A 57671-nucleotide genomic window follows, 5' to 3' on the forward strand; every position below is an offset into this window, starting at 1 on the left:
AGATCGCCAAGCTGGCGGTGTCGGCGGAAACCCTCGACGAGGCCCTGGTCCGGCTGGCCGAGATGGGCATCGATCCCTCCGCCGCCACCGTGGTGCAGAGCCGGGCCACCGCCGACAACGCCGGCGTCATCGGCGCCATCGGCAACATGAAGGTCGACGGAGTGCAGCACGACCTGCTGATCCTCGACCGTGGTCTGATCCTCATCGGCGGCCCGGGCAAGGCCGGCGACGGCGAGAAGCGACTGAGGAACCTGCTCGAATCCACGCCGGTGGCGACGTTGGCCACCCGACACCAGTTCCTGCCGTACGAGGAGCTGGTGTCGGTGAACGTGACCAGGGAGATTCCGCTCAAGGCCGAGCTGACGTTGCACGGTGGCCGGACGGTGGCCCTGCAGGAGTTGTACGGCAGCGAGCTGCTGGAGCGGCACAGCCGGGACAACCTGCTGCGGGTGTTCGAGCGGATCAACGAGGACTGAGCCGACGAGGTCAGGCGAGGTCGTGCCCGGGAGGTGTCCGGGCACGACCTCGGCAGCTTGTCGACGACCAGGGGCCAGCCTCCGACAGCCCTCGGCCGTGGTCAGGCCAGGCGGGCGGCGACCGCCGCGATCCGCTCGTCGGACTCGGTCAGCGCCGCCCGGACGTACTGCCGCGCGCCCGGACCGTAGAAGACACCGGCGGCGACCAGAATCCCCCGTCGGGCCAGCCAGTCGACGGTGTCCCAGCAGTCCTCGCCACGGGTGAGCCACAGGTAGAGCCCCGCCTCGGAGTGTTCCACGGTGAAGCCCGCGCCCACGAACGCCGCCCGCAGCATCTCGCGCCGCGCACGGTACCGCTCCCGCTGCTCGTCGGCGTGCCGCTCGTCGCGCAGGGCCGCCACCATGGCCGCCTGCACCGGCGCCGGCACGATCATCCCCGCATGCTTACGGATCTTGAGCAGTTCGGCCACCAGCGCCGGGTCGCCGGCCACGAAACCGGCCCGGTAGCCGGCCAGGTTGGAACGCTTGGACAGCGAATGCACCGCCAGCACGGAGTCGTACGAGCCGCCGCACACCTCGGGTGCCAACACCGACACCGGCTCGGCGTCCCAGCCCAACGGCAGGTAGCACTCGTCGCTGGCCACCACCGTACCGCGCTCACGCGCCCAGTCCACCACCTTGCGCAGGTGCGTGGCGGGCAGCACCCGTCCGGTCGGATTGCCCGGTGAGTTGACCCAGACCAGGCGCACCCGGGACGTCGGACCGACGGCGGTCAGCGAGTCGGCGCGTACAGTGGTGGCGCCGGCCAACCGGGCACCGTCCTCATAGGTCGGATAGGCGATCGACGGCACCACCACGACGTCGCCCGGCCCCACCCCGAGCAGGGTGGGCAACCAGGCCACCAGCTCCTTCGAGCCGATCGTCGGCAGGACTCCGAGCCCGTCGGCGCCCGCGCCACAGACCCGCGACACCCAACCCGTGATCGCGTCCCGCAGCGCCCGGGTTCCGGCGGTCAGCGGATAGCCGGGCGCGTCCGAGGCGTCCGCGAGGGCCTGCCGGATCACCTGCGGCACCGGATCGACCGGCGTACCCATGGAGAGGTTGATCAGGCCGTCCGGGTGCGCCGCAGCCAAGGTGGCCGCGGCGTCCAGGGTGTCCCAGGTGAACTCGGGCAGCCGCGACGAGACGGGGCCGGGCCGGTTCAGTGGCCCTCACCGCGGGGCGGCTGGGCGGCGACGAAGGTGGCGTCCTTCTCCACCTTGCCGACCTTGGAGGCCCCGCCGGGCGAACCGAGATCCTCGAAGAACTCGTAGTTGGCGCCGGTGTAGTCCTTCCACTGCTCCGGGACGTCGTCCTCGTAGAAGATCGCCTCCACCGGGCAGACAGGCTCACAGGCACCACAGTCGACGCACTCGTCGGGGTGGATGTAGAGCATCCGGTTGCCCTCGTAAATGCAGTCGACCGGGCACTCCTCGATGCATGCCTTGTCGAGCACATCCACGCACGGCTCGGCGATGATGTAGGTCACCGGTCTTCTCCTCCGCAAGACACGCCGCGATCACCCGCGACGGTAAGAGCCTAGTATCTCGCCGGGGAGGAGGTCGATCGTGCTCCGAGAGCAAGACGTGGGACACCGGATCGTGGTGCGGCGTCGCGTGGGCGTACGCGGTGGTCGTCCGGTCTACGCCGATGCCCTCGGTGAGCTGGTCGAGCTGAACGAGACACATCTCACGCTCACCACCCGACAGGGGCGGCTGCGGGTGCCGATCGCCGAGGTGCACCGGGCCAAGCGGGTTCCGGCCGCCCGACGGCCGACCGCCGCCGCCATGATCGAGCTGGAACTCGCCGCCGACGAGGCGTGGCCGGCGCCCGTGCGGGCCCGGTTGGGCGACTGGCTGCTGCGGGCCGCCGACGGCTGGACCGGCCGGGCGAACTCGGCCCTGCCGGTGGGAGATCCGGACCGCCCGCTGCCGGCCGCGCTGGACGAGGTGCAACGCTGGTACGCCGGCCACGGCCGCCCCGCCATGGTCAACACCCCGCTGCCGCTGGCCGCACCGGTCGGTGGCGAACTCGACCGGCGCGGCTGGGGCAGCCGCCCACCGGTGCTGGTGCAGACCGCGCCACTCGCCGCCCTCCTCGCGGCCGCGTCCGACGAGGCGATTCCCGCAGCGGCCGGCGTCCCCGACTCCGGCGGCGACCCGGGTGGCACCACCGGCACGGGCCGCCGGGGAGGCGCGGGAGGCGCGGCCGGCCCGGTGGTCGAGCTGGCCGGCGCGCCGTCCGCGGACTGGCTCGCCGTCGCGGCCGGCCGCAGGGCGGGCTACCGGACGCCGCCCGGCACGTGCTCACCGCCGTGGACCACGTCCGCTTCGCCCACGTGTATCTCGACGGCGTGCTCGTCGCCGTCGGCCGTGGCACCGTGACCGGCCAGGGGCGCTGGCTCGGGTTGTGCCTGGTCGAGGTGCTGCCGGCCGCACGCCGGCAGGGACTCGCCGTCCGGCTGATCCGGGCACTCGCCGACTGGGCCGCCGAGACCGGTGCGACGGACGCGTTCCTCCAGGTCGAGCAGAGCAACGCCGGCGCGGTCGCGCTCTACCGCAAGCTGGGCTTCACCACCCACCACACCTATCTGACCCGGATCGCGCCGCAGTGACCCCCGACGGTCAGCGGCGGACCACCCGGCGGGGCTTGGCCGCGGTGTTCTCGGCGTACCGTTGCAGGCTGCGCGAACGGTGGTCGCGGCCGAGGGTGACCAGCAGCAGGTAGCCCAGCATCGCCCCGACGGTGGTCGCCACCAGATAGAGCCCGATCTGCGCGAAGAACGTACCGCCGCCACCGGCGAACGGGTTGTCGCCCACCAGCAGCGGCCCGACCAGCACGGTCAGCCCGACCGCGATGCCGATCGCGGCGGCCACCTCGCCGGCCCAGCGGGCCAACGGACGCCGCGCACCCCAGACGAAGGCCACACCGGCCAGCAGCAGACCGATCACCACGAACATCCCGAGCGACACCCGGTCGGCGACGGTGTCGTCGCCGTCGAAGCCGAACCGGATGACCAACCGGGCGAACACGTTGACCGCGAACAGTGCGATCGCGAGCACCCCGACCGCACGCCACCGCTGTCCCATCACACGCCTCCCGCCGTACCGCCCGCCCGGATGGCGGGTCTCCTGGCAGGAATATCTACCACCCGTCGCTGAGCGACGTCAGTACCGTCCGGGCGCCGAAGCCGGCGCGAGGATCGACCGGAACGCCATCACCGTGAAGGTCATCGCACCGCCCACCACCAGGGTGAGCCCGACCCAGTTGCCGACGAGCAGCACGTCACCCTCGCTGGTCCGGTCGGCGGCGATCACCATGATCGCCACCCAGGGCAGCGCCGGCAGCGCCACCGCCCAGCGGCGGCCGACGGTCTCGACGGCCAACCAGCTCAACGCGATGTTCACGGCCACGGCCACGACCACCGTGACGCCGATCAGGTGCCCGCCGATCCGCAGCGGGGCGAGCAGCAACTCCAGCACCGCGCTCAGCGCCGCCGCCACGACGGCGAACCCGCCGCCAGCCACCCGCAGACCGATGTCCAGCGGACGTCGCCACCTCCGAATCGGCCGGGGCGGCTGCTGCTCCTGCGGTGCGACCGACATCGCGGCGGGCAGCGTCACCGGTGACCGGCCGGGGTGACCGGTCTACGGCCGGGACCGCCGACGACACCCAGTTCGCCGACCCCGTCCGACGCCGCGACGTCCACCCCGGCGAACAGGTCCGACTCCCAGCCGTACGGGCCGCTGCCCGCCCCCTTCTCCCCCAGCGCCAGGGTGAAGTACTCCACCCCCATGAACTCGGCGCCGAAATTGCCGGCGATCGAGTACAGCCAGGAGGTGGCCGGAATCTGGGTGGCGTGGGCGCGCATCGCCGCCTCCTTCGCGGCGTGCTGTTCGGTGGCGTCGATGCGGGCGGCGATTTCCGCGTCCGGCGTGCAGAACGGCAGCTCGGTGGCGTCGGCGATGCCGGCGAACGGGTTGTCCGACGCCTCCGCGAAGTGCGTCATGCCGGCCTCCAGCACGCTGTGCGGCATCGCCGTCCAGTAGACCTTCGCCGGCGCGAGCCCCTCGGCGGCGGCCAACTCCACGGCCCGCATGGTGACCCGGTGCGCCTGGATGTGGTCGGGATGGCCGTAGAAGCCGTTGTCGTCGTACGTGACCACCACCTGCGGGCGGATCTCCCGGATGATCTCCAACAACTGGCGGGCGGCCTCGTCCAGGTCGGCCCCCCAGAAGGCCCGGGGATGCTCGTTGGTCGGCAGGCCCATCATGCCGGAGTCGCGGTAGCGGCCGGCCCCGCCGAGGAAGCGGTGGTCGGTGACGCCCAGCTCGGCGCAGGCGGCCGCCAGTTCGGCGATCCGGTACCCGCCGAGCTGGTCGGCCTCGGCGGCGGCGAGCCCGGCCAGCTCCGGTACGTGGATCTCACCCTCCTCGCCCAGCGTGCAGGTCACCAGAGTGACGTGGGCACCCGTGGCCGCGTAGTGGGCCATCGTCGAGCCGGTGCCGATGGACTCGTCGTCGGGATGCGCGTGGACCAGCAGCAGGCGGCGGTCAGGCAGCGTCGTCACGACGGTCACTCTAACCGGCGGTTCTCGCCCACCGGCCCAGACGCGTCCGCGCAGGTCGCTCACATCGCGCTCGGTACCAGCCTACGATCTGGCCTGTGGACTTTCCCGAGCTGGCCGCCCGCACCCGCAGGTTCAGCCACGGGGCGCCGCGTGCCGTGTCCGTAGCCGAAGACGGTGCCCGGGTGGTCTTCCTACGCTCGGCCGGGCCGGAGGATCCGGCCGACGCGCTCTGGCTGCTGGACGTGGCAACCGGCACGGAACGGCTGGTCGCCGATCCGGGCGCCCTGCTCGGCACCGACGTCGACCCGGACGCGTTGAGCCCGGGGGAACGGGCCCGGCGGGAGCGGCTGCGGTTGAGTGCCTCCGGCATCGGCTCGTACGCCCTCGACGCCGCCGGTCGGGTGGCGGTGTTCGCGCTGGCCGGTCGGCTCTTCCGGGCCGACCTGGTGCACGGCGACGTGATCGAGGTGCCCACCGTCGGGCCGGTGCTCGACCCCCGGCCGGACCCGAGCGGACAGCGGCTGGCCTACGTGACCGACGCCGCCGAGGGAGTCCGCCGCGGCGAGCTACGGGTGATCGACAGCGACGGCGCCGACACCATCCTGGCCGGCGAGGACTCCGGCGTGCTCTGGGGGCTGGCCGAGCACATCGCGGCGGAGGAGTTCGGGCGGCACCGCGGCTACTGGTGGGCTCCCGACGGTCGGTCGGTGCTCGCCGCCCGGGTCGACGAAACCCGGCTGCCCCGTTGGCACCTGCACGATCCGGCGCAGCCCGGCAGCCCGCCGACAAGCGTCGCGTACCCGGTGGCGGGTGGCCCGAACGCCGAGGTCAGCCTGCACCTGCTCGACCTCGACGGCGGCTGGGTCGACGTGCACTGGGACCGGGAGACCTATCCGTACCTGACCGCGGTGCACTGGGGCGAGGGCGCCCCGCTGATCACTGTGCTGCGCCGCGCCCAGCAGCACGGGCTGGTGCTCGCGGTCGACCCGCGTACCGGGGAGACCCAGGTGCACGCCGAGCTGGCCGACCCACGCTGGGTCGAGCCGGTCCCGGGCACCCCCGCGCACCTGCCCGACGGGCGGGTGCTGGTCGGTGGCGAACTGGCCCACGACGGGTACGACGCGCGCTGCCTGTTCGCCGACGGCACGCTGCTCACCCCGCCCTCGCTGTACGTGCGCCGGGTGGTCGGCCGGCTGGCCGGCGGCGGCGGCCCGGCGGACCTGCTGGTCGAGGCGAGCGACGGCGAACCGAGCGAACAGCACCTGTTCCGGGTCCGCACCAGCATCGGCGGCGGAGTGGACGCCCGCCGGCTGACCAGCGACGCCGGCTGGCACGTCGGCGCGGTCGGTGGTGGCGTGCTGGTCATCGGCAGCGCCTCACTGGACCACGCGGGCGTGCGGTGGACGGTGTTCCAGGGCGATCGGGAGGTGGGCACGCTGCGGTCGCTGGCCGCCACGCCCAGCTACTCCCCGCTGCCGCTGCTGGAACGGGTGACCGACCGGCGGCTCCCCGCGGCGGTGCTCTATCCGGACAACCACGTCACCGGCCGTCGGCTGCCGGTCCTGCTCGACGTCTACGGCGGTCCGGGGCATCAGGAGGTGGTGGCCGCACGCTCGGCCTGGCTGGAGCGGCAGTGGTGGGCCGACGCCGGTTTCGCGGTGGTGGTCACCGACAACCGGGGTACGCCGGGCATCGCACCGTCGTACGAGAAGGCCATCCACCGACGGGTCGCCGACGTGATCCTGCTCGACCAGGTGGAGGCGCTCACCGCGCTCGCCGGCAAGCACCCGGATCTCGACCTGGACCGGGTCGCGGTGCGTGGCTGGTCGTTCGGAGGCTGGCTGGCCGGCCTGGCGGTGCTGCGGCATCCGGAGCTGTTCCGGTGCGGCATCGCCGGCGCGCCGGTCACCGACTGGGCGCTGTACGACACCGCGTACACCGAGCGGTACCTGGGTCTGCCCGCCGACGGGGAGGACGTCTACGCGCACCACTCACTCGTGGAGCTGGCCGCAGAGCCGGTCACCGACCCGGCGCAGGCCCGCCCGCTGCTGCTGGTGCACGGCATGGTCGACGACAACGTGGTGGCGGCGCACACGCTACGGCTGTCGGCGGCGTTGCTGGCCACCGGCCGGCCGCACTCGGTGCTGCCGCTGACCGGCGCCACCCACATGGCCGCCGGCGGCCTCGCCGAACGTCTCCTCCACCTTGAACTCGACTTCCTCCGCACCCACCTCGGGACGTGAGCCGCAGCTACGGTTCGGCGCCGTGCCACTCGCACGAAGGGTGCGACGATGGAGACGACCCGGCAGGCAGGATCCCGGCGAGACGAGCGGAGGTGACCATGACCGTGGCGGTGTTCGACCACGAGGGCCCGTGGACCGAGGAGGAGTACCTCGCCCTCGGCGAGACCTCCCAGCGCGTCGAACTCTTCGACGGGAGCCTGCACGTGACCCCAGCCCCCACCCCACGCCACCAGAACATCTCCGGTGAACTGCGCGCGACACTACGTGGTCCGGCCAAAGAGGCCGGCCTGCACGTACTGGAGGGGGTGAACGTGCGGCTTCGGCCCGGTCGCATCCCCATCCCCGACCTGGTCATCACCGGCCCGATCGATTTCGACGCCCCCAACGTCGAGGCAGCCGACGTCCACCTCGTCTGCGAGATCATCTCGCCGAGCAACGCGGCCACCGACAAGGTGCTGAAGATGCACTACTACGCCGCGGCAGGCATCGAGTGGTACCTGCTCATCGAGCAGGCCAGCGGCGCCCTCCACCTCTACCGCAAACGCGGCAGGCACTACGTGGTGGAGAGTGCCACCGAGCCGGGCCAGGTTCTGGTGCTCAACGAACCGGTCAAGGTGACCATCCGTCCTGAGGACCTGCTTCCCTGACGGTTGTCGGTCGGCTGGCCTAGGGTCGGGCCATGAGCGAGTTCGGGGCGGCCGAGGTGGCCGTGCAGGCGGCGCTCGACGCGGGCGCCCGCTACGCCGACGTCCGGGTGATGCACCGGCGCTACGAGTCGATGACCGCCCGCAACGGCGACGTCGAGTCGCTGACCCAGGACGAGAGCGTCGGTCTGGGCGTACGCGCGCTTGTCGGTTCGAGCTGGGGCTTCCACGCCGTACCGGAACTGTCGGACCGGGCCGCGCGCGACGCCGGCCACCGGGCCGCGCGGACCGCGGCGGCCAGTGCGCTGGTCCCGGGCCCGCCCGTCGACCTCGTCGCGGTCACCCCGACCACGGCGAGTTGGTCCGCACCCTGTGCGGTCGATCCGCTCGGCGTCTCCCTCGCCGTCAAGGGTGACCTGCTGGTGGCGGCGACCTGCACCATGGCCGAGCACGGCGCCGACCTCGCCGAGGGGCTCTACCAGATCTGGGACACCGCCAAGTGGTTCGTCTCCAGCGAGGGGCACCGCATCGACCAGCGCATCCGTGAGTGCGGCGGCGGCATCTCGGCCACCTCCGTCGGTGCCGACGAGACCCAACGCCGATCCTGGCCGAGCTACCGCGGTCAGTACGGCACCACCGGCTGGGAACTCGTCGACACGCTGGAGTTGGGCGCGCACGCGGCGCGGATCGCCGAGGAGTCCCGGGCGCTGCTGACCGCGCCGCTCTGCCCCACCGGCGAGACCGACCTGATCCTCGGTGGCGAGCAGTTGGCCCTGCAGATCCACGAGTCGGTCGGGCACGCCATCGAGCTGGACCGGATCCTCGGCTGGGAGGCGGCCTTCGCCGGCACCTCGTGGCTGGACCTCGCGCAGCTCGGCTCGCTGCGCTACGGCTCCGAGCTGATGACCATCACCATCGACCCGACCATTCCCGGCGCGCTGGGCAGTTTCGGCTACGACGACGAGGGCTCACCGGCGGTCAAGCGCGACGCGGTACGGGACGGTCGTTGGGTGGGTGTGCTGGCGGGCCGGGACTCGGCGGCCGTCGCGGGCCTGGACCACGGCGGCAGCGTGCGCGCCGACGGATGGGCGCGGCTGCCGATGGTGCGGATGACGAACGTGGGCCTGGAGCCCGGTCCGCACACCCTGGAGGAGATCGTCGCCGCCACCGACAACGGGGTGCTGATGGACGTCAACCGGTCCTGGTCCATCGACGACAAACGGCTGAACTTCCAGTTCGGCTGCGAGATCGGCTGGGAGATCCGCAACGGCCGGCGTGGGCGGATGGTGCGTAACCCGACCTACACCGGCATCGGACCGCTGTTCTGGCGCTCGATGGACATGCTCTCGTCGGAGACGGTCCCCTGGGGCACCCCGAACTGCGGCAAGGGCCAGCCCGGCCAGGTCGGGCACACCGGACACCCGTCGGCACCTGCCCGCTTCCGCAACGTCCGGGTGGGGGTACGCGCATGACCGATCGCCGACGGACGACCCGTCGATGCGCGGTGGTGACGCCGGACGGTGTCGCCGACCCCGAGGAGACGGCGTGAGTGGCGTGCCCGTGCGAGCCGGTGACGACGAGTTGGACATCGCCGGCCGCGTGGTGGATCTGGTCACCCGGCTGGCCGGGCCGGCCGCGCAGGCGGAGGTGACGGTGACCCGGGCCGAGTCGGCGTTGACCCGGTTCGCCAACTCGGCGATCCACCAGAACGTGGTCGCGTCCGCCGTGGACGTTCGGCTGCGGGTCCACCTGGCCGGGCGTACCGCCGCCGGCAGCGGGAACGTGGTCACCGCCGACGGGCTGCGCGCGTTGGTGGAGCGGGTGCTGACGGCGGCCCGGTTCACCCCACCGGATCCGGCCTGGCCGGGACTCACCCCGCGACACCGGTGGCGCCCGCGCCGGAATGGGATCCGGCGACCGCCCACGCCGGGCCGGACCAGCGGGCCGCCCTGGTCCGGGCGTTCGTGGACGCGGCGGCCGGGTTGGTGACCGCCGGCTACTGCCGCACGGGTCACCGGTTCACGGCCTTCGCCAACTCTGCCGGTCACTCGACCCAGGGGCAGGCGGCCGAGGCGGCGATGGACGGAATCGCCCGGGCCGGCGGTGCGGACGGCACCGCCCGACAGCACGTCGACCGGGTCGCCGATCTCGACGGTGCCGGCCTGGGGCGGCGGGCCGCGGCGAAGGCCCGGGCGGCGGCCGACCCGGTCGAGCTGCCTCCCGGGCGCTACCCGGTGGTGTTGGAGCCGGCAGCCGTCGCGGACCTGCTACAGAATCTGGCCTGGTACGGCTTCAACGGCCGAAGGTACGCCGAACATCAGTCCTTCGCCGTCCCCGGCACGGCCCAGTTCGATCGCGCGGTGACCCTGGTCGACGATCCGTTGGCGGCCTCGGGGCTGCCGTTCGACCTGGAGGGCACGCCGACCGGGGCACTGACCCTGGTGGACGCGGGCACCACCAGGGCCGTCACCCACGACCGGCGCAGCGCCGCCGAGCTGGGGGTCGCCTCGACCGGGCACGCCTGGGCCGGCGGTGCCACCTTCGGCCCGATCCCCCGCAACCTGCGCCTCGCTCCCGCCGGCACGACCGGCACCGCCGACCCGACGGGTGTTTCCCGGGCGGCGACCCGTGGCCCGGCAGCGGACGACGTGACGACGGGCGCGATCGGGGATCCGGACACCGCCGCCCTGGTCTCCCGGATGGAACGCGGCCTGCTGGTCAGCGACCTCTGGTACACCCGGGTCCTGGATCCGTTGAGCCTGGTCGTCACCGGCCTGACCCGCAACGGGCTGTGGCTGGTCGAGGACGGTCGGGTGACCCGGGCGGTCCGCGATCTGCGCTTCACCGAGTCGTACCCCAGGGCGCTCGCGCCCGGTGCGGTGCTGGAGTTGGGCCGGCGCGCGGTACGCCTGCCGGACCGGACGGACGGTGTCTGGTGGGAGGCGCCGTCGTTGCGGCTGGCCTCGTGGAACTTCACCGGCGGGGCGTCCGGCTGACCGTTTGTCGATCTTTTCCGCACGCTCGCATATCGATCTTGACGAGAGGCTTTCCAAAGTGCGGGACACACGGGACACTGCCTTGCGCGGACGGCCCGCCTAGATCGGCGTAACGTGTGTCACTTAGCTGCTCCGGTACGCCGGCGCGGTCGTTGGTGCGCGCATGACGCGACAGGCGGGTGCGGGTTCGCCCGGGTCCGCGTGCCGCCCGTAAGTGTTCCGCCGCCCGTGACAGGGCCCCGTCAGGGAGACGACGCGAATGACATCATCGGCAACGAAACCGCGGGGTGTGCGCGCACGCGCCGCCATCGCGGCGAAGACGTTGCGGACGGACCGTTGGTGGTTTGCCCCGCTGATCACGGTCATCGGGCTCAGTGCGTGGGTAGCGTACGCAACGGTCCGGGTCTTCATGCACAAGTGGTACTGGGTCGAGGACTACCACTACCTGACCCCGTTCTACTCGCCGTGCGTGACGGACCGGTGCCTGCCGGAGGCTTCCCACTTCGGGCAGTACCTGCCCGGCTGGTGGATCATCCCGGACGCCGCGTTCACCCTGCCGTTCCTGCTGCTGTTCCGGCTGACCTGCTACTACTACCGCAAGGCGTACTACCGGTCGTTCTGGCTGTCGCCGCCGGCCTGCGCGGTGCCCGACGGTCACGCCTCCTACGGCGGTGAGACCCGGTTCCCGCTGATCGTGCAGAACTCGCACCGGTACTTCTTCTACTTCGCCGCGATCATCTCGCTGATCAACACCTGGGACGCGATCCTGGCCTTCCACAGCCCCGAGGGCTTCGGTTTCGGGCTGGGCAACCTGATCCTGCTCGGCAACGTGGTCATGCTCTGGGCGTACACGATTTCCTGCCACTCCTGCCGGCACATCATCGGCGGGCGACTGAAGACCTTCTCCAAGCATCCCGTCCGCTACCGGGCCTGGGGCTACGTCTCCTGGCTGAACGTCCGGCACATGCAGCTCGCCTGGATCACACTCGGCACGCTGGCCCTGACCGACTTCTACGTCATGGCCGTCTCCGCTGAGTGGATCTCCGACCTGCGGTTCATCAACTGAGGGCCCCTGACATGACGACCACTACCACTCGCATCGAACGACACCACTACGACGTCGTCGTGATCGGGGCCGGCGGCGCCGGCCTGCGCGCGGCGATCGAGGCGCGGCTGGCCGGCAAGAAGACCGCCATCATCTCGAAGTCGCTGTTCGGCAAGGCGCACACGGTGATGGCCGAGGGCGGCGCCGCCGCGGCCATGGGCAACGTGAACAGCCGGGACAGCTGGCAGGTGCACTTCCGGGACACCATGCGCGGCGGCAAGTTCCTCAACAACTTCCGGATGGCGGAGCTGCACGCCAAGGAGTCGCCGCAGCGGATCTGGGAACTGGAGACCTACGGTGCGCTGTTCGACCGCACCAAGGACGGCAGGATCTCGCAGCGCAACTTCGGCGGCCACGAGTACCCCCGGCTGGCCCACGTCGGCGACCGGACGGGCCTGGAGCTGATCCGCACCCTCCAGCAGAAGATCGTCTCGTTGCAGCAGGAGGACAAGCGCGACCACGGTTCGTACGACGCGCGGATCAAGGTCTTCTCCGAGACCACCATCACCGAACTGCTGCTCGACGGCGACCGGGTCGCCGGCGCCTTCGGCTACTACCGCGAGTCCGGCGAGTTCGTCCTCTTCGAGGCACCCGCCGTGGTGCTCGCCACCGGTGGCGTCGGCCGGTCCTACAAGGTCACCTCCAACTCCTGGGAGTACACCGGGGACGGTCACGCGTTGGCGCTGCGGGCCGGGGCGACTCTGATCAACATGGAGTTCCTCCAGTTCCACCCGACCGGCATGGTCTGGCCGCCGTCGGTGAAGGGCATCCTGGTCACCGAGTCGGTTCGCGGCGACGGTGGCATCCTGAAGAACTCCGAGGGCAAGCGGTTCATGTTCGACTACGTCCCCGACGTCTTCCGCAAGCAGTACGCGGAGACGCCCGAGGAGGCGGACCGCTGGTACGACGACCCGGACAACAACCGGCGTCCGCCGGAGCTGCTGCCCCGCGACGAGGTCGCCCGGGCGATCAACAGCGAGGTCAAGGCCGGTCGGGGTACGCCGGCCGGCGGCGTCTACCTGGACATCGCCTCCCGGCTGCCGGCCGAGGAGATCCGTCGTCGCCTGCCGTCGATGCACCACCAGTTCAAGGGGCTGGCCGACGTCGACATCACCAAGGAGCCGATGGAGGTCGGCCCGACCTGTCACTACGTGATGGGCGGCGTGGAGGTCGACCCGGACAGCGGCGCCGCGTACGGCGCGGTGCGCGGGTTGTTCGCCGCCGGGGAGGTCTCCGGCGGCATGCACGGCTCCAACCGGCTGGGCGGCAACTCCCTGTCCGACCTGCTGGTCTTCGGTAAGCGGGCGGGCGGCCACGCGGCCACCTACGTCGACCAGCTCACCGGCCGGCCCCGGGTGGCGGTGGCCGCGGTGGAGACCGCGGTGGAGACGGCCCTGGCACCGTTGCAGCGGGACACCGGCGAGAACCCGTACACCCTCCAGCAGGACCTCCAGGCGGTGATGGGGGATCTGGTCGGCATCATCCGGCGGGAGGCCGAGTTGGCGGACGCGCTGGTCCGCCTGGCGGAGCTGCGCGAGCGGGTGGCGAAGGTCAGCGCCTCCGGCGGTCGGCGGTACAACCCGGGCTGGCATCTGGCGCTGGACCTGCGCAACATGCTTGTCGTCTCGGAGTGCACCGCGAAGGCGGCGCTGGAGCGTCGCGAGTCGCGCGGCGGACACACCCGCGAGGACTTCCCCACAATGGATCCGCAGTGGCGGCGGGTCAACCTGGTCTGCTCGCTGGTGGGCGACACCGTCCGGCTGGAGCGCAAGCCGCTGCCGAAGATGCGCTCCGAACTGATCGGCCTGTTCGACCGCGCCGAGCTGGCCAAGTACCTCACCGACGAGGAGCTCACCGAGTTCGACGCCCTCGTCGCCGCCGATGCCGCTGCCGCTGACGCGGCCACCGACGCAGACGCCGAGAAGGAGCGCTGAGGAATGGGCACCCAAACGTCTGGAACGCCCGGCAAGCCGGGCGCCAAGCGCCAGTTCCGGATCTGGCGGGGTGACGCCGACGGCGGCGACCTGCGGGACTACACGGTCGAGGTCAACGAGGGCGAGGTGGTCCTCGACGTGATCCACCGGTTGCAGGCCACCGACGCGCCCGACCTGGCCTGCCGGTGGAACTGCAAGGCCGGCAAGTGCGGCTCCTGCTCCATGGAGATCAACGGGATGCCCAAGCTCGGCTGCATGACCCGGATGTCGACGTTCGAGGAGAACGAGACGATCACGGTGACCCCGCTGCGGACGTTCCCGGTCATCCGCGACCTGGTCACCGACGTGTCGTTCAACTACGAGAAGGCGCGGGAGACGCCCGCCTTCGCTCCCCCGGCCGATCTGGCTCCCGGCGACTACCGGATGCAGCAGGTCGACGTGGAGCGCTCGCAGGAGTTCCGCAAGTGCATCGAGTGCTTCCTGTGCCAGAACGTCTGCCACGTGATCCGGGACCACGACGAGAACAAGCAGGCGTTCTCCGGACCGCGGTACTTCATCCGCGCCGCGGAGCTGGACATGCACCCGCTGGACACTAGGACCGACCGCAAGGACTACGCGCAGACCGAGCAGGGTCTGGGTTTCTGCAACATCACCAAGTGCTGCACCGAGGTCTGCCCCGAGCACATCAAGATCACCGACAACGGGATCATCCCCATGAAGGAACGGGTCGTCGACCGCAGGTACGATCCACTCGTGTGGCTCGGTAGCAAGATCTTCCGGAGGGGTCAGGTGCCTCAGACCAGCGTGACCAGCGGACACTCCCCGGGCGCGGTGCGCTCCAGCGCCGCGGGCGGCGGTGTGCACTCACACGCCGGCGGCTCCCATGACGCCCAGGCCGAGGTGCAGGCCCAGCAGGGCGTCAACTGGCACCGCGAGGTGCCCCACCCGACCGCCCCGGCGGTCGACGCCAGCGGCAAGCTCCCCCTCACGGAGCTAACCTTCGACCGCGCGGCGGCTCCGTCGCCCTTCGGCGACGACGTCACCTTCCCGCTCCCCCCCGAGCACCTGAACTTCGCCCACCCCGACCAGGACAAACCCAACCACTAACCCACCCGCACGTACAACGGGGGGCCGCGGCATCCGCCACGGCCCCCCGCCCCTTTCCACCCCCCTCGCCCCGCCACCCTCGCTTTGGTTGACCAAGAAGTTCTTGTAACCGAGAGCGTTCTGTATGACCAGAACTTCTTGATCAACTGAGCGGGGATCAGCGGGGTGGAGGGTCTGTGGAGAGGAGGGGGCGGAGGGCGGCGACTATGGGGGCGTCGGCGGGGAGCCAGGTGACGGTGTCCAGGTCGGTGGCGGAGAGCCAGCGTAGGGCTGAGTGTTCGAGGGGCTGGGGCTCGTCGTCGTGCAGGAGGCGGGCGGCGTACACCTTGAGGACCGAGCGGCCGTGCGCCATCCGGACGTCACGGCCGATCCGCGCACCGATCTCCACGCGTACGGCCAGTTCCTCGACGCACTCGCGGGCCAGCGCCGCCGGCTCGGTCTCACCCGGCTCCACCTTGCCGCCGGGGAACTCCCACATGCCCGCCACCTCGGGCGGGGCGGATCTGGCGCAGGCCAGCACCCGTCCGTCCCTGATGATGGCCGCTCCGACGATCACCTTCGGATCGCGCCGTACAGCGTTTCCGCCGCCGTTCGCCCGTTCGGTCCGCACGGCCGTCCAGAGTGCCAGATCAATCGGCGGTTTGGGTAGCTTGGTCGTCCGTCAGGCCAGGAATACCCGGAAGTGTGGGCGTGGACACACCCTCCGTGCGACGTAAGACTAGGAGCACCGACAAAGACACGGGGCGGCGACGATTTGGCCACAAGCCGGCAACGAAGCCTGGGAGGAGCGGTGATGCGTGCGCTGTTCGGCGGTCGGACGAAGCACGACTACCTCAGCGACGCCCTCACCCTACTGTCCGGTTGGACGCGCGAGGGTGAGCAGATCCGACGGACTCTCGTCATCGACGACACGCAACACGCGGCGCTCACCGAGCGGGTGAAGGTGGTCGCCGACGCACTGCATCTGCGCCCGGAGATCAGCCGGCGCGCCGATCACACCCAGATCCGGGTCGGGCACGGCAACGAGCCCCTCTCCGAGGGCGAGGTCCTGCTGGCCGCCCGCATCGAGGACGCCTACCGCGCGGTCACCGAGAGCTGACGGTGCGTTCGCTGGCGGACGCTGCCTACCGTGGGCGTCATGGCCAACGCGACCTATGACCGCAAGGAACAGTTCCAGCAGATCCAGAGCGGCCTGCTCGACGGTGAACAGATCATCGCCGTCTACGACGCCGTCGGCACCGGCACCGGGTTCATCGGGCTGACCGACCGGCGCGTCATCATCCAGGACCGCTCGTTCGTCGGCAAGAAGTACGCGATCACCAGCATCCCGTACTCGAAGATCACCAGCGTGAGCGTGGTCAGCAACAAGTCCTGGGGTGGCTCGTTCTTCTCCACCGGCGCGATCGCCATCCACGTCGGTACGCACACCTACGAGGTGGAGTTCCGGGGCGACCAGAAAAGCCACCACGTCCACAACGTGATCCTGCACTACATCAGCTGACCGACTCCCCGGGCCGCGCAGCGGATCAGCATCCCGGTGAATTTCAGTTGCCGCCGGCCATCGATGCCGATTGACTCACGAACCAACCGAACGAAGGGAGCGACGACATGAGGCACAGCACGACGCCCAGGCAGCGAACAGGCATCGTCAACCCCATCGAATCGAGGCTTCGTGCGTACGTGGGAATCATCGGACAAGGCGCCGTGCGGCGCCGGTAGCAACGACGGAGGCCGCTGATGTCGGTCTTCGACGACCCGGGACACTTCGGCCGGCTCTGGGCCGACACCTATGACCTGCCGGGCGGCCTACCCGACCCGGCACCGGCGGTGGAGTTCCTCGCCGAACTGGCCGGCGACGGCCCGGCGCTGGAACTGGCCATCGGCACCGGTCGGGTCGCCCTTCCCCTGGCCGAGCGCGGGATCGCCGTGGAGGGGGTCGAGGCGTCGCCGGAAATGGTCGCGAAGATGCGGGCCAAGCCCGGTGGTGGCGATATCCCGGTGGCCATCGGCGACATGGCGGACGTGCCGGTGACCGGCCCGTACACCATGGCGTACCTGGTCTTCAACACCCTGTTCAACCTGGTACGCGCCCGGCGCCAGGCGGACTGCTTCCGGAACGTGGCCCGCGTGCTCGCGCCTGGCGGCGCGTTCGTCATCGAGACGTTCGTGCCCGACCCGGCGGACTTCGACCGCGACGAACAGGTCCAGATACGGGAGGTGACCGAGGACTCGGCCACCATCCGCCTGCACCGGTACGACCGGGAGGCGCAGACGTTCCTCCGGCAGACCATCACGTTCCACTCCGCCGGGGTGCACCTGCACCCGTTCGCGATGCGTTACCTGTGGCCCGAGCAGATCGACGAGTTGGCGGAGCAGGCCGGTCTCCGGCTCACCGAGCGGTACGCCGACTGGGACCGGTCACCCTCCGGCCCGGACAGCACCGCACACATCTCCGTGTACCGGCTCGGGTGATCCACGGCGCGGGTGCGACGGTCCGGCCGTCGTACCCGCGCCACAGCGCTCACTGAACGGCTCGCGCCGGGCTGGGATACTGGCCTGCATGCCGATCCGTGCGTCACTGACGGCCAGACTTCGACAGATCCGGGACCGAGGCCGTGGGCGTTGGCTACGCCGGGCGGCGCTCGCCGGAGCGTTCGGTGTGGTGCTGCTGACGGCCGGCGTGTGGGCGAGCGCGAGTTGGATCCGCTCCGGCGCACAGGGGCGCACCTATCCGGTCGCGACGGTGCCCGAGGCACCGGTCGCCCTGGTGCTGGGTACCCGGGTCCAGCCCGACGGCACGCCGGCACCGTTCCTCGCCGCCCGGCTGGAGATTGCTCGCGAGCTGTACGTCACCGGCAAGGTGCGGGCGATCCTGGTCTCCGGCGACAACATGCGCCACGACTACAACGAGCCTGAGGCGATGCAGCGCTGGCTGGTCGAGCAGGGTGTGCCGGCCGACAAGGTGGTGCTCGATCACGCCGGCTTCGACACGTACGACTCGTGCGCCCGGGCGAAGCGGATCTTCGGGGTGGAGCGGGCGACGGTGGTGACCCAGCAGTTCCATCTGGCCCGCGCCGTCACGGTCTGCCGGCACCTCGGCATCGACGCCAACGGCGTCGGCGACGAGACCGCCCGGGAGCTGAGCCACCGCACCTGGCGGATCAGCTCCGCCCGGGAGTACGGTGCCGGTCTCAAGGCCGCGCTGGACGTGCTCTCCCGCCGCGACCCGGTGCATCTCGGCGAGCGGGAGACCGGCGTCGACGACGCCCTGCGCGCCGGCTGACACCGCCACCACGGCGGCGGGCCTACGCCACGAAGCGGGTACGGCGGCGACGGGCGATCAGGTAGGCGGCACCGCCGAGGAGCAACAGCAGTCCACCCACCGCGGCCACCGTCCCGGTCCGGGTGCCGGTAACCGGCAACCCGCCACCCTGACCGTCATCGTCGCCGGGTGCGCCCGGGCTGGCCGGAGGGGCGTCCGTCGGCGTAGCGGTGGGCGTGGCCGTCGGGGTCGCGGTGGGCGTAGCGGTCGGGGTCGGCGTCGGGGTGGTCTTCAGTACGACGCCGACGAAGCCGAGCGGGTTCGGCGGCTCCAGACCGACCAGCGGTGCCGACGGGGCGGCCAGCGTCAGCGGGCCACCGGTGCCCCGGACCGCACTTGTGCCCTGCCCGGCCCAGTCGTCGGCCAGCTTCTGGATGCCGCCGAGCCGATCGACGTACTCCTTGCTGCGCCAGAAGTGGATGATCGACGAGATGTTCTCCGGGCGGGCGTCCGGCTTGGTGGAGATGCCGGCGCCCAGCGCCGCCAGGCTCGCGCCCGGGGCAAGCTCGACGTCGAACTCGCACCAGGCCGACTCCTGGTTGCTGTCGACGCCGTACCAGCAGTTCTCGTACGTCTTCGTGAAGTCCAGGTCGTTGAGGATCCGGACATGCACGACCAGACCGTCGACCGGTGCGTCCCCCTTGTTGGTGACGCCGATCAGGGCGGGCACGTCCTCACCCTGACCAACCAGGTAGCCCCGGCGGCCGTCGGTCGGCGGCTGCTGCTCGGTGCCGGCCGCGAGTTTCGCCGAGTCGGGCGCCGGCTGGGCCGGAGCGGCAGCGGCGGGCGCGGCGGCGAGGCCAGCCGCGAGGAGTGCGGCGCTGACAGCGCACAGGGCAGAACGAGGCGTGGTCAAGGGAACCCCCGTGAATCTCCGTCGATGACCGCGTCACGCTACACGAGCCGGGTCACGCCGCGCAGACCGTCAGCGGTCCATCTCGGAAGGACCGGTCGACGGACGCGGTCATGGACCGGCCTAAATGTTGACGCGAAACTCGGTGCGGTGGGCCGCGGCGCTATCGACCCGCTGCGGAACCCACCAGACAGACGGCGGCAGCGAGCAGCACGAAGACCGGAGTGGCGGCGAGCAGCCCGACCCATCGGGCTGGGCGCTGCGGTCGTCGCGCACTGATCAGCCCGAGCATCACCAGGCTGACCACGAGCGCCAGCAGCAGCGCCGGAGCCCCGACGAAGAGTCCCGCCATGAGCACACCAGCACGCGGCGACGCGCAGAAGGTGTCCTGGCAGTCCGGGTCAGGCACGTCGGACTGGTTGTACGCGAGCAGGAAGAAGGCACCCACCGCCACCGCGTACCACACGATCAGGTGCAGCAGGGCGAGGCCGGGGTTGGTCTTCCAGGGCTCCTCCGGCGTGAACATCGGCACCTGCCGAGTGTCCCGCCTCGCTGCGGCGCCCGCTGCCCGCCTCAGACGTTGAAGCGGAACTCGACCACGTCGCCGTCCTGCATCACGTACTCCTTGCCCTCGATGCGGACCTTGCCCGCCGCCTTCGCCGCAGCCATCGAACCGGCCTCGACCAGGTCGGTGTAGGAGACCACCTCGGCCTTGATGAAGCCGCGCTGGAAGTCGGAGTGGATCACCCCGGCGGCCTCCGGGGCGGTCGCGCCGATCGGCACGGTCCAGGCCCGCGCCTCCTTGGGGCCGGCGGTGAGGTACGTCTGGAGGCCGAGGGTGCGGAATCCCACCCGGACCAGTTGGTCCAGCCCGGGCTCGGACTGCCCGATCGACTCCAGCAGCTCCCGGGCCTCCTCCTCGGGCAGGTCCACCAACTCGGACTCGATCTTGGCATCCATGAAGACCGCCTCGGCCGGTGCCACCAGCGCCCGGAGTTCGTCGAGGAACTGGGGGTTGTTCAGCTCGGCCTCGTCGACGTTGAAGACGTAGAGGAACGGCTTGGTGGTGAGCAGGTGCAGCTCGCGCAGGTGCTCCAGCTCGATGTTGGCTGCCGCCGCACCGGCGTAGAGGGTGGTGCCGTTGTCCAACACCTCGACCGCGGCCTTCGCGGCGGCCACCGCGGCGGCCCGGTCCTTGCGGAGTTTGGCCTCCTTCTCCAGCCTGGGCAGCGCCTTCTCCAGCGTCTGGAGGTCGGCGAGGATCAGCTCGGTGTTGATCGTCTCGATGTCGTCGGCCGGCGAGACCTTGCCGTCGACGTGCACCACGTTCGGGTCGGAGAAGGCCCGCACCACCTGGCAGATCGCGGCGGCGTCACGGATGTTGGCCAGGAAGGCGTTGCCCCGCCCCTGACCCTTCGAGGCGCCGCGCACCAGGCCGGCGATGTCGACGAACGACACCGGGGCGGGGATCACCTTCTGCGAGCTGAAGATCTCGGCGAGCTTGTGCAGCCGCTCGTCCGGCAGCCCGACCACGCCGACGTTGGGCTCGATGGTCGCGAACGGGTAGTTCGCGGCGAGCACGTCGTTCTTGGTCAACGCGTTGAACAGGGTGCTCTTGCCGACGTTGGGCAGGCCGACGATGCCGATGGTGAGACTCACGACGAGCCAGCTTACGCGCTCCGCCGTAGAACCTGGGCAGGCAGCCCCGGCGCGGCCGACGCAGGGCGCGCGATGGTCAGGAGCCGGTCCTGACCAGCCGGAGTTGGTCGATCACCGTGATGGCCAGCCTCCCGTCGCCGGCGGAAAGGGGAAGGTGCCGCAACGTCAGTCGGTGGGCGCCGGCGGTGAGCCGGACCGTGCCGTGCGACGTCCAGCCGGTCAGCCGGTACCGGGCTGCCGACTCGGCGAACTCGCCAACCGGCCGATCATCGACGAGGTACATCGTTCTCCCCGCGTTCGGCCCGAGCAGGCGAACGTCGAACAGCTCGTAGTCGCCGCCCTCGGCAACGGTGACCGTGACGGTGAATGAATCGTACGGTCGGGCGAAGAAACCCAGTGCGTACCCTTCGGTATAGCCGTAGTGGCAGCAGTCGTTGGTGACCCACAGCTCGCAGGCCCGCCCGTCACATGCCGGGCGGGCCGGCGCCCCGCCGACCGTCACCGTCGTCGCGGGCTCATCGACCAACGCCTCCATATTGAGAGTCACCACGACGCTGGTGGACGGGCTGACCGACGGGGTTGCCGGCGAGGTAGCCGGCGGGCTGACCGGCTGCGCGGCCGCGGGCACGCGGCCCGGGCGAAACAGGGACACTCCGACGGCCAGCAACGCAACCGCGAGAACCGCCGCTCCGACCGTGGCGAGAAGCCACCGCCGTCGGCGCGGCCGCTCGGCCGGCCGGCGCACCTCGACAACCACCCGGCCACTGAACCGGGAACTCTCCTCCGGGGGCGAATCGGCCGAGGAGACCGACGCACGCACCTCGTACCTGCCGGCCGGCACCTCGGCCGGCACGTTCACCGTCACCAGGTACGAGACGGTGCTGTTGGCAGGGACGGCGCGCTGTGGTCGGTCGACGGTGAACCACGACGGTGACACACCGTCGTCGGGGGCGAGGCGCAGCACCGCAGTGTCCGGTGTCACACCGGGATTGGACACCGTGAAGACGATCTCGCCGTGCCCGGCCTGATCGAGGGTGAGGTGTGCGCCGACCGCGTCGACCGTCCAGGCTGTGGTCATGAATCGACTCCGAAGAAGTCCGACAATCGTGGGTGCCTGAACTGTAGAAGAAAGAGCCACCGAAGTGGCGGCCAGAGTCACATGGACGACCGCCAATTCGACTCCGAGGGCTCAACCTCGACATTTATGCAACTGACCGGGAATGGACAACCAGCCTGTCGGATCAACTACCTGTTTCGTACCGCCGGGACCGCTGGACATCGAAACAAGCGACCGGCGGGAGTTCAGATGAAGATTGTGACGGAAACCGCGACACACGAGATCGCCCGCGCTGCCGTTCCCGTCGGGAGCCGGTGGCGGCGTCAGTCCCGCTCGGCTGGTGCAGGCTGGCGCGGTGGCCCGCCACCCGCCCAGGGCGACACCCGTGGCGCGAGTTCACCCGCTGCGGCGAGTGGCAGCGAGAACCGGTCGGCGGCCACCGGGCTGGCCGCGTACGACTCACGCAGCATCCAGTGGACCTCGTCGGCCGTCCAGCCCAGCGTCGGCCGGGCCGCGATCTCCCGGAGCAGCCGCCGTGCGGCACGGGTGTCGTCGTCGTAGAAGCGCATGCACCAGTGGTGCACCCACATCCCGAGAGCGCGCACCCCGTCCGGTTCGAGCGAGCCCACCAGCCGGCCGCAGGCGGTGTCGCCGAAGGCGCGACCGGGGTCGTCGGCGCGGTCCCGCTCGATGGCACCGACCGCGGCCGGAGCCACGGCGCGCATCCGCCGATAGAAGCCCTCGACGACTGTCGGGTCGGGTGCTGGGTGCTCGTGTCCCGACGCCGCCCGACCCGCCACGCTCACCATTGCCGCACCCTTCTGGAGTTGGTGGCCGCACGCTACCCACCACAACCGACAGTTCTCCTCCCCCTGCCCGTCCCGCCCAGCCGAGTGACGGAGGGTGTGGTCCGAATTCCGCGAGCCGGGTGGGTGGTGGCAGGCGCATCATCGGTGACGTGGAACTGGACTTCGAGCGGTGCTACCGGGCTGTCGACAGCCGTGACCAGCGGTTCGACGGCTGGTTCTACACCGGCGTGACCTCGACCGGGATCTACTGCCGGCCGTCCTGTCCGGCGATGACCCCCAAGCGGCGTAACGTGCGATTCTTCCCGTCGTCGGCAGCGGCCCAGCGGGCCGGGCTGCGCGCGTGCCGTCGCTGCCGCCCGGACGCCTCCCCCGGCTCACCCCAGTGGGACGTACGGGCCGACGTGGTGGGTCGGGCGATGCGACTGATCGCCGACGGCGTGGTCGACCGCGACGGCGTACCCGGGCTGGCCGCCCGGCTCGGCTACACCGAACGGCACCTGCACCGGATGCTGCGGGCGGAACTCGGCGCGGGACCGTTGGCGCTGGCCAGGGCACAGCGCGCGCAGACCGCCCGCACCCTGATCGAGACGACCGGGCTGGGGCTGGCCGAGATCGCGTTCGCGGCCGGCTTTGGCAGCGTCCGGCAGTTCAACGACACCGTACGCGCGGTCTATGGCGCACCGCCGTCGCAGTTGCGCACCGGAAACGGCGCGCCGGTCGGCGGCGCGGGCACCGTCACCCTGCGGCTGGCGTACCGGCCGCCGCTGCACGCCGCCGCGCTGCTGGACTTCCTCGCCCGGCGCACGCTGCCCGGGGTCGACGAGGTGGTCGACGGGGCGTACCGGCGGGGTTGCGGTTGCCGCACGGCCCCGGCGAGGCCACCCTGACTCCGGCGACCGACCACGTGGCGGCGACGCTGCGCCTGGCCGATCTGCGCGACCTGGCCCCCGCCGTGGCCCGGTGCCGGCGCCTGTTCGATTTGGACGCGGATCCGGTTGCCGTTGACCAGACGCTTGCCGCCGACCCCGCGCTGGCCGCGCCGGTGGCGGCCGAGCCCGGGGTACGCGTTCCCCGCGCGGTGGACGGCTTCGAGATGGCCGTTCGCGCCATCGCGACCCAGCAGGTCTCCCTGGCCTCCGCCCGCACCACCCTCATCCACCTGCTCGATCACACCGGCACCGTTGATCAAGGAGTTTCGGTCCCGGAGAGCGTCTCCGGACGACGCGAAGTTCTTGGTCGACCGGACGGGTCACTACGTGGGTTCGCCACCGCGGCGGAGGTGCTGGGGGTGCCGGATTCGGGGTTCCGGATGCCGGGTGGGCGGCGCGAGACGATCCGGGCGGTGGCGCGGGCGGTCGCGGCCGGTGAGCTTGACCTGGAGCCGGGTGGCGACCGGGAGGAGACGGTGCGGCGGCTGACCGCGATACCGGGCGTCGGCGCGTGGACCGCCGGCTACCTGGCCATGCGCGCGCTCGGCGACCCCGACACGTTTCTCCCCACCGACCTCGCGGTACGTCGCGGCGCCGCCGCCCTCGGCCTCACCGACAACCCCAAGACCCTCGACGAGTACGCCGGCCGCTGGCGTCCCTGGCGGTCGTACGCCGTCATCCGCCTCTGGCGATCGGCGTGAGCCCGGCCGCCGACCCCACCCGAACCCAACCGCCCGGCCAGGCCTCGGTCCCCCGGGCGGGCCAGCATCGATCCAGACCTGGAGCGCCGTATGAGCAGGACGAACACCACGAGCAGCATGATCGACAGCACGGTCGTCGACACCCCCGCCGGGCCGTTCACCGTACTCGTCGGCCCCGACGGCGCGGTGCGGGCGTCGGGTTTCACCGCGGACCCGGCGAACCTGCTGCCGCTCGTACACCCGAGTCTGCGCGGTGAGCCGCGACATCGGCCGGACCTCGGCCCGGTCAGCGCGGCCGTCGCCGACTACCTCGACGGCGACCTGGCCGCGATCGACGACGTTCCGGTGGAACAGCACACCGGCGGGGCGTTCATGGCACATGCCTGGCAGGTGTTGCGCGACGTCAAACCGGGCGCGCCGGTCACCTACACCGGGTACGCCGCCCTGGCCGGCCGGCCCATCGCGGTACGCGCCGCCGCCGCGGCCTGCGCCCGCAACGCCGCCGCGCTTTTCGTCCCCTGTCACCGGGTGCTGCGCACCGACGGCACGCTCGGCGGCTACCGCTGGGGGCTGCCGGTGAAACGCTGGCTCCTCGACCACGAGCGACCCGGCTAGTAGCGCACAATCGGTAACCATCACAGGGTGCGACGACAACCGCCGGTCGCCCGCCGATCAAAGGTGTCCCACCCGCGCGCTTTGCTCTGCTTCACTCCACGCAACAGACCACTGAGCAGCGGTGATGCGGCAACGGCACTTCGATCACGAAGCTGCTACCCGGTGCGGAGGGTAACCGTTGCGTGGGTTCAAGCAGAGCAAAGGGTGCGGGGGGTAGTAGGGCGGCGGACCGTGCCGTACACGCAGCGTCAAGAACCAGCCGGGGAAAGGGCGGCGCCAGCGGGAGCAGGACCACAAGCAGCGGAGCAACGGCGAGCAGGGGGCAGTACGGCGAACGGCGGGACGGGGAGGGCGGCGAGGCAGCTGACAGCAAGCCGACAGCGGCGTTGCTGCCAGATGCGGCTACCGTCGGGTAGTGGCTGCGGGGAGCGGCGGCGTCCCGGCCGACCGGGGCGAGATCCGTCGACATCCCCTGCGCAACCTCTGGCGGCTGCGCCGCTACCTGCGTCCGCACGCGGGCGAGTTCGCTTGGCTGCTGCTGGCCGGGCTGGCCGCCACGGCCGCCGGCATCGCCGTACCTCTGGTCGCGCAGAAGGTGGTCGACGGGCCGGTGGCCCGGCGTGACCTGACCGGGCTGTTCCTGCTCGCCGGGCTGGCCCTGCTGCTCGGCCTGGCGGAAGCCCTGCTGATCTTCATCCGTCGATGGGTGCAGTCGTCGTCCTCGGTGGCGATGGAGGCGGCCATCCGCACCGACGTCTACGCCCACCTGCAACGGCTGTCGGCCAGTTTCCATGACCGGTGGCCGTCCGGCCAGTTGCTCTCCCGGATCACCAGCGACCTGTCGGTGCTGCGCCGGTTCCTCTCCTTCGGCCTGTTCTTCCTCGTCCTCAACGTGGTCACCTACCTGGTCGTGGTGGTGCTGCTGATCCGGTTGCACCCCGCGCTGGGCCTGCTGGTGGCCGCCAGCGCGGTGCCGCTGTTCCTGATCGCCCGCCGCTTCGGCCGGCACTATCACGTCGCCTCCCGCCGGATGCAGGACCAGCAGGGCGACGTGGCCACGCTTGTCGAGGAGACCGCGCAAGGCCTGCGCACGATGAAGGCGTACGGGCGGGGGCCGCAGCTGATCGACCGGTTCGCCGCCGCCACCGAGGCGCTGCACGACACCGGGGTCGGCAAGGGCCGGCTGCTCGCCCGCACCTCCGCGCTGCTCGACCTGGTGCCGAACCTGACCCTGGGCACGGTCCTGGTGGCCGGCGCCGCGGCGGTCGCCGGCGGACGGCTCACCATCGGTCAGCTCGTCGCCTTCGTCAGCCTCCAGCTCATGCTGATCTGGCCGGTGCAGTCGCTGGGCTGGATCATCGCCAACGGGCAGGAGGCGGCCACCGCCGCCGACCGGATCCAGGAGGTGCTCGACACCCGGCCAGCCATCGTCGACCCCCCGATCGCCGTCGCCCTGGCCCGCTCGACGGTCCGCGGTCGGCTCCGCTTCGAGGCGGTGACCTTCCGCTATCCGGGCAGCGCCGCCCCGGTGCTGCGCGGTCTCGATCTCACCGTCGAACCCGGCGAGACGATGGCCGTGGTCGGTGCCACCGGCAGCGGCAAGAGCACCCTGTTGTCCCTGGTACCCCGGCTGCACGAGGTGAGCGCCGGCCGCATCACCCTCGACGGGCACGACCTGCGCGAACTGCGGCTGGACTCGCTGCGCGGTCTGGTCGGGGTCGCCTTCGAGGAGCCGACGCTGTTCTCCATGTCGGTGTGGGAGAACCTCACCCTGGGCCGGCCCGACGCCGACGAGGACGAGGTCCGGGCCGCCCTGGCACTGGCCCAGGCCGAGTTCGCCCACGACCTGCCGTGGGGGTTGCGTACCCGGCTCGGAGAGCAGGGCCTGTCGCTCTCCGGCGGCCAGCGGCAACGACTCGCCCTGGCCCGCGCGGTGCTGATCCGACCGGCTGTGCTCGTCCTCGACGATCCGCTCTCCGCGCTCGACGTGCACACCGAGGCGCTGGTGGAGTCGGCGCTCAGGCGGGTGCTGCGCGACACCACCGCGCTGCTGGTGGTGCACCGCCCCTCCACCATCGCCCTGGCCGACCGGGTCGCACTGCTGGAGCACGGCCGGATCACCGCCGTCGGCACCCACGCCGAACTGCTCGACACCGTGCCCACCTACCGCGGGCTGCTCTGCGCCGAGCCGGCCGCGACGCCGATCGCCGGGACACCCACATCGGCCGATCCGACACCCGGCAGCTCTCCCCTGGTGCTCTCGTGACCGCCGCGTCAGCCGTACCGGATCCACCGCCCGAGGCGGACCCGGCCCACTGGCGAGGGGTGGCACCGGATCCGCACGCCGACCGCAGCCTCGCCGAGGACACCGACCCGGCGGCGGTGGCACGGCTGCGGACCCGCAGCCGCGCGCTGCTGGCGGACGTGCTGCGCCCGCACCGGGCCCGGCTGGGCACGGCGGTCGCGCTGCTGTTGACCCAGAACGCGGCGGCCATGTCCGGGCCGTACCTGGTCATGCTCGGCATCGACCGGGCGATCGAGCCGCTGCGGGCCGGCCAGCCCGGCCCGCTGATCACCGTGGCCGTCTCGTTCGCCGCCGCCGCCGGCATCGAGTACGCGGCCCGGCGCGGCTTCCTCTCCATCTCCGCCCGCATCGGCCAGGCCGTCCTGCTCGACCTGCGCCGCCGGGTGTACGCGCACTTCCTGCACCTACCGGTGGCGTTCCACGAGCGGTACACGTCCGGGCGGATGATCTCGCGCCTGACCAGTGACATCGACTCGATAGCCGAGTTGGTGGACGGGGGTGTGGAGAGCCTGGTGATGGCCGCTCTGACGATCGTCTCGGTGGCCGGCATCCTGCTCTGGCTGGACCTGCCACTGGCGTCGGTGACCCTGCTCGCCTTCCCGCTGCTGTTCTGGCTGTCCCGCTGGTTCGCTCGGGCCTCGGCCTCGGCGTACCGACGTACCCGGGAGGCGATGGCGCTCGTCATCGTCCACTTCGTGGAGTCGATGCGGGGTATCCGGACGGTGCAGGCGTACCGCCGCCAGGCCCGCAACCAGCACATCTTCGACTCGGTCAGCGACGACTACCGGCGGTCCAGCCGGCACGCGTTCCACCTGATCGCGACCTACTCACCGGGCATCAAGCTGATCGGCAACGTCACCGTCGCGGTGGTGCTCTGCTATGGCGGTGCCCGGGTGGTGGGCGGCGAGACCGGGGTCGGTGTGCTCGCCGCCTTCCTGCTCTACCTGCGTCGGTTCTTCGAGCCGATGCAGGAGTTGAGCCAGTTCTACAACTCACTCCAGTCGGCGACGGCGGCGCTGGAGAAGCTCGCCGGGGTGCTCGACGAGCGGCCCTCGGTCGCCGAACCGACCCGACCCGTGCCGCTGCCCGACGGCCCCACCCGCGGCGCGGTCCGCTTCCACGCGGTGTCGTTCGGGTACCGCCCGGACTCGCCGATCCTCACCGAGCTGGACCTCACCGTTCCCGCCGGGCAGACCGTGGCCCTGATCGGGCCGACCGGCGCCGGCAAGTCCACCGTCGCCAAGCTGCTCGCCCGGTTCCACGACCCGGACACCGGCACGGTGACGCTCGGCGGTGTGGATCTGCGGGAGGTGGCCGACGCGGACCTGCGTCGGGCGATGGTGCTGGTCACCCAGGAGACCCACCTGTACGGCGGCACCATCGCGGACAACATCCGGTTCGGTCGCCCGGACGCCGACGACGACGCCGTCGAGGCCGCCGCCCGGGCGATCGGCGCGCACGACTTCATCTCGGCGCTGCCCGACGGGTACGCCACCCAGGTGCACCGGCGCGGTGGCCGGCTCTCCGCCGGACAGCGGCAGTTGGTCGCCTTCGCCCGGGCGTTCCTGGCCGACCCGGCGGTGCTGATCCTCGACGAGGCCACCTCGTCGCTCGACGTGCCGACCGAACGTCTGGTGCAGCACGCGCTCGGCAGCATCCTGCGGGACCGGACCGCGCTGGTGATCGCGCACCGGCTCTCCACGGTGGAGACCGCCGACCGGGTGCTGGTCCTCGACCAGGGCCGGATCGTCGAGGACGGGCCGCCGGCCGAGCTGATCGCGGGTGGGGGCCGGTACGCCGACCTGCACCGTCAGTGGCGTGACTCGCTGCTCTGACCCGTTCGTGATCAGGTAATGGCGTGCCCGGCACGGTCCCGGTGCCTACGATCGGCGAATGACTGATACGGCGAGGACGGCCCGCACCGGCGTCCCCGAGCGTCCGACCCTGGACGGGCTCGAGGAGACCTGGTCGCGCCGCTGGCAGGAGGAGGGCACGTACGCGTTCGACCGCAGCAGGCAGCGGTCGGACGTATACGCGATCGACACCCCGCCGCCGACCGTATCGGGCGAGTTGCACATGGGGCACGTCTTCTCGTACACGCACACCGACCTGGTCGCCCGGTTCCAGCGGATGCGCGGCCGGACGGTCTTCTACCCGATCGGCTGGGACGACAACGGGCTGCCCACCGAACGTCGGGTGCAGAACGTGTACGGGGTGCGCTGTGACCCGTCGCTGCCGTACGACCCGGACTGGGCACCGCCGGGCGACCCTGTCGACGACGCCGCGCGGAAGAACCCGAACCCCATCTCCCGGCGTAACTTCATCGAGCTGTGCGAGCGGCTGACCGTCGCCGACGAGCAGGTCTTCGAGGCGCTGTGGCGGCGGCTCGGCCTGTCGGTGGACTGGTCGCTGATGTACACCACCATCGGCCCGGTGGCCCGGGCCACCTCCCAGCGGGCGTTCCTGCGCAACCTGGCCCGGGGCGAGGCGTACCAGGCCGAGGCACCGACACTGTGGGACGTCGGTTTCGCCACCGCCGTCGCACAGGCCGAACTGGAGGACCGGGAACGCCCCGGCGCGTACCACCGGTTGCGCTTCCACGGCCCCGGCGGGCGGGCGGTGCTGATCGCCACCACCCGGCCGGAGCTGCTGCCGGCCTGCGTCGCGCTGGTCTGCCACCCCGACGACGAGCGGTACGCGGACCTGGTCGGCGCGACTGTGCGTACCCCCGTTTTCGGGGTGGAGGTGCCGGTGCGCGCGCACCCGCTGGCGGACCCGGCCAAGGGCACCGGCATCGCGATGGTCTGCACCTTCGGTGACCTGACCGACGTGACCTGGTGGCGGGACCTGGACCTGGACACCCGGGTGGTGATCGGCCGGGACGGCCGGCTGTCGCCGGAGCCACCGGCGGGGGTGCCCGCGCGGCCGTACGCGGCGCTGGCCGGGCAGACCGTGAACGGTGCCCGGCGAATCGTGGTGGAGCAGCTCACCGAGGCGGACGATCTGGTCGGCGAGCCGCGTCCGATCAGTCATCCGGTGAAGTTCTACGAGCGGGGCGACCGCCCCTTGGAGATCGTCTCGACCCGGCAGTGGTACCTGCGCAACGGTGGCCGCGACACCGACCTGCGGGAGGAACTGCTGGCCCGCGGCCGGGAGCTGCGTTGGGTGCCGGAGCACATGCGGCACCGCTACGAGCACTGGGTGGGCGGTCTGACCGGGGACTGGCTGGTCAGCCGGCAACGCTACTTCGGGGTGCCGGTGCCGGTGTGGTACCGGCTCGACGACGCTGGCGAACCGGACTGGACCCAGCCTCTCACGCCGGCGGAGTCCGCGCTGCCGATCGACCCGTCCGAGGACACCCCGCCCGGGTACGACGAGTCGCAGCGCGCAGTGCCGGGCGGTTTCGTCGGCGACCCGGACGTGCTGGACACCTGGGCCACCTCGTCGCTGACCCCGCAGATCGTCGGCGGCTGGGAACGGGATCCGGACCTGTACCGGCGGGTCTTCCCGATGGACCTGCGCCCGCAGGGGCACGACATCATCCGCACCTGGCTGTTCGCCACGGTGGTCCGGTCGCACCTGGAGCACGGCGAGCTGCCCTGGCGGACGGCGGAGCTGTCCGGCTGGATCCTCGACCCGGACCGCAAGAAGATGTCGAAGTCCAAGGGGAACGTGGTCACCCCGATGGCGCTGCTGGAACAGCACGGCTCGGACGCGGTGCGGTACTGGTCGGCCAGCGGCAAGCCCGGCACCGACCTGGCCTACGACCCGGCCCAGATCCGGATCGGCCGGCGGTTGGCCACCAAGCTGCTCAACGCGTCGAAGTTCGCGCTCGGCCTGGGCGCCGCCGACGCGCTGCGCGCCCCGGCGACCGAACCACTCGACCGGGCCATGCTCGCCGAACTGTCCGAGGTGGTGGCCACTACGACGACGGCGTTCGAGGGGTACGACCACACGGCCGCGCTCCAGGCCACCGAGTCGTTCTTCTGGCGGTTCTGCGACGACTACATCGAGTTGGTGAAGGAACGCGCCTACGGCAGCGGGGCCGGGGCCGACTCGGCCCGCGCGGCGCTGGCCACCGCGCTGTCGGTGCAGTTGCGGCTGTTCGCGCCGGTGCTGCCGTACGCGACCGAGGAGGTCTGGTCGTGGTGGCGGTACGGCTCGGTGCACCGCGCGCCATGGCCGACCACGTACGAGGTGGGCCGGACGATCCAGGGTGACGGTGATCCACACCTGCTCCGGCTCGCCGCCGATGCGCTGGGGCAGGTCCGCCGGGCCAAGTCCGAGCGGAAGCTGTCGATGAGGGCGGAGGTGCCGCTGGCCGAGGCGCTCGGCCCGGCGGCCCTGCTCGACCAGCTCACGCTGGTCATCGACGACCTGCGCGCCGCCGGCCGCATCAACAAGCTCGACCTGCTCCCCGACCGCACCCCCGAACTGGTCATCGCCTGCGCCTTCTGAGGCAGCCGCGCAACATCGGGAGACGTGCTGCCTCGACAGCCGGGGAGGCAGCACTTCCCCCGAAAGTGCTGCCTCCCGACACCCGCCTGAACGTAGGTCAGCTGGTTTCGCCGGCTACCGAGAAGGAGCGGAGGCGGTCGATGGAGAGGAAGGTGGCGGCGAGGATGATGAGTGCGGTCATCACCGCCGCCACCGGCACGGAGACCGTGGTGGCGAGCAGGTCGGTCGGAGCGAGCCGGTCGGCCAAAGCGATCACGTAGTGCTGGATCGACAGCACCCGGGTGCCGGTGACCACGTTGCTGAGCAGCCCCTCCCAGATCAGCACGTAGACCAGACCGAGCAGCACCGGTCGCCGGGTGAGCAGGCTGGCCGCCACGAACAACGCCGTGTAGGCCAGCGCACCGACCGACGCGGCGACGGCGAGCGCCGCGCCGAGGCGTACCGAATCGGCCAGCAGGCCCGCCGCGAACAGCGGGACCGCGACGGTGACCGCGGTGACCCCGGCCGCGACGGCCAGCTTCGGCAGCACGATCTGCGAGCGCGGCAGTGGCGTGGTGAGCACGTGCACCACCGTGCCGTCGTCGATCTCGGCGCCGAGCACGCCGGTGCCGACGATCAGGGAGACAACCGGCAGCACCACGGCCAACCCGAGGCCGACCAGCACCGGCGGACCCCAGTCCGTGGGTTCGACCCCGAGCCCCCGGGAGAGCACGGCCAGCCCCACCAGGAGTACCGGAAGCGGCAGCAGCAGCAGGAACCGACGACGCCCGAACAGGCCGCGCACGGTGATCCAGGAGACAGTGGACATCAGGCCTCCACCAGGTAGGAGAAGACGCTCTCCAGGGACTCGTCCTCGGGTATCAGTTGCTGGACCCGGATGCCCCGGGCCAGCGCGACCTTCGGCAGCATCCGGGTGAAGGCGCCGTAGTCACCGGCGCGTACGGTCAGGCCGTCGCGCCCCAACTCGACCCCGCTCACCGACGTCTCGGCCATCAACGCGACGGCCAGCGCCCGGTCGTCGGTGGAACGGATGGCGAAGACGTGCGGCCGGTTGGTCATCAGCCGCCGGATGGTCCGAAAGTCGCCGGAGGCGGCCAGCCGGCCGGCGACCATCACCTGGACCGTGCCGGAGACCTGCTCGACCTCCTCCAGGATGTGTGAGCTGAACAGGATCGTCCGACCCGCGTCGCCGAGGGAGTGCAGCAACTCCATCATGTGCAACCGCTGGCGCGGGTCCATGCCGTTGAACGGCTCGTCCAGCAGCAGCACCTGCGGGTCGTGCACCAGCGCCGCCGCCACCCGGGTGCGCTGCCGCATGCCCTTGGAGTAGGTGCCGATGCGGCGGTCCTGGGCGTCGGCCATCTCCACCAGGTCGATGGCGCGGCGGGCCGCGGCCTGCGGATCCGGCAGCTTGTGCAGCTTCGCGGTGGCCAGCACGAACTCGTACGCGGTGAGGAAGCTGTGCACCGCCTCCCGCTCGCTCACCAGACCGAGTCGCCGGTAGACCTCAGGGTTGCGCCAGGTGGGCCGGCCGTCCAGGGTCACCGCGCCCCGGGACGGGGTGAGGAAGCCGGCCATCATGTGCAGCAGGGTGGTCTTGCCTGCCCCGTTGGGGCCGAGCAGCCCGGTCACCCCCGGCCCGAGGCTCATGCTCACGTTGTTCACCGCCACCACGTTGCCGTACCAGCGGGAGACGCCGGCCAGGTCGAGGGTGCTGGTGGTGGTGGCCGCCGGTGCGGCGGTGTTCGTCATGGTCATCGTGCGGCCACCTTCTTGTAGCGGGCCAGCAGCAGGGCGACGCAGCCCGCCACGAGCGCGACGGCGGCCAGCGCGTACACCGGGCCGAACGGCCCGAGGTCGAGGTCGGCGGTGTTGGCCTCGGTGACCAGCAGGTCGCGCATCGTCCAGAGGCCGACGCCCTGCACCAGGGTGGGCGGCGAGGCGATGCCGGCGAGCTGGTTCGCCGTCTGCGAGGGCAGGACCGTCAGGATGCCGACGATCGGCGTGGTCATCAGGAACACGGCCACGATCCCGCCAGCGGCGAAGGCCCGCTTGCCGGTCAGCGAGGCGATCAGCAGACCGACCGAGGAGAAGACCACCGCCCACAGTCCGGCGTACAGCAGCCCGGGCAGCAGGTCCAGCAGCTCGTCCCAGACCGCGCCCATGCCGTCGGCGGTGAAGGCACCGCCGAGGAACATCAGCAGTTGCGGCGCGCCGAGCAGCAGGAAGAGTGCGGTGGCGAGCGCGAGCAGCTTGGCCAGCGGGTAGTCGGCGTGCGGCAGGGGCCGGGAGAAGTACAGCGGCAGCACCCCGCTGCGCATGTCCCGGGAGACCAGTTCGGGCGCGGCCACCGCGACGAAGAAGATGACCAGCCAGCTCATCGCGTCGGCGAACTGGGCGTACGTCATGATCACTTCGCCGATCTGGCTGCGGATCGCGGTCACCGCGGCGGCGACCAGCAGCACGATGCCGACCACCAGCCAGGGAAAGATCTTCGCCTTGGCGCTGCGACCCAGCCCGAAGGCGGTCCGCACCCCGTGCAGGTACAGCGCCCCGAAGACGTGTCGGCGGCCGAGCCGGGGACCGGTGTAGCGCTGGTAGCCGATGTCGTGGATGACGCCGGTCGGCTCAGGCATGGCTGTGCTCCCTCCGGGCGAAGAGTTCGGCCACCCGGTGCCGCCGCTGGTCCAGCCGGTGCAACGGCAGGTCCAGCTCGGCCACCGCACCGAGGATCAGGTCGTAGGTGCCCTGGTCGGCCAGCGGCACCAGCAGCAGCCTGCCTTCCCGGCCGACCGGCAGGTCGAGCGCCGCCAGCCGGGTTGCCAGCGCCTCGGTGCCCTCGCTGACCTCGACCGCGAGCACGTCGGTGGCCGAGGTCATGGCGGCGATGTGGTCGGCCCGCAGCAGCCGCCCGCCCTCGATGGCGACCAGGGTGTCGCAGATCCGCTCGACCTCGCCGAGCAGGTGCGAGCAGACGAGTACGGAGATGCCGAACTCGGTGCCGATCCGCTGTACCAGCGCGAGCATCGCGTCCCGTCCGGCCGGGTCGAGGCCGTTGGTGGGCTCGTCGAGCAGCAGCAGGTCGGGATCGTGCACCAGCGCCTGAGCGAGCTTGACCCGCTGCTTCATACCGGTGGAGTAGCCGCCCACCGGCCGGTGGCGTTCCTCGTGCAGACCCACGTGGCGTAGCGCCTCGGAGGCCCGTTCCCGGGCGACGGTGCGTGGCAGGCCGCTGATCCGCCCCAGGTGGGTGACCAGTTCGGCGGCGGAGAGATCGGGCGGCAGGCAGTCGTGCTCGGGCATGTAGCCGACCCGGGCCCGCACCGCCGCCGTATCGGCGGTCGGGTCCAGGCCCAGTACCTGGATCCGGCCGCGGGTGGGAGTGAGCAGGCCGAGCAGCAGCTTGATCAGGGTCGACTTGCCGGCGCCGTTGGCGCCGACCAGACCGACGATCCCTGGTTCCACCGCGACCGTCAGATCGGACAGTGCGGTGACCCCGCCGCCGTAGACCTTCGTCAACGACTCGGTTGCGATCAGTGTCACGTCGTCAGCCTAGAGGTGTCGGACAATGCGCCGCGCTCCGGAAGCAACCCCCGTTTCCCCTGATACCGGTACGCCGACTCCCCCTAGGGAGGCAGCCGCCGGGGCGTGCCCGGTGGCAGCCGGTGCCCCACGAGTGGAGGTTGCTGAGACAGACTGTCCGTCATGTGGAGGCCGTGAAGACAACGCACTCATCGGGAGAGCAATGACCGACGGTTTACTCAAGGTGACAGTGGTGGTACCCACGTACAACCCGGGCACCTCAATCGACAAGCTCATCGACTCGCTGCTGCGCCAGTCGCTGCCCGCCACCGAGTTCGAGGCGATCTTTGTGGCCGATGGTTCCACCGACTCCACGCCCGCCCGGCTGGACGAGTTGGCCGCCGCCCACCCGCACCTTCGCGTGCTGCATGTCGAACACTCCGGCTGGCCGTCCCGCCCGCGCAACCTGGGGGTGGCCGAGGCTCGCGGGGAGTACGTCCAGTTCGTCGACGACGACGACTGGCTCGCCGACGAGGCCCTGGAGCGGCTGTACGGGTACGCCAGAGAGAACGACGCGGACATCGCGATCGGCCGGATGGCCGGGCATGGCCGGTCGGTGCCCCGGTCGCTGTTCCGGGTCAACCGTCCCGACGCCAAGCTGGACAAGTCCCCGCTGATGGAGAGCCTCACCTGCCACAAGATGTTCCGCCGGGCGTTCCTGCTCGAACACGACCTACGATTCCCGGAGGAGGGCCGCAAACGGCTGGAGGACCATCATCTGGTCACCCGGGCGTATCTGCTCTCCCGCCGCACCTGCGTCCTGTCGGACTACACGTGCTACCACCACGCGCGGCGTTCCGACGGTGCCAACCTGACCGCCAACCGGTTGGAGCCCGCCGGCTACTTCGGCAGCCTCCGCGAGGTGCTCGACATCGTCGACGCGCATACCGAACCGGGGCCGCTGCGAGACAAGATGCACCGGCGCTGGCTGCGCAGCGCCATGATTCGCCGGCTACGCGGCGCGCGTCTGCGCGATGCGCCCCGGGACTGGGCCGAGCAGGTCGTCGTGCAGGTGCAGAAGACCATCCGAGAGCACTTCGCGCCGGGGGTCGCCGGTGCGCTACCGGCGCTTGAGCGCACCATCGCGAGTCTTGCCGAGCAGGGCCTGGTGGAGGAGCTGTTCCGGCTGGCCGAGTGGGAGGCCGGGATTCGCGCCCAGGTCCGGATGACCGCGCACGAGTCGACCGACAACACGTTGACGGTCACGCTCACCGGAAAACTCCGGACCCGCACCGGACCTGTCTCCTACACCGACATCGGCGGTCGGGATCGACTCGTCCTGCCGGTCAGCGGCATCGCGGACGAGTTGCTGGACTGCACCGACGAGTTGAACCGGGCAAAGCTCGAAGTCATCGCCCGGCGGCTCGACGGCGACGAGTTCTTCCTCCCGGTGAGCTTCGAGGTCGATCGGGTGACCGCCGCGTCCGGCGAGTCGCACCTGCGGTGGCGCGGACAGGCGACCGCGGACTTCCGTTCGCTCGACGACGGTCGGTCCCACGGCGAGTGGACCCTGAAGGCGCGGCTCACCGCCGCCGGGCTGACCCGGGACGCGAAGCTACCGCTGGCGGTGTCCTGTGCCGCCGACGGCACGCTGACCGTGGTCGAGAGGCGGCGGCCGCCGTCGGCCAGGGCCGGGCGGTGGCAACGGCTGAAGCGGGCCGTGCGCCGACGACTCCGCCGCGCCCGGCAGTCGGTTCGCAGTTCGTAAGGTTTGCGCGGCTGACACGGCGCGGTCACCCGCGACAAACTGGGACATGCTCAGTCGCCGCCTGTTCCGCACCCCGTTGACGTGGATCGCGATCACCGTCGTGGCCGCCGGCTCGGCCTTCGGTCTGTACTGGTTCCAGCCCTGGAAGCTGCTGACCGACGCCGAGGTGTCCGAGCGACTGACGACGGTCGCCACCCCGGCGAACTCCGCCGCGCCGACCGGTTCCGCCGCGCCCGCCTCCCCCGACGCCACGGCGGCGACGCTGGTCAGCTCCGGTGATTTCGTCAGTCACGAACACGACACCTCCGGCAGCGCGCGCATCGTGCGCACCGCCGACGGGCGGCACCGGCTGGAGTTGGTCGGTCTGAACACCTCCAACGGCCCGGACCTGCGGGTCTGGCTGACCGACCAGCCGGTGATCGAGGGTCGGGACGGGTGGCACGTGTTCGACGACGGCCGCTGGGTCGAGTTGGGGCGGCTCAAGGGCAATCGTGGCGACCAGGGTTACGCGATCCCGGACGACGTCAAGCTGACCGACCTGACAAGCGTCTCCATCTGGTGCAAGCGGTTCGCCGTCTCGTTCGGAGCGGCCACCCTGGGTTGAGGTCGAGCGCGCGGAGCGGCCGGCGACGGGCACTGCCAGCCCGGTTGCCGGCCGCTGTGAGCAGTCGACTCGCGGGACGACGGGCACCCGTCGGCACCGGTGGCCCGGCGGACGTGGTGGCGCTCTCGACCGATCGGCGGCCGGCTGCGAAACTGTGTGCCGGTCGCCGGAGTTGGGGGTCTGATGAGCAACGGGTGGGTGCTGCCCGACGAGGTGCTGCGGGAGGCACCGACGTACACGCCGCGTCCCGGTGAGCTCGCGGATCTCGAGCTGCTGCTGATCGGTGCGTACGCGCCGCTGACCGGCTTCATGACCCGGGCCGACCTGGTCTCGGTCAGCCGCCGGGGCCGGCTGGTCGACGACACCCCGTGGCCGGTCGCCGTCACCCTTCAGGTGCCCGCGACGCTGGCGCAGCAACTCGACCTCACCGATCCGGCCCGTCGGGCCCTGGTACTCACCGACAGCGAGGGCGCACCGATGGCGGCCCTGGAGGTGGCCGACGTCTGGTCGATCCGCGACGCGGTGGCCGGGGTCGGCGGCACCGTGCGCCGGCTGGGCGACGGCGCTCACGGCCCGTTCCAGCGGTTGCGGCGTACGCCCGAGGAGATCCGCGCGATGCTGCCGCCGGGTCGGGTGCTCGGGGTGGTCGCCGACCGCCCGCTGCACCGGCCGCAACTGGCCCAGATCGCGCACGCGGTACGCACCCTGAGCGCCCACCTGTTGATCATGATTCCGGTGGGCGAGGACGGCACCGGCGGACTGCCGCCGGAGGCGCTGGTCCGCAGCGTGTTCGCCGCCCGGGACCGGATGCCTCCGGCGACCCTGGTCGCCGTGCCGTTCTCCCGGCGACGCGACGAGATCAGTGACGCCCTGCTGCTGGCCCGGGTCTCCGCCGCGTACGGCGTCACCCACCTGCTCTCCACCGGCGAGATGCTCTCCGGGGCCGGGCTGCGGGTGCTGGTGCCCCGTGAGCTGGCCTACGACAACCGGGACGGCCAGTGGCGCTGGCGCGATGACATCCCGCCGCGCAACCGGCGACTGGCGCTCAGCCAGGCGGAGATCGAGGACCTGCTGGACCGGGGTTTCCCGCTGCCCGAGTGGCACACCCCTCCGGCGGTGGCCAAGGAGTTGAGTCGGGCCCGACCGCCCCGGCGGCACCGTGGCCTGGTGGTGTTCCTGACCGGGCTCTCCGGTTCCGGCAAGTCGACTGTCGCCCGGGGGCTCGCCGACGCGCTGCGCGAGGAGGGCGAGCGTACGGTCACGCTGCTCGACGGCGACGTGGTGCGTCGCGAGCTGACCGCCGGGCTGGGCTTCAGCAGGGCCGACCGGGACACGAACGTGCGACGGATCGGGTGGGTCGCCGCCGAGATCGCCCGGCACCACGGGATCGGCATCTGCTGCCCGATCGCCCCGTACGCCCAGGCCCGGGCGATCGCCCGGGAGATGGCGATGGCGGCGGGGGCCGGGTTCGTGCTGGTGCACGTCGCCACGCCACTGGAGGTCTGCGAGAAGCGCGACCGCAAGGGCCTGTACGCCCGGGCCAGGGCGGGACTGCTCACCGGGATGACCGGCATCGACGACCCGTACGAGGAGCCGACCGACGCGGATCTGGTGCTGGACACCACCGATCTGACCGTCGACGAGGCGGTGCAGCGGGTCCTGCACCACCTGACCGAGACCGGTTGGGTGGAGCCGCGGCTGCCCGCCCTCTGACGCCCGGGACAGCGCCCTTCCAGTGATCGACTCCGGACGCTAGTGTTTGTTTCTGTTCGGATGTGTTCGCTCATGTGACTGCGGGGAGGGGTCGATGCTTGCGCGGCAACGCCATGCGGCGATCCTCGACCGGGTCCGGGTGACCGGCGGTGTGCGCGTCGGCGAACTGGCCGCCGAGTTCGGCGTCTCCGAGATGACCGTCCGCCGCGACCTGGACCTGCTGCACGAACGTGGGCTGCTCGCCAAGGTGCACGGTGGCGCCACCGTCGCCGGCGCCACCGACGAGCCGGGCTTCCAGGCCAAGTCGGTACGCCAGCAGGCCGAGAAGACGGCCATCGCGGCGCGGGCCGCCCAGCTGGTCCGCCCCGGAGCAGCGATCGCGCTCTCCGCCGGCACCACCACCGCCGAGCTGGCGCGGCATCTGGTCGACGTGCCGGCGCTGACCGTGGTGACCAACTCGCTGCCGGTGGCCGACATCCTGCACGAGCGGGGCCGCGCCGACCAGACGGTGGTGCTGACCGGTGGGGTACGCACTCCCTCCGACGCCCTGGTCGGGCCACTTGCCGTCGGCGCCGTCCGCACCCTGCACCTCGACCTGCTCTTCCTCGGCGTGCACGGGATAACCGAGCGGACCGGTTTCACCACCCCGAACCTGACCGAGGCCGAGACGAACCGGGCGCTCGTCGCGGCGGCGGACCGGTTGGTGGTGCTCGCCGACCACACCAAGTGGCAGACGGTGGGCATCTCCGCCATCGCCGACCTGGGCACCGCGGATGTGCTGGTCACCGACGACCGGTTGACGCCGCAGGCCCGACGAGTGCTCAGCGACCGGGTCGGCGAGCTGATCGTCGTGCCGGTCCCCGACGGCGGGACTCCACGATGAAGCGTACGGCGATCAGCCTGGCCGACGGCCGCGAACTGATCTACTTCGACGAGCGCGACGACGCCGTCCGGGACCAGCCGGACCGGCGCCCGTTGCCGCCTCCCCCACCCGCCTCCCAACTGCGTTACGACCCGCTCACCGACGAGTGGGTGGCGCTGGCGGTACACCGGCAGACCCGGACCTTCCTCCCCCCGGCCGACCAGTGCCCGCTCTGCCCCTCGACGGCGGACCGGCTCAGCGAGATCCCGGCCCCGGAGTACGCGGTCGCGGTCTTCGGGAACCGGTTCCCGGCGCTGAGCGAGCGGGTGGTGGCGGAGCCGGCGGCGATCACCCCGTTCACCGCGGCCCGACCGGGGCAGGGGCGCTGCGAGGTGGTCTGCTTCACCGACGACCACGACGCCTCCTTCGCCGCGCTGCCGCCGAGCCGGGTGCGTACCGTGCTGGACGCGCTGGCCGACCGGACCACGGTGCTCGGCAAGCTCCCCGGCGTCGAGCAGGTCTTCTGCTTCGAGAACCGGGGCGTGGAGATCGGGGTGACGCTGCACCACCCGCACGGGCAGATCTACGCGTACCCGTTCATCACCCCCCGGACGCGGTCGTTGCTGGACGCGGCCCGCCGGCACGCCGAGCGCACCGGTGGCGGCAATCTCTACGCCGACGTGCTGGCCGCCGAACGCGCCACCGGCGAGCGGGTGGTGGCGGCGAACCAGCACTGGACGGCGTACGTCCCGGCAGCCGCCCGGTGGCCGTTCGAGGTGCACCTCGCGCCGCACCGGACGGTGCCCGACCTGCCGGCGCTCACCGACGCGGAACGCGACGCGTTCGGGCCGCTCTACCTGGACCTGCTGCGTCGCTTCGACGGGCTGTTCGACACGCCCATGCCCTACATCGCCGCCTGGCACCAGGCACCGGTACGCGTCGAGCGTGAGCTGGGGCATCTGCACCTGCAGCTGTTCAGCGTCCGGCGGGCCGCCGACAAGCTGAAGTACCTCGCCGGCTCCGAGTCGGCCATGGGCGTCTTCATCAACGACATCGCCCCGGAACGGGCCGCCGAGCTGCTGCGCGCGGTGTGACGGTCGTCGCAGGAGACCGTGCCCGCCCGTGCCAGGTGTCCTGCGCCGGCAGGGCTGGAGGCAGCAGGGCGCGGGGGGCCCGGGACAGGGCCCCCCGCAGGGAAGGGACGGCTGGCTGTACTCGACAGCCGGGAAGGCTGGCTGCTGGGCACGCGCGTCGCGCGGTGGCGACTGTCAACCTTCCTGGACGGGACTGGCATCTCGTCCACTCAGGTCAACGAGGCGCGCCGGACGAAGTGACGCCGACTGGCGCGTCGGTCGCGACACGCCGCCGTCATGAGCCGCCGAGCCCGCCGGCGCTCGGGCCGGCGGGCTCGGCGTACCGCGGTGAGCCTCAGGCGGCCAGGCGGCGCGCCAGGTTCTCGTCGAGCGTGTTCATGAACTCGTCGGTGGTCTGCCACGGCGCGTCGCGCGAGATCAGCAGCGCGAGGTCCTTGGTCATCTGGCCGCCCTCGACGGTGTCGACGATGACCTGCTCCAGGGTGTTGGCGAACTCGGTGACCGCCGGGGTGTCGTCCAGCTTGCCCCGGTGGGCCAGGCCCCGGGTCCAGGCGTAGATCGACGCGATCGGGTTGGTCGAGGTCTTCTCGCCCTTCTGCCACTGCCGGTAGTGCCGGGTGACGGTGCCGTGGGCGGCCTCGGCCTCGACGGTGCGACCGTCGGGCGAGAGCAGGACGGAGGTCATCAGGCCGAGCGAGCCGAAGCCCTGCGCGACGGTGTCGGACTGCACGTCACCGTCGTAGTTCTTGCAGGCCCAGACGTAGCCGCCCTCCCACTTGAGCGCGGCCGCGACCATGTCGTCGATCAGCCGGTGCTCGTAGGTGAGCCCGGCGGCGTCGAACTCGGCCTTGAACTCGTTCTCGAACACCTCGGCGAAGATGTCCTTGAACCGGCCGTCGTACGCCTTGAGGATGGTGTTCTTGGTGGACATGTAGACCGGGTAGTTGCGGTCCAGGCCGTAGCGGAACGAGGCGCGGGCGAAGTCCCGGATCGAGTCGTCGTAGTTGTACATGCCCATCGCGATGCCGCCACCGGGGAAGTTGGCGACCTCCATCTCGACCGGCTCCGAGCCGTCGGCGGGGGTGTAGGTGATGGTCACCGTGCCCGGACCGGGGACGACGAAGTCGGTGGCCTTGTACTGGTCGCCGTGGGCGTGCCGGCCGATGATGATCGGCTTGGTCCAGCCGGGCACGAGCCGCGGCACGTTGGACATGATGATCGGCTCGCGGAAGACCACCCCGCCGAGGATGTTGCGGATGGTGCCGTTCGGCGACCGCCACATCTTCTTCAGCCCGAATTCCTCCACCCGGGCCTCGTCCGGGGTGATGGTGGCGCACTTGACGCCGACGCCGTGCTCGGCGATGGCGTTGGCGGCGTCGACGGTCACCTGGTCGTCGGTGGCGTCGCGGTGCTGGATCGAGAGGTCGTAGTAGTGCAGGTCGACGTCGAGGTAGGGCAGGATCAGCTGCTCCCGGATCTGCTTCCAGATGATCCGGGTCATCTCGTCGCCGTCGAGCTCCACGACCGGGTTGTTTACCTTGATCTTCGCCATCGGCCGGCGCTCCTCTCGGGTGACATGCTCAAGCAGTACGAGCGTACTGGATCGGCTCGGACGAGGAACGCTGCGCCCGCCGGTCGGTCCGCGCCGGCTGTGCCGGCGCCACGGGCGGGCACCGGGCCCGGTGGGGCAGTACCCCCGCCGGGCCCGGTGCACACCAGCACCCGGACCGCCTGGCTCAGTCGGTGGCCTCCGGCCCGTGCACCCACTGCACGAGCTGCAGGATCACCCCGTTGGGATCGGTGACCTGGAAGAAGCGCTCACCCCACGGTTCGGTCTGGATCGGGGTGGCGATCGGCACCCCGGCGGCGGTGAGCCGGGCGTACTCGGCGTCGATGTCGTCGACGACGAAGGCGACGAGCACCCCCTCGGCCCGCTGCGTACGCAGGCTTTCCGGCTGGAGACTGGCCAACCCGGTACGGAGGAAGATCAGGTTGAACCCGACGTCGTCCCGGGCCAGCGAGACGAAGCCGTCGGCGGACATCTGCTCGTGGAATCCGAAGTACTGCTTGACGAACGCGGCCGAGGCCGGCACGTCCTCGACGTTCAGCGAGATCGCCGATGCCGTGATCTGCACGCGCACCCCCTGTGCGGAGACAATAACTACGTACATTGTACACCGTACTGCGTACGGCGAATCGACCTGCGAAGATCGTGGGGTGCCCGACCACCGCACCGGAGGCGGAGACCCCGCTCACACCCTGCGCCTGCTCTGGCGCCAGACCGGCGACGTCCCGCGTCGTGGCCCCCGCCCGGGCCGCTCACTGGACGACATCGTGACCGCCGCGATCGAGCTGGCGGACGCCGAAGGGCTGGACGCGGTGACCATGCGCGCGCTCGCCCAGGCCGTCGGCGTGGCGCCGATGACCCTCTACACCTACGTCCCGGGCAAGGCCGAGCTGCTCGACCTGATGCTGGACGCGATCTACACCGGCATGCCCCGGCCGGACCGCTCCGGCGACCCCTGGCGGGCGCGGGTGGCAGCGGTGGCGGCGGACAACCGGGCCCTCTTCACCGCCCACCCCTGGGCGGCCGAGGTCGCCACCGGCCGCCCGCCGCTCGGACCGGGCCAGATGGCGAAGTACGAGTACGAGCTGCGTGCCTTCGACGGCACCGGACTGGACGACGTGGCCCGCGACGCCGCGTTGACCTTCGTCCTCGACTTCGTGCGGGCTGGCGCCCGCTCGGCGGCCGAGTCGCGCTCCGCCCAGCAGGAGAGCGCCTGGACGGACGAACAGTGGTGGACGGCGAACGCCCCCCTGTTGGCGCAGGTGCTCGACGAGCGGCGCTTTCCGACCGCCGTCCGGGTCGGCGCCGCGGCCGGTGCCGCGCAGAACGCCGCGTACCACCCCGACCAGGCGTACGAGTTCGGTCTGGCCCGCGTCCTCGACGGCCTGACCACCCTGATCGCCACCGCCAAACCGCCGCAATGACCAGGAGGTTCGCCCCTCGGATCAACTGTCCGAGACGCGAACCTCCTGGTCAGCTCAACTCGTCGGGGTCACATGGACGCGACGTCCGCCTGCTTGGCGCGGACGGCCTCGGCGGCCTCCTTGAGAGCGGCCAGTTCGTCGGCGTCGAGGTCGGTCTCCACCACGCGCTTGACGCCCTGGGCACCGATCTCGGCCTCCACCCCGAGGTAGACACCGGAGATGCCGTACTCGCCGTCCACCCAGGCACAGACCGGCATGACCTCGCCCGAGTCCTCGGCGACGGCCTTCGCCATCCGGGCCGCCGCCGCCGACGGCGCGTAGTACGCCGACCCGGTCTTGAGCAGCGCCACCACCTCGGCGCCACCGTTGCGGGTACGCACGACCAGGTCCTCGATCTGCTCGGCCGGCATCACCTCGCGCAGCGGCTTGCCGTTCACGCTGCTCTGCGACGGCACCGGAACCATGGTGTCGCCGTGCGAACCCAGGGTCAGCGTCTTCACCGACTTCACCGGTACCTGCAACGCCTCGGCGACGAAGTTGCTGAACCGGGCGGTGTCCAGCATGCCGGCCTGGCCGAGCACCCGGTTGCGCGGGAACTGGGTGGCGATCTGGGCCAGCGCGGTCATCTCGTCCAGCGGGTTGGAGACCACGATGACCACGGCGTTCGGTGCGTACTTGGCCACGTTCTCGGCGACCTGGCGGACGATCTTGGCGTTGGTCTCCAGCAGGTCCATCCGGCTCATCCCGGGCTTACGCGGCAGGCCGGCGGTGATGACGACCACGTCCGAGCCCTCGATGCCCTCGTAGCCCTCACCGTTCGGGCCGGTCGTGACGCCGACCACCTTGGTCTCGAAGCCCTCCACGGCACGCGACTGGTTGAGGTCGAGGGCGATGCCCGCGGGCTTGCCCTCGATGATGTCGGTGATCACGACAGTGTCGAAGACGTCGTACTCGGCCAGGCGCTGCGCGGTGGTGGAGCCGTAGAATCCGGCCCCGACGACAGTGACCTTCTTACCCATGGTCGTCCCACTCCCTGATACCAGTCGGTTTTCCGGACCGTATCAGCCATCCTGGCACCGATCGGGCCAGGGGCGGACGGTTATGGGCGTTCGGCCCGCTCCACGACGTTCGTGAGCAGCATGGCGCGGGTCATCGGACCGACACCACCGGGCATCGGCACCAGCTTGCCGGCCACCTCGGCGACCTCCGGGTCCACGTCACCGGTGTAGCGACCCTTGCCGTCCGCGCCGATCACCCGGGTGATGCCCACGTCGACCACGACGGCACCGGGAGTGACCATGTCCACGGTGAGCAGGCCGGGCACTCCCGCCGCCACGATCACGACGTCGGCGGCCCGGGTGTGCGCGGCCAGGTCCAGCGTGCCGGTGTGGCAGAGGGTGACGGTCGCGTTCTCGCTTCGCCGCGTCAACAGCAGCCCCAGCGGGCGCCCGACGGTGTTGCCCCGGCCGACCACGGCCACGTTGGCGCCACGCAGCGGAACGTCGTGCCGGCGGAGCAGTTCCACGATGCCGCGCGGGGTGCAGGGCAGCGGCGCGTCGTAGCCGAGCACCAGCCGACCCAGGTTGACCGGATGCAGGCCGTCGGCGTCCTTGTCCGGGTCGATCAGCTCCAGCACCCGCTGCGTGTCCAGGTGCGCCGGCAACGGCAGCTGGACGATGTAGCCGTGGCAGGCCGGATCGGCGTTCAGCTCGGCGAGGACCTGGTCGACCTGTTCCTGGGTGGCGTCGGCCGGCAACTCGCGGCGGATGGAGGCGATCCCGACCTCGGCGCAGTCCCGGTGCTTGCCGTTGACGTACGCCTGGGAGCCCGGGTCGGACCCGACCAGCACCGTGCCGAGCCCTGGCACGGTCCCCCGCTCCGCCAGCGCCTTCACCCGCGCCCGCAGCTCGTCCTTGATCTCGGCCGCGGTCGCCTTGCCGTCCAGAAGCGTCGCCGTCACGAGCAGATCGTCTCACGTCCACCGTCACCGGCTCCCCCGACCTCGGCGACCCGACCGGTCGGCCACGGTCGGCCACCCGGCGAGCGGCTCGGTGGCCCGGTGCGGTGCCGGGGGGTGGCGCGCCAGCCGGCCTCTGCCAGCCCGACCGACGAGATCACCAATTACTTTTAGTCACGTGGTGTTAATCACTTAGCGTGACGACTTGTGTGACACCGCACAGCGATTTCGGACTGCAGGGCATGAAGACCCGCAATCTGGCGATCATGCCGAGTGGGGGCCGAGCCTCCCAACCGACCTCCGATGTTGCCGAGCTGAGCCACATCACCGCACCTCACAGCGGAAAAGTACCGGTTGGCGTAGCACGGGAGCACGAGCCCGACAAGACCGGGGGTGGCGTTCTGTTACCTCTTTGCAACCGCTGCGTTGCCGAGTCGCGGCATACGACCTACCGTTGCCGGTCGTTGCGCAGCGTCACCCAATGCCGGGCCCGACTGCGCAGCGTAATGGAGATGAGGAGGCTAGATGCGTGTTCGTAGGCTTGCCGCCTGGACCGCCCTCCCGCTCGCGGTGACCCTGGGCCTGGTGGCCTGCGGCTCGGGCGGCGACGGCGGATCCGGCGAGAGCGACCCCAACGCGGCCGTGCGGATCGAGATCGCCGAGCCGCAGCACCTGGTGCCGACCAACACCAACGAGACGAGCGGCTCCCAGGTGCTCGCCGCCCTGTTCAGCCCGCTTGTCGACTACGACGAGGCCCACAAGCCGTACGAGGTGGCCGCCGAGTCGATCACGTCCGAGGACAACACCACCTGGACGATCAAGCTCAAGGACGGCTACACCTTCCACAACGGCGAGCAGGTGACCGCCGACAACTACGTCGACGCCTGGAACTACGGCGCGTACGCGCCGAACGGGCAGAACTCCAGCTACTTCTTCGAGAAGATCGCCGGCTACGACGACCTGCAGGGTGAGAACCCGAAGGCCGAGACGCTCAGCGGGCTGAAGCAGGTCGACGACCTGACCTTCACCGTCACGCTCGCGCAGCCGTACAGCGAGTTCAAGTCGATGCTCGGCTACACCGCCTTCTACCCGCTGCCGGAGGCCGCGTTCAGCGCTCCCGGCGAGCTGGCCGAGGGCTTCGAGCAGGCGCCGATCGGTCAGGGTCCGTTCAAGATGAAGGGCACCTGGCAGCACGACGCCAAGGTCGAGGTCGAGCGGTACGACGCCTTCCCCGGCGAGCAGCCGAAGGTTGCCGGCGTCGAGTTCCGGATCTACCAGCAGCTCACCGCGGCGTACGCGGACGTGCTGTCGGACAACCTCGACGTGATCAAGACCATCCCGACGGAGAACCTCTCCACCGCCGGCACCGACCTGGGTGACCGCTTCCTGCAGAGCCCGGCGTCCTCGCTGCACTTCCTGGCGTTCCCCACCTTCCAGGAGGAGTTCAGCAACCCGGACGTGCGCAAGGCCATCTCGATGGCGATCGACCGCGAGGAGATCACCCGGTCGATCTTCAAGGACTCGCAGCAGCCGGCCCGCGCGTTCGTCTCCCCGGCCGTCGCCGGCTACCGGGAGAACACCGTCGGCGCCGCGGGCGAGTTCGACCCGGCCAAGGCCAAGTCGCTCTACCAGGCCGCCGGCGGACCGTCGAAGATCACCCTGTCCTACAACGGCGACGGCGGCCACAAGGACTGGATCGACGCCACCTGCAACCAGCTCAAGGCCAACCTGGGCGTGGACTGCGTCGGCAGCGCCGAGCCCAAGTTCGCCGACCTGCTGACCAAGGTCAAGGCCAAGCAGCCGGTGGGCCTGTTCCGGATGGGCTGGATCATGGACTACCCGTCCATGGAGAACTACCTGGGCCCGCTGTACAGCACCAACGGTTCGTCGAACTACTACGGCTACAGCAACCCGGACTTCGACCGGCTGCTCGCCGAGGGCGCCAGCGCCCCCAGCGAGGAGGAGGCGATCAAGAAGTACCAGGAGGCCGAGGACCTGCTCGCCGAGGACCTGCCGGTCGTACCGCTGCGGTTCGGCCAGAACAACTTCGGTCACTCGACAAAGGTCAAGAACGTCGAGATGGATCTCTTCGACCGGGTCAACCTGACCAAGATCGAAGCCATCAAGTAACACCCACGCCGGCGGGTCGGGTCATCGCGAGGTGACCCGACCCGCCACGCGGTTCGCCCCTTTTCAGAGAGACTGCCAAGTATGTTCCGCTTCATCGTGCGGCGTCTGCTCCAGATGATCCTGGCCTTCTTCGGGACCACGCTGATCGTCTACGCGCTGATGTTCGCCGGTCAGGGCGACCCGATCCAGGCGCTCGCCGGCGAGCGCCCGGTCACCGCCGCACAGCGGGCGTACCTCACGGAGAAGTACCACCTGGACGCCACCGGGGTCGGCGGCTTCTTCTACCGGTACTTCGACTACATCTCCAACCTGCTCCGCGGCGACCTGGGCGAGTCGCTCACCGGACGGTCGATCGGCGACATCCTCGCCGCCGCCTGGCCCGTCACCATCAGGCTGGCCCTGATCGCCCTCGCGGTCGCGGTCATCTTCGGCGTCACCGCGGGCGTCCTCGCCGGCATCCGGCGGGCCAGCATCTTCGACAACGCCACCCTGCTGCTGACCCTGCTGGTGCTCGGCATACCGACCATCGTGCTCGCCCCGCTGGCGCAGTACTTCCTGGGCGTCAAGTGGCAGGTCTTCCCGCCCACCGCCGGCGCCGACCCCGACTTCTACGCGCTGCTGCTGCCGGGCATCGTGCTCGGCTCGCTCTCCCTGGCCACCGCGCTGCGGCTGACCCGCACCTCGGTGGCCGAGAACCTGCGCGCCGACTACGTACGCACCGCCCGGTCGAAGGGCCTGCCGAACCGGCGGGTGGTGAGCGTGCACGTGTTGCGCAACTCGCTCATCCCGGTGATCACCTTCCTCGGCGTCGAGGTCGGCAACCTGATGAGCGGCGCGATCATCACCGAGGGCGTGTTCAACATCCCCGGCGTCGGCTTCAACCTCTTCCGCGGCATCCGCACCGAGGACGGCCCGCTGGTGGTCGGCATCGTCAGCGTGCTCGTCGTGGTCTACCTGATCTCCAACCTGGTGGTCGACATCCTGTACGCCGTCCTGGACCCGAGGATCCGCTATGAGTGAGACAAGGGTGGACCTGTGAGCGACTTCGAGACGGTGGCGGCGTCGGAGAACCAGGCCGCGCGGCGCGGGCCCTCCGGGGAGCCGGGCACGCCGAACCAGGTGGGGCGCCCCCGCAAGCCGCGCAGCCTGGCCGGCGACGCCTGGCGCGACCTGCGCCGCAAGCCGATCTTCTGGATCAGCCTGCTCCTGGTGCTGCTGGTGACCGCGATGGCCGCCGTGCCCGGCCTGTTCACCAGCAACGACCCCGCCGACTGCGTGCTGTCCCGGCAGCACGCGGCACCCTCCGGCGGAGCCATCTTCGGGTACGACTTCCAGGGCTGCGACACGTACGCCCGGGCGGTCCACGGCGCCCGGGCGTCGCTGCTGGTCGGTGCCCTCAGCGCGCTGTTCACCGGCCTGATCGCGCTGGTCGTGGGGATGCTCGCCGGATACTTCGGCGGCTGGGTCGACGCGGTGCTCTCCCGGGTGATCGACATCGTGCTCGGCATCCCGCTGCTGCTGGCCGCGATCGTCCTGCTCAAGCGCATCGGCAGCGACAGCGCCACGGTACGCGTCGCCGCGGTCATCTTCGTGCTGGCGGTGCTCGGCTGGACCACCGCCGCCCGGGTGGTCCGTTCCTCGGTGATCACCGCCCGGGAGCAGGACTACGTGGCCGCGGCCCGGATGCTGGGGGCCGGCAACGGGCGGATCATGTGGCGGCACATCCTGCCGAACGCGCTCGCCCCGGCCATCGTGGTGCTGACCATCGCGCTCGGCTCGTTCATCGCCGCCGAGGCGACGCTGTCCTTCCTCGGCATCGGGCTGCGGGAGCCCACCATCTCCTGGGGCATCGAGATCAACAACGGTCGGGTGCACATGCGGGAATCGGCGACCCCGCTGGTGGTCCCGTCGACCTTCCTGGCGCTGACCGTCCTGGCCTTCATCATGCTCGGCGACGCGATCCGCGACGCCTTCGACCCGAAGCTCCGGTGAGGCGGTCATGCGAGCGCGAGGAGTGAGCGCAGCGAGCCCCGCAGTCGCGAGCGAAAGGCAGGCACCGCGAGCGCGAGGAGTGAGCGCAGCGAGCCCCGCAGTCGCGAGCGAAAGGCAGGCACCGTGAGTCAGCACGCCGTCCGGCCGACGCCGGCCTCGCCCACTCCGCCCGGCGGGCACCTGCTGGAGGTGCGTGACCTGCACGTCGAGTTCCGCACCGGCGAGGGGGTGGCCAAGGTGATCAACGGGGTCAGTTACCACCTGGACCCGGGCGAGACGCTCGCGGTGCTGGGCGAGTCCGGCTCCGGCAAGTCCGTCACCGCCCAGGCCATCATGGGCATCCTGGACACCCCACCAGCGCACATCAGCTCGGGTGAGATCCGCTACTCCGGCCACGACCTGCTGGGTCTGCCGGAGGAGCAGCGCCGGCAGATCCGGGGCAAGGAGATCGCGATGATCTTCCAGGACGCCCTCTCCGCCCTGAATCCGGTCTTCCCGGTCGGCTGGCAGATCGGCGAGACGCTGCGCCAGCGACTCGGGATGTCCCGCGCGGACGCCCGCCGCCGCTCGGTGGAGCTGATGGACCTGGTGCAGATTCCGGCGGCGGCTCGGCGGCTCGGTGACTACCCGCACCAGTTCTCCGGCGGCATGCGGCAGCGGGTGATGATCGCGATGGCGCTGGCGATGGAGCCGAGGGTGCTGATCGCCGACGAGCCCACCACCGCGCTGGACGTCACCGTGCAGGCCCAGATCATGGACCTCCTCGCCGACCTGCGGCGGAACCTGGACATGGCGATGATCCTGATCACCCACGATCTCGGCGTGGTCGCCGACGTCGCGGACCGGATCGCGGTCATGTACGCGGGCCGGATCGTCGAGCACGCCGACGTCCGGTCGCTGTACCGGGCGCCCGCCCACCCGTACACCAAGGGGTTGCTGAACTCGATCCCGCGCCTGGACCAGCGGGGCGGGAAGCTGTCCACGATCCGTGGCCTGCCGCCCAACCTGATGCGCATCCCCAGCGGTTGCCCCTTCCACCCCCGGTGCCCGTACGTGCAGCAGGTCTGTGTGGACGTGGTGCCGCACGACCTGGTCCTCGGCGACGGCCGGACCAGCGCGTGCCACTTCGCCCAGGAGGTACGTGATGACCGCGCCGGCTAGCCCCACCACGGTTCGCGGCGAGACCCTCCTCGACGTCGACCACGTGGTCAAACACTTCCCGATCACGCAGGGCGTGGTGTTCAAGAAGAAGACCGGTGCGGTCAAGGCCGTCGACGGGGTGAGCTTCCAGCTACGCCGGGGCGAGACGTTGGGCATCGTCGGCGAGTCGGGCTGCGGCAAGTCCACTCTGGCCCGGCTGCTGATGCGGTTGGAGAAGCCGACCGCCGGCCGCGCCACCCTGGCCGGTCGGGACCTGTTCGCCGCCTCCGGCGGTGAGCTGCGCCGGATCCGACGCAACATGCAGATGGTCATGCAGGATCCGTACACCTCGCTGAACCCCCGGATGACGGTCGGCGACATCATCGGCGAGCCGTTCGAGATCCATCCGGAGGCGGCCCCGAAGGGCAGCCGCCAGCGGCGGGTCCAGGAACTGCTCGACGTCGTCGGGTTGAACCCGGAACACATCAACCGGTACCCCCACCAGTTCTCCGGCGGTCAACGCCAGCGCATCGGCATCGCCCGCGCGTTGGCGCTGCGGCCCGAGGTGATCGTCTGCGACGAGCCGGTCTCCGCGCTGGACGTCTCCATCCAGGCGCAGGTGATCAACCTGCTGGAGGAGCTTCAGGACGAGCTGGGCCTGTCCTACATCTTCATCGCGCACGACCTGTCGGTGGTGCGGCACATCTCCGACCGGATCGCGGTGATGTACCTGGGCCGAATCGTGGAGATCGGCACCGAGGACGAGATCTACGATCGGGCCACCCACCCGTACACCCAGGCGCTGCTCTCCGCGGCACCGGTGCCGGACCCGGACGCCCGGGAGCATCGCAGCATCATCCGGCTGCGCGGCGACGTGCCGAGCCCGGCGGACCCGCCGAGCGGCTGCCACTTCCGTACCCGGTGCTGGAAGGCCCAGGACATCTGCGCCGTCCAGGACCCGCAGGCGGTGCCGCGGGCCGCCGACCCGCACCCCTCGGCCTGCCATTTCGCCGAACTCCGGCCGGGACCGTGAGCACGAACCTCCCTCCCCAGTGGATACTGCGGCATCGAAGAGGCACCCGATGACGGATGGCGAGCCTCCGCTCACTCATTAGGGTCTACAGCCGTGACGCAGGTGGCGCTACGACCGACGACGGGCCCCACGGTCGGGGTCGCCGCGACCAACAGTCGGACCACCATGCGATTTGTGCAGGCCACCGTGGCGGTCGTCGCTCTCGGCACCGTCTGGTGCGTCGCGAACTTCACCGTCGGTGCCGGCGCCGAGGCGCTGGCGTACCTGTTCGTTCCGGTCGGCGGGGTCTTCGCCGCCGGGTCCGTCGTACACCTGCTCCGCCACGCCGACCTCGACCCGGTCACGCGACGCTTCTGGCGTGCGCTCCTCGTCGCGGCGGTCACCATCACCATCGGGTACGGCTGGCTGGCGCTGGACATGCTGACGCATGCCGCCGAGGCCCGTACCCGAAGCATGCCGTTGCCGGCGGCGGCGTGCGTGGCGATCGGATTCGTCGTCGCCATCTGGGCGGTGGCCCGGGTGCCGATCGCCGAGACCGGCGGTGTCGAGCGATGGCGTCTCCTGCTCGACCGCACGATCGCGTTCCTCGGCTGCGCGGCCCTGCTCTGCTACATCGGGCTGGCCCCGATGCTTACCGCTGCCGAGCCGTGGAGCCGGCAGGCGATGGCGCTGGTCGGGCTCGCCTTCCTGGTCGCGGTCGGCGCCGCGACGAAGGTGTCCTTCGTGGCCGGCGGTCCGGTCGACCGGGTCGCCCTGCGGTTCGTCGCGGCCAGCGGCGGCGTCACCGCCGGGATCGTCGCGGTGCTCTCGGTCCGGTACGGGTACGTCGCCGGCATCCCCGCCCAAGCGGTCGTGATGCCGCTGACGCCGGTCTTCTTCACGCTCGGCGTTCGGGCGCAGTGGCGGGCCCAGCTCGGTGTCCGCCGCGATCCGACCCGCAACGGCGTGCTGCTGCCGTACCTGGCGGTGGTGGCGGTCGACGTGCCGCTGCTCGCCGTCGCGTTCGGCGCTCCGCTGACCTGGCCGGTCCGGGTGGTCCTGATCGCCGCCGTGGTGGTGACCGCGCTGGTCAGCGTCCGGCAGTTCATCGCCTACCGGGAGAACGCCCGACTGCTGCGCAACACCCGCCTGCAGGAGGAGCGCCTGCAGTACGAGGTCAGCCACGACGGCCTCACCGGGCTGGCCAACCGGGCGCTGTTCCGGGACCGGCTCGCGTCCGCACTCACCGCCACGACACCCGCGTCGGTGCTCCTGGTCGACCTGGACGACTTCAAGACCGTCAACGACCTGCTCGGGCACGGCGTCGGTGACCGGCTGCTCGTGTCGGTCGCCGAGCTGTTGCGTGCCGAGGTCGGCGACGACGGCCTACCGGTACGGGTCGCCGGTGACGAGTTCGCCGTCCTGCTCACCGGCCCGCACGCCGACCCCGAGAAGTTGGCCGGCCGGCTGCTGGCCGCGCTCGACCAACCGATCAGCCAACACCGCCTGCTGGTGCAGGCCAGCATCGGCATCGCCGACACCGGGCCCGGTGCCACCGTCGACTCGGTGCTGCGGGACGCCGACGTCGCCATGTACACGGCCAAACAGCGGGGGAAGGCGAGCTTCGTACGGTACGTGGACGGCATGGGTGAGCCGGTACTGGCGCACATGCAGCTCGGCGGCGAACTGCGGCGGGCCCTTGACCACAACGAACTGCGGGTCGTCTACCAGCCGATCCTGCGGCTGGACGACGGATGGCTGGTCGGGGTGGAGGCGTTGGTCCGCTGGCACCACCCGACGCGCGGGATCGTCGGGCCGGCCGAGTTCATCCCAGCCGCCGAGCGGACCGGTCTGATCGTGCCGCTGGGCCGGTTCGTGCTGCGCGAGACGTGCCGCCAGGCGGCGGCGTGGTCACGGGAGTTCGGGCCGGACGCACTCCGGGAGGCGGGCCTGAACGTCTCCGCCCGGCAACTGCACGATCCCGACTTCGTCTCCGACGTGACCGCCGCGCTCGCCGACAGCGGGCTGCCCTGCGAACGGCTGGTGCTGGAGGTGACCGAGTCGGCGGTGCTGCGCGGTCAACAGGTCTCCCGGACCCTCGTCGAACTCGACCGGATGGGCATCCGCCTCTCCCTCGACGACTTCGGCACCGGCGAGTCGTCGCTGAGTCTGCTGCGCGCCTTCCCCGCCGCGATCGTGAAGCTCGACAAGTCCTTCGTCGACGGTATCGAGATCGACGACGGCCAGGCAGGGGCGGCCGCCGCCCGGCAGGCGGTGGCCCGGGCGGTGATCCAACTCGCCCACGCCCTCGGCCTGGAGACCGTCGCCGAGGGCGTCGAGAGCGCCGAGCAGGTCGCGGTGCTCCGTGCCCTCGGCTACACCCGTGGCCAGGGCTACCACCTGGCCCGACCGATGACCGCCGAGGGCATCTCCGGCCTGCTGGCCCACCAGCGGACCGTGGCAACCGTCCAACCGACGACCTGACTGCGGTTACCGGTTCGGTCCAGATCTTGGACAGTCTCCGTCAACGGCTAACAGTCAACGGCTAACGGAAACTGTCCAAGATCTCGCACTAGTGGGCGAAGTGGCGGGTGGCGGTGAGGTACATGGTGACGTCGGCCTGCTTGCAGGCCGCGATCACCTCCTCGTCGCGGATCGAGCCGCCGGGCTGGACGATCGCCCGGACGCCCGCGTCGATGAGGATCTGCGGACCGTCGGCGAACGGGAAGAACGCGTCCGAGGCGGCCACCGCGCCGCGCGCCCGCTCGGCGCCGGCCCGGCTGACCGCGAGGCGAGCCGAGTCCACCCGGTTGACCTGCCCCATGCCGACCCCGACCGTGGCGCCGTCGTGGGCCAGCAGGATCGCGTTGCTCTTCACCGCGCGTACCGCCCGCCAGGCGAAGGCCAGGTCGGCCAGGGTGGCGTCGTCGGCTGGCTCGCCGGTGGCCAGCCGCCAGGTGCTCGGGTCGTCGCCCTCGGCGTCGATCGCGTCCGGTAGCTGCACCAGCACGCCACCGCTGACCTGCCGCCACTCGGTCGGACGCGGCTGGAAGGCGGGCGCACGCAGCAGCCGGATGTTCTTCTTGGCCCGCAGCGTCTCCACCGCACCGGGTTCGTAGTCGGGCGCCACAACGACCTCGGTGAAGATCTCGGCGATCTGCCCGGCCAGCTCGACCGAGACCGGGCGGTTGACGGCGATCACCCCACCGAAGGCGGAGACCGGGTCACAGGCGTGCGCCTTGCGGTGCGCCTGCGCCACGTCCGCGCCGACGGCGATCCCGCACGGGTTGGCGTGCTTGACGACGGCCACGGCGGGCTGATCGGCGAAGTCGTTCGCGGCCCGCCAGGCGGCGTCCGCGTCGACGTAGTTGTTGTAGGACATCTCCTTGCCGTGCAACTGCTCGGCCTGAGCCAGCCCGACCGGGCCGGACGGGTCGGCGTAGAGAGCGGCGCTCTGGTGCGGGTTCTCGCCGTAGCGCAGCACCGACTGCCGGCGCAACGCCAGACCGGCGAACTCCGGCATGCCGTCGGCGGCCGGGGCCACCGACGAGGCGAACCACTCGGCGACCGCCACGTCGTACTCGGCGATGTCGGCGAACGCGCGGGCGGCCAACGCCCGGCGCTGCGCCAGGGTGAAGCCACCGCCGTCGAGCGCGGCCAGCAGCATCGGGTACGCACCGGGGTCGGTCACCACGGCCACCGAGGCGTGGTTCTTCGCGGCCGCACGCACCATCGCCGGGCCACCGATGTCGATCTGCTCGACGCACTCGTCCTGGCCGGCGCCGGAGGCGACGGTGTCCTGGAACGGGTACAGGTTGGACACCAGCAGGTCGATCCCGGCGATGCCGTGCTCGTCGAGCTGGGCGGTGTGTGCGTCCTTGCGCAGGTCGGCGAGGAGCCCGCCGTGAATCGCCGGGTGCAGGGTCTTCACCCGCCCGTCGAGGATCTCCGGGAAGCCGGTCACCTGCTCCACCGGCGTCACCGGCACTCCGGCGGCCGCGATCGTCGACGCGGTGCTGCCGGTGGAGACGATCTCCACACCCGCCGCGTGCAGCGCCTTGGCCAGATCGGCCAGGCCCGTCTTGTCGTAGACGCTGACGAGTGCCCGCCGGATCGGGCGACGCCCGTCCTGGATGGAGTTCACGCCGACCATGACCTTTCTTCCGGTTATCGTCCAACCGTTGCGGACCAGCCGGCCCACCTGCTCCACGAGCTGGCTCCGCTCCGCTTCCTTGATGCGTTCGGTGAGCGTGTCGACGTCGTCGTCGTCGCGTACCGGCACCGCCACCTGCGCGACGATCGGGCCGGTGTCCATCCCGGCGTCGACGAAGAAGAGGGTCGCCCCGGTCACCTTGACCCCGTAGGCGAGCGCGTCGCGCGGGCCGTGGATGCCGGGGAACGCCGGCAACAGGGTGTTGTGCGTGTTCAGGTAACGGTCGCCGAAGGCGGCGAGGAAACGCGGACCGACAAGCTTCAGGAACCCGGCCGAGATGACCAGGTCGGGTCGGTGCTCGGCGACCCGGTCGGTGAGCGCGACGTCCCACCGATCGCGGTCCGGGTGGTCCTTCAACCGCTCGACGAAGGTCGGCACCCCCGCGGCGGCGGCCCGGTCCAGGCCCGCGATCCCGTCGCGGTCCGCCCCGACCGCGACCACCCGCGCCCCGTACGCCGGGTCTGCGGTCGCGTCCAGCAGGGCCTGGAGATTGCTGCCGGAGCCGGAGACAAGGACGACGATACGGGCGGGCTGGTTCACCGGCACACCCTATCCGGCCGCTGGCCGGTGCCCATCCGCTGGGCAGCGCGGCGCGCGTGACCACCGAACTGGCCGAAAGCAGGTACGCTGCCGGTCGCTTGGGACCGGCGCATGTCCGGTCCCACACCCGTCAGCGAACAACCGTGAGGAGCACGTCGTCATGCAGCCCGAATACCAGTCACAGCCACCGCAGTCGGTCGACAACAACATGACAATGTCGATCGTCGCGATCTTCCTGTTCTGGCCGCTGGCCATTCCGGCGATCATCAACGCTTCGAAGGTCAACCCGCTGGTTCAGCAGGGTGACTACG

At 71.0% G+C, this 57671-nt stretch carries 48 protein-coding genes and 4 pseudogenes (2 of these 52 only partly in view); 31 read left to right on the forward strand and 21 right to left on the reverse strand.

The features are described 5' to 3' along the window. Window positions 1-476, forward strand: the 3' end of a protein-coding gene (locus tag ENC19_RS14850; protein WP_164447762.1) for a M48 family metallopeptidase. The gene continues 1369 nt to the left of window position 1, outside the view; the window shows 476 of its 1845 coding nt (coding positions 1370-1845); the start codon falls outside the window, past its left edge; the stop codon is at window positions 474-476. A gap of 101 nt (window positions 477-577) precedes the next feature. Here ENC19_RS14850 and dapC read toward each other — a convergent pair whose 3' ends face one another. Both dapC and fdxA read right to left on the reverse strand, forming a co-directional pair. Beyond that, window positions 578-1681 (reverse strand): succinyldiaminopimelate transaminase, encoded by a 1104-nt coding sequence (gene dapC, locus ENC19_RS14855; RefSeq protein WP_164447931.1) that lies wholly within the window; start codon window positions 1679-1681, stop codon window positions 578-580. Beyond that, window positions 1678-2004: a ferredoxin gene (fdxA, locus tag ENC19_RS14860; protein WP_030490464.1), complete on the reverse strand. Its 327-nt coding sequence runs from the start codon at window positions 2002-2004 to the stop codon at window positions 1678-1680. The genes dapC and fdxA overlap by 4 nt, the downstream gene beginning before the upstream one ends. 79 nt (window positions 2005-2083) lie before the next feature. Between fdxA and ENC19_RS14865 the strand changes: the two are divergent. After that, a pseudogene (locus ENC19_RS14865) lies at window positions 2084-3129 on the forward strand (GNAT family N-acetyltransferase). Between the two features lie 10 nt (window positions 3130-3139). Here ENC19_RS14865 and ENC19_RS14870 read toward each other — a convergent pair. The 3 genes from ENC19_RS14870 to mshB form a co-directional block, all read right to left on the reverse strand. Next, window positions 3140-3604: a hypothetical protein gene (locus ENC19_RS14870; RefSeq protein WP_164447763.1), complete on the reverse strand. Its 465-nt coding sequence runs from the start codon at window positions 3602-3604 to the stop codon at window positions 3140-3142. A gap of 78 nt (window positions 3605-3682) precedes the next feature. Then, a complete protein-coding gene (locus ENC19_RS14875; protein WP_164447764.1) occupies window positions 3683-4120 on the reverse strand; it encodes a hypothetical protein in 438 nt (145 codons plus the stop codon). Between the two features lie 14 nt (window positions 4121-4134). After that, entirely contained in the window at window positions 4135-5094 is a 960-nt protein-coding gene (gene mshB, locus ENC19_RS14880) for an N-acetyl-1-D-myo-inositol-2-amino-2-deoxy-alpha-D-glucopyranoside deacetylase (RefSeq protein ID WP_309246304.1), read from the reverse strand. An 86-nt stretch (window positions 5095-5180) separates the two neighbouring features. Here mshB and ENC19_RS14885 point away from each other — a divergent pair, with 86 nt between their 5' ends. From ENC19_RS14885 to ENC19_RS14915, 7 genes and pseudogenes are all read left to right on the forward strand, one after another. Next, complete coding sequence (locus tag ENC19_RS14885) at window positions 5181-7328, forward strand: S9 family peptidase (protein WP_164447766.1); 2148 nt, start codon at window positions 5181-5183, stop codon at window positions 7326-7328. A gap of 98 nt (window positions 7329-7426) precedes the next feature. Continuing rightward, window positions 7427-7975: a Uma2 family endonuclease gene (locus ENC19_RS14890; protein ID WP_164447932.1), complete on the forward strand. Its 549-nt coding sequence runs from the start codon at window positions 7427-7429 to the stop codon at window positions 7973-7975. Between the two features lie 32 nt (window positions 7976-8007). Continuing rightward, a complete protein-coding gene (locus ENC19_RS14895) occupies window positions 8008-9444 on the forward strand; it encodes a TldD/PmbA family protein (RefSeq protein WP_164447767.1) in 1437 nt (478 codons plus the stop codon). Window positions 9445-9559: 115 nt separating this feature from the next. After that, a pseudogene (locus ENC19_RS14900) lies at window positions 9560-10968 on the forward strand (TldD/PmbA family protein). Between the two features lie 259 nt (window positions 10969-11227). After that, complete coding sequence (locus ENC19_RS14905) at window positions 11228-12034, forward strand: hypothetical protein (RefSeq protein WP_164447768.1); 807 nt, start codon at window positions 11228-11230, stop codon at window positions 12032-12034. Between the two features lie 11 nt (window positions 12035-12045). Next, window positions 12046-14007 carry a fumarate reductase/succinate dehydrogenase flavoprotein subunit gene (locus ENC19_RS14910; RefSeq protein ID WP_164447769.1) on the forward strand — a complete coding sequence of 654 codons (1962 nt, stop codon included), beginning with the start codon at window positions 12046-12048 and terminating at the stop codon, window positions 14005-14007. A gap of 3 nt (window positions 14008-14010) precedes the next feature. After that, window positions 14011-15114 carry a succinate dehydrogenase/fumarate reductase iron-sulfur subunit gene (locus tag ENC19_RS14915; RefSeq protein WP_164447770.1) on the forward strand — a complete coding sequence of 368 codons (1104 nt, stop codon included), beginning with the start codon at window positions 14011-14013 and terminating at the stop codon, window positions 15112-15114. Between the two features lie 157 nt (window positions 15115-15271). Here the strand turns inward: ENC19_RS14915 and ENC19_RS14920 are convergent, their stop codons facing one another. Continuing rightward, window positions 15272-15724 (reverse strand): (deoxy)nucleoside triphosphate pyrophosphohydrolase, encoded by a 453-nt coding sequence (locus ENC19_RS14920; protein WP_164447771.1) that lies wholly within the window; start codon window positions 15722-15724, stop codon window positions 15272-15274. A 183-nt stretch (window positions 15725-15907) separates the two neighbouring features. Between ENC19_RS14920 and ENC19_RS14925 the strand changes: the two genes are divergently transcribed. The 4 genes from ENC19_RS14925 to ENC19_RS14940 all read left to right on the forward strand — a co-directional run bounded on the left by ENC19_RS14925 (window position 15908) and on the right by ENC19_RS14940 (window position 18397). Further along, entirely contained in the window at window positions 15908-16213 is a 306-nt protein-coding gene (locus ENC19_RS14925; protein WP_164447772.1) for a 4a-hydroxytetrahydrobiopterin dehydratase, read from the forward strand. 39 nt (window positions 16214-16252) lie between these two features. Further along, complete coding sequence (locus ENC19_RS14930) at window positions 16253-16615, forward strand: PH domain-containing protein (RefSeq protein WP_093405480.1); 363 nt, start codon at window positions 16253-16255, stop codon at window positions 16613-16615. 236 nt (window positions 16616-16851) lie between these two features. After that, window positions 16852-17586: a class I SAM-dependent methyltransferase gene (locus tag ENC19_RS14935; RefSeq protein ID WP_164447773.1), complete on the forward strand. Its 735-nt coding sequence runs from the start codon at window positions 16852-16854 to the stop codon at window positions 17584-17586. 88 nt (window positions 17587-17674) lie between these two features. After that, window positions 17675-18397, forward strand: coding sequence for a SanA/YdcF family protein (locus tag ENC19_RS14940; RefSeq protein WP_164447774.1), 723 nt, complete (start codon window positions 17675-17677; stop codon window positions 18395-18397). Between the two features lie 22 nt (window positions 18398-18419). Here the strand turns inward: ENC19_RS14940 and ENC19_RS29540 are convergent, their stop codons facing one another. The 5 genes from ENC19_RS29540 to ENC19_RS14965 form a co-directional block, all read right to left on the reverse strand. Next, window positions 18420-19292 (reverse strand): LPXTG cell wall anchor domain-containing protein, encoded by an 873-nt coding sequence (locus tag ENC19_RS29540; protein ID WP_235944788.1) that lies wholly within the window; start codon window positions 19290-19292, stop codon window positions 18420-18422. Window positions 19293-19452: 160 nt separating this feature from the next. Next, complete coding sequence (locus ENC19_RS14950) at window positions 19453-19821, reverse strand: hypothetical protein (RefSeq protein ID WP_164447775.1); 369 nt, start codon at window positions 19819-19821, stop codon at window positions 19453-19455. A 41-nt stretch (window positions 19822-19862) separates the two neighbouring features. Beyond that, a complete protein-coding gene (gene ychF / locus ENC19_RS14955) occupies window positions 19863-20948 on the reverse strand; it encodes a redox-regulated ATPase YchF (RefSeq protein ID WP_164447776.1) in 1086 nt (361 codons plus the stop codon). A gap of 76 nt (window positions 20949-21024) precedes the next feature. Beyond that, entirely contained in the window at window positions 21025-22026 is a 1002-nt protein-coding gene (locus ENC19_RS14960) for a carbohydrate-binding protein (protein ID WP_164447777.1), read from the reverse strand. Between the two features lie 302 nt (window positions 22027-22328). Beyond that, window positions 22329-22814, reverse strand: a complete 486-nt coding sequence (locus tag ENC19_RS14965; RefSeq protein WP_164447778.1) for a hypothetical protein — start codon at window positions 22812-22814, stop codon at window positions 22329-22331. 149 nt (window positions 22815-22963) lie between these two features. On the opposite strand from ENC19_RS14965, the pseudogene ENC19_RS14970 reads away from it, so the two are divergent. The 5 genes and pseudogenes from ENC19_RS14970 (at window position 22964) to valS (ending at window position 31822) form a co-directional block, all read left to right on the forward strand. Next, window positions 22964-24444 (forward strand): annotated as a pseudogene (locus ENC19_RS14970) (DNA-3-methyladenine glycosylase 2 family protein). A 90-nt stretch (window positions 24445-24534) separates the two neighbouring features. Beyond that, window positions 24535-25059 carry a methylated-DNA--[protein]-cysteine S-methyltransferase gene (locus ENC19_RS14975; protein WP_164447779.1) on the forward strand — a complete coding sequence of 175 codons (525 nt, stop codon included), beginning with the start codon at window positions 24535-24537 and terminating at the stop codon, window positions 25057-25059. Window positions 25060-25474: 415 nt separating this feature from the next. Then, window positions 25475-27325 (forward strand): ABC transporter ATP-binding protein, encoded by a 1851-nt coding sequence (locus ENC19_RS14980; protein WP_164447780.1) that lies wholly within the window; start codon window positions 25475-25477, stop codon window positions 27323-27325. Beyond that, window positions 27322-29199, forward strand: coding sequence for an ABC transporter ATP-binding protein (locus tag ENC19_RS14985; RefSeq protein ID WP_164447781.1), 1878 nt, complete (start codon window positions 27322-27324; stop codon window positions 29197-29199). The genes ENC19_RS14980 and ENC19_RS14985 overlap by 4 nt, the downstream gene beginning before the upstream one ends. Before the next feature lie 58 nt (window positions 29200-29257). Continuing rightward, window positions 29258-31822 carry a valine--tRNA ligase gene (valS, locus tag ENC19_RS14990; protein ID WP_164447782.1) on the forward strand — a complete coding sequence of 855 codons (2565 nt, stop codon included), beginning with the start codon at window positions 29258-29260 and terminating at the stop codon, window positions 31820-31822. Window positions 31823-31919: 97 nt separating this feature from the next. On the opposite strand, the gene ENC19_RS14995 is transcribed toward valS, so the two are convergent. The 4 genes from ENC19_RS14995 to ENC19_RS15010 are packed head-to-tail and all read right to left on the reverse strand — an operon-like array spanning window position 31920 to window position 35365. Continuing rightward, on the reverse strand, window positions 31920-32630 hold the full coding sequence (locus ENC19_RS14995) for an ABC transporter permease (protein ID WP_164447783.1): 711 nt from the start codon (window positions 32628-32630) through the stop codon (window positions 31920-31922). Continuing rightward, window positions 32630-33574, reverse strand: coding sequence for an ABC transporter ATP-binding protein (locus tag ENC19_RS15000; protein ID WP_373688941.1), 945 nt, complete (start codon window positions 33572-33574; stop codon window positions 32630-32632). Before ENC19_RS15000 ends, ENC19_RS14995 begins: the two co-directional genes overlap by 1 nt. 2 nt (window positions 33575-33576) lie before the next feature. After that, window positions 33577-34458, reverse strand: coding sequence for an ABC transporter permease (locus tag ENC19_RS15005; protein WP_164447785.1), 882 nt, complete (start codon window positions 34456-34458; stop codon window positions 33577-33579). After that, window positions 34451-35365, reverse strand: a complete 915-nt coding sequence (locus ENC19_RS15010) for an ABC transporter ATP-binding protein (RefSeq protein ID WP_164447786.1) — start codon at window positions 35363-35365, stop codon at window positions 34451-34453. The genes ENC19_RS15005 and ENC19_RS15010 overlap by 8 nt, the downstream gene beginning before the upstream one ends. A gap of 202 nt (window positions 35366-35567) precedes the next feature. Here ENC19_RS15010 and ENC19_RS15015 point away from each other — a divergent pair, with 202 nt between their 5' ends. From ENC19_RS15015 to galT, 5 genes are all read left to right on the forward strand, one after another. Next, window positions 35568-37112 carry a glycosyltransferase family 2 protein gene (locus tag ENC19_RS15015; protein WP_164447787.1) on the forward strand — a complete coding sequence of 515 codons (1545 nt, stop codon included), beginning with the start codon at window positions 35568-35570 and terminating at the stop codon, window positions 37110-37112. Window positions 37113-37158: 46 nt separating this feature from the next. After that, window positions 37159-37716 (forward strand): DM13 domain-containing protein, encoded by a 558-nt coding sequence (locus ENC19_RS15020; protein ID WP_164447788.1) that lies wholly within the window; start codon window positions 37159-37161, stop codon window positions 37714-37716. A gap of 183 nt (window positions 37717-37899) precedes the next feature. Then, window positions 37900-39429, forward strand: coding sequence for an adenylyl-sulfate kinase (gene cysC / locus ENC19_RS15025; protein ID WP_164447789.1), 1530 nt, complete (start codon window positions 37900-37902; stop codon window positions 39427-39429). Between the two features lie 94 nt (window positions 39430-39523). After that, complete coding sequence (locus ENC19_RS15030; RefSeq protein ID WP_164447790.1) at window positions 39524-40312, forward strand: DeoR/GlpR family DNA-binding transcription regulator; 789 nt, start codon at window positions 39524-39526, stop codon at window positions 40310-40312. Beyond that, on the forward strand, window positions 40309-41385 hold the full coding sequence (gene galT / locus ENC19_RS15035) for a galactose-1-phosphate uridylyltransferase (protein WP_164447791.1): 1077 nt from the start codon (window positions 40309-40311) through the stop codon (window positions 41383-41385). Before ENC19_RS15030 ends, galT begins: the two co-directional genes overlap by 4 nt. Window positions 41386-41719: 334 nt before the next feature. Here galT and ENC19_RS15040 read toward each other — a convergent pair whose 3' ends face one another. Together ENC19_RS15040 and ENC19_RS15045 are read right to left on the reverse strand one after the other, a co-directional pair. Beyond that, on the reverse strand, window positions 41720-42937 hold the full coding sequence (locus tag ENC19_RS15040; protein WP_164447792.1) for an NADP-dependent isocitrate dehydrogenase: 1218 nt from the start codon (window positions 42935-42937) through the stop codon (window positions 41720-41722). Between the two features lie 184 nt (window positions 42938-43121). After that, window positions 43122-43520, reverse strand: coding sequence for a VOC family protein (locus ENC19_RS15045; protein ID WP_164447793.1), 399 nt, complete (start codon window positions 43518-43520; stop codon window positions 43122-43124). An 82-nt stretch (window positions 43521-43602) separates the two neighbouring features. Here ENC19_RS15045 and ENC19_RS15050 point away from each other — a divergent pair, with 82 nt between their 5' ends. Beyond that, the gene (locus ENC19_RS15050) at window positions 43603-44376 is read left to right on the forward strand and encodes a TetR/AcrR family transcriptional regulator (RefSeq protein ID WP_164447794.1); all 774 of its coding nucleotides are present in this window, start codon (window positions 43603-43605) and stop codon (window positions 44374-44376) included. A gap of 68 nt (window positions 44377-44444) precedes the next feature. Here the strand turns inward: ENC19_RS15050 and ENC19_RS15055 are convergent, their stop codons facing one another. Further along, window positions 44445-45395: a malate dehydrogenase gene (locus ENC19_RS15055; RefSeq protein WP_164447795.1), complete on the reverse strand. Its 951-nt coding sequence runs from the start codon at window positions 45393-45395 to the stop codon at window positions 44445-44447. Between the two features lie 80 nt (window positions 45396-45475). Next, the gene (locus ENC19_RS15060; protein WP_164447796.1) at window positions 45476-46336 is read right to left on the reverse strand and encodes a bifunctional methylenetetrahydrofolate dehydrogenase/methenyltetrahydrofolate cyclohydrolase; all 861 of its coding nucleotides are present in this window, start codon (window positions 46334-46336) and stop codon (window positions 45476-45478) included. A 522-nt stretch (window positions 46337-46858) separates the two neighbouring features. Here ENC19_RS15060 and ENC19_RS15065 point away from each other — a divergent pair. The 6 genes from ENC19_RS15065 (at window position 46859) to ENC19_RS15090 (ending at window position 55091) form a co-directional block, all read left to right on the forward strand. Continuing rightward, window positions 46859-48463, forward strand: coding sequence for a peptide ABC transporter substrate-binding protein (locus tag ENC19_RS15065; protein ID WP_164447797.1), 1605 nt, complete (start codon window positions 46859-46861; stop codon window positions 48461-48463). 81 nt (window positions 48464-48544) lie between these two features. After that, window positions 48545-49483, forward strand: a complete 939-nt coding sequence (locus ENC19_RS15070) for an ABC transporter permease (RefSeq protein WP_164447798.1) — start codon at window positions 48545-48547, stop codon at window positions 49481-49483. A gap of 15 nt (window positions 49484-49498) precedes the next feature. Beyond that, on the forward strand, window positions 49499-50455 hold the full coding sequence (locus ENC19_RS15075) for an ABC transporter permease (RefSeq protein WP_164447799.1): 957 nt from the start codon (window positions 49499-49501) through the stop codon (window positions 50453-50455). A gap of 123 nt (window positions 50456-50578) precedes the next feature. After that, window positions 50579-51616 carry an ABC transporter ATP-binding protein gene (locus ENC19_RS15080; RefSeq protein ID WP_164447800.1) on the forward strand — a complete coding sequence of 346 codons (1038 nt, stop codon included), beginning with the start codon at window positions 50579-50581 and terminating at the stop codon, window positions 51614-51616. Further along, entirely contained in the window at window positions 51600-52628 is a 1029-nt protein-coding gene (locus tag ENC19_RS15085; RefSeq protein WP_164447801.1) for an ABC transporter ATP-binding protein, read from the forward strand. The genes ENC19_RS15080 and ENC19_RS15085 overlap by 17 nt, the downstream gene beginning before the upstream one ends. A gap of 165 nt (window positions 52629-52793) precedes the next feature. Continuing rightward, window positions 52794-55091, forward strand: coding sequence for a putative bifunctional diguanylate cyclase/phosphodiesterase (locus ENC19_RS15090; protein WP_164447802.1), 2298 nt, complete (start codon window positions 52794-52796; stop codon window positions 55089-55091). A gap of 88 nt (window positions 55092-55179) precedes the next feature. Here the strand turns inward: ENC19_RS15090 and purH are convergent, their stop codons facing one another. Both purH and purN read right to left on the reverse strand, forming a co-directional pair. Next, complete coding sequence (gene purH, locus ENC19_RS15095; RefSeq protein WP_216592911.1) at window positions 55180-56751, reverse strand: bifunctional phosphoribosylaminoimidazolecarboxamide formyltransferase/IMP cyclohydrolase; 1572 nt, start codon at window positions 56749-56751, stop codon at window positions 55180-55182. 3 nt (window positions 56752-56754) lie between these two features. Further along, window positions 56755-57366, reverse strand: a pseudogene (purN, locus tag ENC19_RS29545) (phosphoribosylglycinamide formyltransferase); the annotation flags it as partial. 154 nt (window positions 57367-57520) lie between these two features. Between purN and ENC19_RS15100 the strand changes: the two are divergent. Then, a protein-coding gene (locus tag ENC19_RS15100; RefSeq protein WP_164447804.1) for a CD225/dispanin family protein crosses the window boundary here: on the forward strand, window positions 57521-57671 show its 5' portion. It continues 149 nt past the right edge of the window; only the first 151 of its 300 coding nucleotides appear in the window; it begins with the start codon at window positions 57521-57523; the stop codon falls past the right edge of the window.

Source organism: Verrucosispora sioxanthis (assembly GCF_010560025.1).
GTDB lineage: Bacteria > Actinomycetota > Actinomycetes > Mycobacteriales > Micromonosporaceae > Micromonospora > Micromonospora palythoicola.

Excerpts from the sequence above, each read along its gene's own strand:
- ENC19_RS14870 (WP_164447763.1), bottom strand. The coding sequence starts at position 3,604 with ATGGGACAGCGGTGGCGTGCGGTCGGGGTGCTCGCGATCGCACTGTTC.
- ENC19_RS14875 (WP_164447764.1), bottom strand. The coding sequence starts at position 4,120 with ATGTCGGTCGCACCGCAGGAGCAGCAGCCGCCCCGGCCGATTCGGAGG.
- ENC19_RS14890 (WP_164447932.1), top strand. The coding sequence starts at position 7,427 with ATGACCGTGGCGGTGTTCGACCACGAGGGCCCGTGGACCGAGGAGGAG.
- ENC19_RS14895 (WP_164447767.1), top strand. The coding sequence starts at position 8,008 with ATGAGCGAGTTCGGGGCGGCCGAGGTGGCCGTGCAGGCGGCGCTCGAC.
- ENC19_RS14905 (WP_164447768.1), top strand. The coding sequence starts at position 11,228 with ATGACATCATCGGCAACGAAACCGCGGGGTGTGCGCGCACGCGCCGCC.
- ENC19_RS14910 (WP_164447769.1), top strand. The coding sequence starts at position 12,046 with ATGACGACCACTACCACTCGCATCGAACGACACCACTACGACGTCGTC.
- ENC19_RS14915 (WP_164447770.1), top strand. The coding sequence starts at position 14,011 with ATGGGCACCCAAACGTCTGGAACGCCCGGCAAGCCGGGCGCCAAGCGC.
- ENC19_RS14925 (WP_164447772.1), top strand. The coding sequence starts at position 15,908 with ATGCGTGCGCTGTTCGGCGGTCGGACGAAGCACGACTACCTCAGCGAC.
- ENC19_RS14930 (WP_093405480.1), top strand. The coding sequence starts at position 16,253 with ATGGCCAACGCGACCTATGACCGCAAGGAACAGTTCCAGCAGATCCAG.
- ENC19_RS14935 (WP_164447773.1), top strand. The coding sequence starts at position 16,852 with ATGTCGGTCTTCGACGACCCGGGACACTTCGGCCGGCTCTGGGCCGAC.
- ENC19_RS14940 (WP_164447774.1), top strand. The coding sequence starts at position 17,675 with ATGCCGATCCGTGCGTCACTGACGGCCAGACTTCGACAGATCCGGGAC.
- ENC19_RS14960 (WP_164447777.1), bottom strand. The coding sequence starts at position 22,026 with ATGACCACAGCCTGGACGGTCGACGCGGTCGGCGCACACCTCACCCTC.
- ENC19_RS14965 (WP_164447778.1), bottom strand. The coding sequence starts at position 22,814 with ATGGTGAGCGTGGCGGGTCGGGCGGCGTCGGGACACGAGCACCCAGCA.
- ENC19_RS14975 (WP_164447779.1), top strand. The coding sequence starts at position 24,535 with ATGAGCAGGACGAACACCACGAGCAGCATGATCGACAGCACGGTCGTC.
- valS (WP_164447782.1), top strand. The coding sequence starts at position 29,258 with ATGACTGATACGGCGAGGACGGCCCGCACCGGCGTCCCCGAGCGTCCG.
- ENC19_RS14995 (WP_164447783.1), bottom strand. The coding sequence starts at position 32,630 with ATGTCCACTGTCTCCTGGATCACCGTGCGCGGCCTGTTCGGGCGTCGT.
- ENC19_RS15000 (WP_373688941.1), bottom strand. The coding sequence starts at position 33,574 with ATGACGAACACCGCCGCACCGGCGGCCACCACCACCAGCACCCTCGAC.
- ENC19_RS15005 (WP_164447785.1), bottom strand. The coding sequence starts at position 34,458 with ATGCCTGAGCCGACCGGCGTCATCCACGACATCGGCTACCAGCGCTAC.
- ENC19_RS15015 (WP_164447787.1), top strand. The coding sequence starts at position 35,568 with ATGACCGACGGTTTACTCAAGGTGACAGTGGTGGTACCCACGTACAAC.
- ENC19_RS15020 (WP_164447788.1), top strand. The coding sequence starts at position 37,159 with ATGCTCAGTCGCCGCCTGTTCCGCACCCCGTTGACGTGGATCGCGATC.
- cysC (WP_164447789.1), top strand. The coding sequence starts at position 37,900 with ATGAGCAACGGGTGGGTGCTGCCCGACGAGGTGCTGCGGGAGGCACCG.
- ENC19_RS15030 (WP_164447790.1), top strand. The coding sequence starts at position 39,524 with ATGCTTGCGCGGCAACGCCATGCGGCGATCCTCGACCGGGTCCGGGTG.
- galT (WP_164447791.1), top strand. The coding sequence starts at position 40,309 with ATGAAGCGTACGGCGATCAGCCTGGCCGACGGCCGCGAACTGATCTAC.
- ENC19_RS15040 (WP_164447792.1), bottom strand. The coding sequence starts at position 42,937 with ATGGCGAAGATCAAGGTAAACAACCCGGTCGTGGAGCTCGACGGCGAC.
- ENC19_RS15055 (WP_164447795.1), bottom strand. The coding sequence starts at position 45,395 with ATGGGTAAGAAGGTCACTGTCGTCGGGGCCGGATTCTACGGCTCCACC.
- ENC19_RS15065 (WP_164447797.1), top strand. The coding sequence starts at position 46,859 with ATGCGTGTTCGTAGGCTTGCCGCCTGGACCGCCCTCCCGCTCGCGGTG.
- ENC19_RS15070 (WP_164447798.1), top strand. The coding sequence starts at position 48,545 with ATGTTCCGCTTCATCGTGCGGCGTCTGCTCCAGATGATCCTGGCCTTC.
- ENC19_RS15085 (WP_164447801.1), top strand. The coding sequence starts at position 51,600 with ATGACCGCGCCGGCTAGCCCCACCACGGTTCGCGGCGAGACCCTCCTC.
- ENC19_RS15090 (WP_164447802.1), top strand. The coding sequence starts at position 52,794 with ATGCGATTTGTGCAGGCCACCGTGGCGGTCGTCGCTCTCGGCACCGTC.